The organism is Acidovorax facilis (genome assembly GCF_050626955.1).
In the GTDB taxonomy this organism is placed as follows: domain Bacteria; phylum Pseudomonadota; class Gammaproteobacteria; order Burkholderiales; family Burkholderiaceae_C; genus Acidovorax; species Acidovorax facilis.
Genome location: NZ_CP192460.1, coordinates 5,224,100 through 5,277,528, shown reverse-complemented (window position 1 = coordinate 5,277,528; position 53,429 = coordinate 5,224,100). Strand labels below are relative to the sequence as shown.

The following is a 53,429-nucleotide window of genomic DNA, read 5'->3' as shown; positions in this document are numbered from 1 at the left end:
AGCAACTCGGGGTAGAGCTGATTCTCGGGCTCCTCTACTGCCAGCAGTGGGTAGGGCTGCGGGTCATTGAGCAGCACCAAATAGGCAAACATCTTGATGGTGCCGTCGGACACATGGCGTGCCACAAAAGGGTCTTTGAAGCTGCCATCCTGAAACCGGAGCACCAGCCGCCCATCCTCCGTCTGGCGGGGCTCCACCAGGGATACGCCGGGCACACGGGCCTTCATGGCCTCCAGAATGCGCGCAAAAGCATCCGGGTGGTGCTCAAACAGAAAGTTCGCCACCAGCGGCAGGTTGTCACCCCGGGTGGAGAGGTGTTCGGCAAAGCCATCCTCCTGGCTGGGCCGCGCCTCTGACACATGAAAGTCCGAGATGTGCCAGTTCTCAATCATCAGCCGCAGCGCGCTGGCCGCCTTGAAGCGGTCAAACTGCCCCAGGCCCTTCACCGCCAAAATATCGGGCGCGTCCAGCGCCTGCACCTCGCGGGTCAGGTCTTCGTCTTTTTTGGAGAAGTCTTCCTCATTGGTAATGGCATAGCCCTGGCCCAGCGCAAAGTCCAAAAAGTGAAACGGCTTGCCGTGCGGCCCGCGCTTGTAGCGCAGCACCTCGCGCGCCACCACGGCGCGGCCCATCATGTCGGGCTCGACGCGCAACTGGTAGGTCACCAGCCGCTCCTTGCCCGTGATCTCCAGCCGAAACTGCAGCGTCAGCTCAATCGGCTCGTGGGCAAAGCCCCGGCTCGCCAACTCCTTGAAGCCGCCGCGCTTGCTCACCGCCTTGCCCACGTTCATGGCCAGTGCGTCCTTGAGGAACGAGAACACATCAAACAACGTGGACTTGCCCGTGCCATTGGCACCTACCAGCACACACAAGCGCGGAATGGTGCTGAGCTTGGCGTGGCGAAACAGCCGGTAGTTCTTGATTTCGATGGACTCAATTTGCATACGCAGGCTCCAGGGTCAGGGACGCCGCCGCACGCGTGCGGCGCTGGCTGCATTGTGGGCCAGCCCCCCAAGCGGCACCGGCAGGCCGTGCGCAGAGCTGCCCCCAGCGGGCCAGGCCGACAAGACACTTGAAGTAAAAAACGGCTCTAGCGCTTATGGAGCAAGCGCAAGCAGCTATCAAAAACAAAGCATTCATACTTACAGCGCACCGCCCAGGGCGGCCTCGGTGGCGGCCTGGGCTTCGGGCAGGCGCAGCTGGCCGGAGATCAGGCGGGGGAGCAGGGTGTCGCGGAGGGAGGAGAGGGTTTGGGCTTGGAACAGGTTTGCTCGGATTCGAGCCATCAGCGCATCCACGGCTGCATCAAACGCTTGGATTACTGGAGCTTGGGGACAAGCGACATACACGCCTGAAAAGGTCTCTTGTGTGATGGTGTCAAAGACGGAGCCGTGTGCTCGCTGCTGCAACTGCTGTACCAAACGCGTTGCGCTGAAGTAGGTGAAGTAGGTATCGCCCGCCTTGCCTCGTAACCCGTAGCAAGATTGATTCATTGCCATAGACCGTCCGGAAAGAGCCAGCTTTCCAACAGTTCCGCGAGCTGAAATGATGGTTGTGCCAGCGGGCAGCAGTTTGGTGGATGACCCATGCAATCCCGCTTCCGTGATGTGCTTTTCTGTGTCGATCACAAATACGTCAGATGGCCCGGGCGCATCAACCACGGAGAACCAAGGAATGTCACCACCCCAAAAATCCGGATTGGAGGTTTTTGGAGTGCCGCCACCGATGATTTGGATAGTGTCGCGGAATGTCTGCAACAGCCACCCCCTCGGCACCTCCCCCAACTCCGACGCTTCAAACCCATCGGGAAACAGCGCTGCGGTGGCCTCGTCCATGCCTTCGGGCGTGCGGCTTTCCATCTTGGCGCGCACGGGGTCGAAATCGACGAACCAGGACTTGAACAGGGCCTGGGCGATGGCTTCGAGGGTGGCGTTGGTTTCGCGCAGGAGGGTGATGCGGTCGTCGAGGGCCTTCAAAACGGATGCCGCTTCAAGCTGAGCTGGTATCGGCGGTACTTTGATTGGAACCTTCCGAAGTTCACTTTGCTTGATGCCAAGCACAGTTGTACCGGTCGCTCTGGACTTCAACTGGTCTTGCACATCCTCGGATTGGAGGAGATAAAGCAGATAGGTGCTGTCCAGAAATCCTGCTTTCCCTCTTAGCGTCACCACACGTTGAGCAAGCGCGACTTTCTCCGGTCCGAGCTGCGCCACCTCACCAAGTGGCGCCTCCACAGTGAGAACTACATCACCGGCTTTGGGCAGTCCGCGTCGCATCCAAGCGTCGTAGTTATCGACGGCGATGAACTCGGTGGGCGTTTCTATTCGCCCAGACTTGATGATCTTTGCCGTGATCAACGGCACTCCTGAATCCGTTTTCTCAGGTGTCTTGCCGCGATAGTCAATCAGCGCATCTAAGCAGTCTTCAAGCGGTAAAACAGGCCACTCAGAACTCATACCCCAGCCCCCCCAACTTCGCCCGAATCACCGCATCCAGCTCCGCGCCCTTGGCCATTTGCTCGCCCAGCTTCTCGGTGAGCTTTTGCATCTTGTCGGCAAAGGCTTCTTCGTCGTCTTCCACCTCTTCCGCACCCACATAGCGGCCGGGGGTGAGCACATGGCCGTGCTGGGCGATTTCGGCCAGCGGCACGCTGCGGCAAAAGCCTTTCACGTCTTCATAGGTGACTGCGTCCGGCTCGCCGCGCCACGCGGCCACCACGGCTTCGATGCGGGCAATGGTGTCGTCGGTCAGCTCGGCCTGCACGCGGCTGATCATGCGGCCTTGCTTACGGGCGTCGATGAACAGCACTTCGCCTTTGCGCGTTTTCTGCTTGGCCAAAAACCACAGGCAGGCGGGGATTTGCGTGTTGAAGAACAACTGGCCGGGCAGGGCCACCATGATTTCGACCACATCGGCATCGACCATGGCGGCACGGATCACGCCTTCGTTGTTTTGGCTGGAACTCATGCTGCCGTTGGCCAGCACAATGCCGGCGCGACCCGTGGGCTTCAAGTGGTGCAGCATGTGCTGCAACCAGGCGTAGTTGGCGTTGCCGTGGGGTGGGTCGCCATACTCCCAGCGCGGGTCGCCTTCCAGGCTGCCGTGCCACCAGTCGCTGATATTGAAAGGCGGGTTGGCCAGGATGTAGTCGGCCCGCAGGTCGGGGTGCTGGTTGCGGGTGAAGGTGTCGGCAGGCTCGCGGCCCAGGTTGTAGTCAATGCCGCGAATGGCCAGGTTCATGGCGGCGAGGCGCCAGGTGGTAGGGTTGGCCTCTTGGCCGTAGATGCTCACGTCGCCCAGCTTGCCGCCGTGGGCTTCGATGAACTTCTCAGACTGCACAAACATGCCGCCTGAGCCGCAGCAGGGGTCGTACACCTTGCCTTCGTGGGGGCTGAGGATGGCCACCAGGGTTTTGACGATGCTGGCCGGGGTGTAGAACTGCCCACCCCGCTTGCCTTCGGCGCTGGCGAACATGCCCAGAAAGTATTCGTACACCTGGCCCAGTACGTCGCGGGCAATGGCTGCGTCTTCGCCAAAGCCAATGGTGGATACCAAATCCACCAGCTCGCCCAGCTTGCCGTCGGGCAATTGAGCACGGGCGTAGCGTTTGTCGAGGATGCCTTTGAGCTTGGGGTTCTCGGCCTCGATCAGGGTGAGGGCGTCGTCAATACGCTTACCAATGTCGGGTTGCTTGGCGGCATTGCGCAGCGCCTCCCACCGCGCACCTTCGGGCACCCAGAAGACGTTGACCTCTTTGTAATAGTCGCGGTCTTCCAGCTCGGCTTCAATGTCGGCGGGGTCGGCATCGCCGTAGAAGTATTCGTCGTCGGGGTTGGTGAGGCGGGCCGTCAGCTCGGCACGGCGGGCGGCAAAGGTGTCAGAGATGTATTTGACGAAGATGAGGCCGAGCACCAGATGCTTGTATTCGGCGGCGTCCATATTGGCGCGCAGCTTGTCGGCGGTGGCCCAGAGGGTTTTTTTGATGTCGTCGAGCATGGAGGCTGAGAGAATTTGGCCGCACAACCCGGCTCAAAAGAGCGGGTTGGACGCATAGAAATCACTCGTCCCATCTTACCGTCACGATCACAGATGGATACAGGTCCCTGCGCTCGGTCAACTGTCTTGAGGGCGCAGTGCTTCAAATTGGATGAATCGCCCCGGATTCCCTAGACACTCGTGAGCCGTTGGGAATGGCGTCGTTCGAACTCTCTCAACTTTGCATCAAATGGCTCCAACGCATCCTTGGGCACCTCCGGCTGCGACAGTCCCAACCACTCCCGGATCTTCTGCGGCGCCAGTTGACCTTCGTTGATGAGCTCGTTGACCATCCGAAGATAGATAGCCCGGTTTTCAGCGAGCAGGGTCTGCGCACGTTCGTACTGGGTCTGCAGACCTGCTTCAATTTCTGAATTGGTACCGGCCACATCCGTGTTGATAGCCGTCCATCTGAACCTCGATCAGGCGGTCATAGAACCCGAGTTTTTTGGACAGGCTGCGAATGAGCTGGGTCTTGCCCGTGCCGGTGAGCCCCCACAGGTTCACGATGACCGGCCGGTTGATGATGTCGGGCAGGACGTACCACGCACGTATTGTGTCGATCACGCGATCGATGATGTCATCAATCCCAAAGAGTTCGGTCTTGAGTTCTGCGGCGATGTGTCGTAGCTGAGCGCTGCGTTCGCTGATGTGCGCGCGCAATTGAATGTTCGTTGTGTTCATGGTGATAGAAATTTCTGTTTGGGTTCTGCACCGGTCACATCTCGCGCGACCGCCATGGAATGGAGATCGCTATCAACGCCAGAAGCGAAGCAGTTTCAGGAAGGCGACCAGATCGGCTTTAGCCGTCTTGGCCACTTCGTGCAGGAGCGCGATGCGCTCCTCGGGCCTGACCTTCAAGAGCAGACGCAGGAGTAACGTGAGGAGTAGCGCCACCGCAGCACCCGCTACAAAGAGCCAGGCTCCCATGGGATCCCAATCCCTGCGGAAGATGAGATACGCGTTGATGGCGCTCAACGCCAGGAGCGTCAGGTGAATGATCCAGTGCATCGTTGACTCCTTTCGTGGCCATGCCAGTGAGTCAGTTCATCCATAGCGTCTCGCGATACACCGCCCGCTGCATATCGACCGCCCGCCGGACATCCAGCCCCTTGTAGGAACCAAACCCCAAGATCCAGGCGAGATAACGTCCGACCTGGGGGTCGGCTTCACACAGTGCCTGCAGGGGCTTGCTCAGCACATCTGCTCTGACATGGCTGATCCGCTGGTACATGTCAGGCGTCGATACGTAGTGACGTCCAAACATGAGTTCGCGCAAGCAGAGGTACACGACCGCGCCCCGCAGTCAAGATGGGATCGCCGCGCGATTACGGGCGTCCTACAACCCTTAACTTAAGTCGGCCTACAGGCGAACAGTTGCCCCTCGGTCCCATGCCCCACGGCTGCATGGAATCCAAGTTCCATACCTAGGCAATTTTCTGACTTACGCTATGCGCCAAACCCAGGAAGGTCGAGATCAGAGGAGCTTGATGCCGCTCCTTTCTACAGATGAAGTGCACCTGTGTCGCCATGCTGGTGTCTGAAATAGTTAACTTAACAAGGCGAGGATCTGGCCTGTAGGCTGTTTCCGCCACGACGCCTAGGCCCAGCCCCTCCGCCACCGCCTCTCGAACGGACTCGCGGCTGCCCATCTCCAGAGCCACCTGCACCTCGACGCCTCGCTCCTTTAGTTCTTGTTCAAACACGCGTCTGGTCGTCGATCCTTCCTCTCGGATGACGAACCTCTGACCCTGCAGATCACGCAGTTTGAGAGTGGCCCGTTGCGCGAGTGAGTGTTGGGTGTTGCCGAATATCACCAATCGCTGGGTACGGTAAGCCGCGCCAAATAGATCTGGGTGAGCGACGTGATTGAGCACCATGCCCACGTCTCCCTGGTAGTCAAGAATCTTTTCGGTGATGGTTCGCGAGTCGCCTACGCCAACAGCCACGTTGACCTGGGGGAACTGTTTCATGAACAGCTTCAACGCGGGCAGCACGTTGTGCGGCCCGATGGCATGGATGACCAGTCGCCCTACGTATTGATTTTTCGCAGCAGCGAGCAGTGCGTGCGCATCTTCCTCGCCACTGAAGGTACGCCGGGTGTAGTTCAACAGAGTGCGTCCAAAGGACGTGAGTTCAAGCCGCCGCCCGCGCCGATGAAAAAGCTCCACGCCGAAGTCGACCTCCAGGCGCTGTATGTGTGAAGAAACAGTCGGTTGTTGAATAGCGAGCACTCTCGCGGCAGCGGTCATGCTGCCGGCTCGGGCCGTTGCGTCAAAGGCCTTCAAGGCTGCGAGGAGGCTGAGTCCAGACATTGATGTGATCTATGGGTGCCCTCATTTTTAGGGATGAAAGTTTCATATTCATGACACCTTGGTCACCCAGACTTGAGCTGTGCTTCCACTGAAGCTGTTTCTTCCAGAACCTCCTCTTTCCCGAGAGATACCTCTGACCACTTGAGTCCTGGTGTGCGTCTAGCGCACCACAACAAATGAAACCGAGCTATGAAAACTGCAATTCGCGAGAGCCATCTGAGCTTGCGGGGTATCACGGTGACCTATGCCGATGGTCACACAGCGCTTGCGCCCACCTCGCTAGAGGTACAGCATGGCGGGTTCCTTGTGCTGCTGGGCGCGTCGGGCGCGGGAAAGTCAACGCTGCTGCGCAGCATCAATGGCTTGGTTAGCCCCACAGACGGAGAGGTGTCGGTGGCCGATCTGCCGGGCGGCACCGTCTCAAAACGCAACCTTCTTGAGCATCGGCGCCACTGCGGCATGGTGTTCCAGCAGCACCACCTGATCGGGCGGCAAAGCGTGCTGGCCAATGTGTTGATGGGCAAGCTCGCCACCCGCGGATCTCTGGCGTCGTTGTGGCCTTGGAGCAAGGCTGACAAGCTGGAGGCGCTGGCGGCCATTGACCGCGTAGGCCTGCTTGAGAAAGCCCTAGCACGGGCAGACACCTTGTCTGGTGGGCAACAACAACGCATTGGCATTGCGCGTGCCTTGGTGCAAAAGCCCCGCCTGCTGCTGGCCGATGAGCCGGTGGCCAGCCTCGACCCGGCGACCGCGCAGAGTGTGTTGACCCTGCTTCACGACATCTGCAAGAAAGACCGACTCACGGCCATCGTGAGTCTGCATCAAGTCAACCTCGCGCGCATGTTCGCCGACCGCATTGTGGGCCTTCGCCAGGGCCAGGTGGTGTTCGACGGGACAGCAGCGCAGTTGACGGAAGAAGCCCAGTCTGCCCTGTACGCGAAGTCGTCACCTGTCGAACCGTCCCGTTCTTCCTCACCTGCCAACATGGGCAGTCAATTTGATTCCCCCTCTCAATCCAAGGAGTTTTTACCGTGCTGAATCGTCGCCGTTTCCAATTTATCGCTGCCGTCACTTTGGCCGCCCTGTTGCCACTTGGCGCCCATGCCGAGGGCAAAAATCCTTCCAAGCTTCGCGTTGCACTGTTGCCGGACGAAAACGCCGCCACCATCATTCAGAACGCACAGCCTCTGAAGCGGTACCTGGAACAGACCCTGAAGAAGGAAATAGAGATTACGGTGACTACGGACTACTCGTCGATGATTGAAGCCATGCGCTTTGGCCGCATCGAGGTGGCCTACTTTGGACCGTTCTCTTACGTACTGGCCAAGTCCAAGGCGCCCAACATTGAGCCTTTTGCCGTTGGCGTGGAGCGCGGCTCTCCGACCTACCAGTCGGTTCTCATTGCCACGGCGGGCGGCCCGGTGAAGACGCTGGCTGACGTTCGAGGAAAGCCGTTTGGCTTTGGCGACCAGGCTTCAACGTCCAGCCACCTCGCACCGCGCGCGCACCTGCTCAAGAACTACAAGCTTGACGGTGAGACCGACTACCGCCCCGTTTACCTGGGCACGCATGACGCCGTGGCCCGAGCCGTTCAGGCAGGGCAAATTCCGGCTGGCGCGTTGTCAAAACCCATTCTGGACAACCTCATCGCCAAGGGCACGGTGGATGCCAACAAGATCGTGCAACTCGAACTGTCAGCTCCCATTCCAAACTACCCCATCGCGATGCAGGGCAACCTCACGCCCGAGTTGAAAGCAGCCATCCGTGCAGCCTTTCTTGAGATGAAGGACGCCGAGATTCTCAAGTCATTCCGTGTGCAGGCCTTTGCCGCGACCGATGACAAGGCCTACGACGTTCTGCGTGACACCGCACAAATTCTGAAGCTTGATCTGGGGCGCATGCAGTGACGTCTGTTGCTCTGGAATCCATAGTTGCCATCGACGGACAGCAGCGACTCAAACGGCTGGGCGCCGCCTGTGTCGTTCTGTTCGTCTGTGTGGTGGCTTTGTATGTCACCGGCTTCTTTGACGCGCAGCGTTTCATCGAAGGCGGCCCAGCGATTCAGCAGTTGGCCTCAGAGATGGTGCCGCCGAATTTCGAGCGCTGGGAGCACTGGGTCATTCCATTGCGTGACACCTTAGCCATGTCGATCGCAGGCACGGCGCTGACCGTTCTGGCGTCGTTGCCGCTGGCCCTGGTGGCGGCGCCCAACACCGCGCCGAATGCGGTGGTTGGGCGAATCGTCAGAACCATCTTGGCTGCATTTCGGTCTGTGCCTGAAATCATCCTGGGCATTCTGTTCGTCGCGGCCGTGGGCTTTGGGGCATTGCCTGGTGTGCTGGCGTTGGCCCTGCATTCCACGGGCATGGTGGCCAAGTTCTACGCCGAAGCCATAGAGCACGTGGACCCGAAACCTCTGGAGGCCGCTAAGGCCGCGGGCGCAAGCCGGTTTCAGGTCATCACCCATGCTGTGTTACCGCAGGTTTTGCCCCAGTTGGCGGACATCACCATCTACCGATGGGAATATCACTTTCGCGCATCGGCAGTGATGGGCATCGTGGGTGCGGGCGGCATTGGCTTCGAACTCATGGCAGCTCTGCGCCTGATCAAGTACGACGAGGTCTCCGCCATTTTGCTGTCCATCCTCATATGCGTGCTCGTGGTCGACGGCATTGGGTCGGCGCTTCGCAAACATCTGAAATAGAAAGAGAGAGGAAGGTAATGATGCCGAAAATTGTGGTGACGCAGCCCATCCATGAAGCAGTTCTGGCGCGTCTTCGATCCGCCGGTGATGTAGTGATGAATCAAGGGCCTGAGCCCTGGAGCGAGGAAGAGCTTTACCTCCACCTGAAGGACGCCGACGCCATGATGGCGTTCATGCCTGACCGGGTAAACAGGCGAACTTTGTTGAACGCTCCACGGCTCAAGACCATCGCTTGCGCATTGAAAGGGTATGACAATTTTGACCTGATGGCCTGTGCACAAGCGGGGGTCAGCGTGAGCTTTGTGCCAGACCTTCTGACAGAGCCCACGGCAGAGCTGGCCATCGGTCTGGCCATTGCCGCTGCGCGTCACGTGCTCGCTGGTGACACCCGTATTCGCAGGGGCTACGCCGGCTGGCGTCCTCAGCTGTATGGAATAGGTCTGCACGGCTCGGTCGTGTCGGTCGTTGGCCTGGGCGCCGTGGGACGGGCCATCGTTGACCGCCTCTGCGGATTTGGGTGCGCTCAACTGCTGGGCGTGGACCCGCATGGTGATGACGAACGCCTGACCATGGTGAGCCTGGGTGAGGCCCTGTCGCAATCCGACTATGTCATTCTGGCCGTTCCGCTGCTGGACGTAACGCGTCACCTCGTCAATGACACCATGCTTGAAGGTGTTCGGCGGGGGCAGATCCTGGTCAACATTGGGCGAGGCTCGGTTGTGGACGAGGCTGCCGTGGCACGGGCGCTCAAGGACGAGCGCCTGGGTGCCTACGCCGCCGATGTGTACGAGATGGAAGACTGGCTGCTGGCAGACCGTCCACGCCAGATTCATCCGGAACTCTTGCAACACCCCTCCACGGTTTTCACACCCCACATTGGTTCGGCGGTGAAGAAGGTTCGCCGAGCCATCGAGTTGCAGGCTGCTGAAAATTTGCTCGTTGCGTTAAATGGTAATGAGCCGCTTGCACACTACGAGGCATCGCACCGAGCGGCTCATGTGGCAGCTTCGCACTGCTCGGTGCAGCCATGAGGTCACCACACCAGAGAATGCTTTTGGACGTTCTATGGTTCTGGCCGATCTAATTCTTTGAGAAGACCTTGGCTACGTGTTTCGGACCCGCGGGCCAACTGCGGATGCTCTTCGCAATGGTTCCGATAAGCCGTGCCGCCAAGTATCCGGGGTGGGATTCCCCCGGTTTCTCGGACGGTTTTCTGGGATCGTTGCCTACATCAACACCGACCGCAGCGGGTCGGGAGAACCAATTCATCCTTGGTGTGATCAGTTGCTCCTGCTACCTTGCCCGGCTCGCATCAATAGAGTGACCGGTCTGAGCAACAAAGCGGTCGCTTGAGACCCTGCTCGGCCAATGACCAGTTGCGCAACACGCGAACTTTCAGGCGTTAGGTTCGAGTGTCGGAGATCAGCCTAGAGCAGCCCTCGAGCCTCCAATGTCGGCTTGGCAGCGGCTAGTCTGACTCCGGGTCTGTGACGCACTCAAGCCCCGCAACGGTAGGTTCCATAAATGACTGCAGTCCCCGCTGACCCGATGCCCATCGCCTTGAACTGATCGAGCATCAAAACGCGTGTTGACATGATTAGGTCATTCGTCCTACGATATTAGGACAAATGACCTAAACCTATGGAGACTTGCATGCATGAGCTTTTTGCCCCCTTCGTGCTGAGCGACATGTTGCTCGGCAACCGGATCGTCATGGCGCCGATGACGCGCAACCGCGCAGAACCTGAGGGCGTCCCTTCCTCTCTCATGGCGATCCACTACGGACAGCGCGGTGACGCTGGGCTTGTGATCTCCGAATCTGCACCTGTGTCGGCTCAAGGGGTTGGCTATCCTGGAACGCCCGGGATTTACACCGACGAGCAGGCGCAAGGATGGCGCCCAGTCACCGACGCGGTCCATGCCAAAGGCGGGCACATCTTTGCACAGCTACAGCACTGCGGTCGTATCTCACACCCCAGTCTTCAGGTGAACGAGGAACTGCCCGTCGCCCCTTCTGCGATCAAGCCCGAGGGCCTGGCAGTCACCTATGGTGGGATGCAGCCGTTCGTGACCCCAAGAGAGCTGACTACTGGGGAAGTCCCTCAAGTGGTGGACCAGTTCAAGCAGGCCGCCGCAATGGCGAAAGCTGCCGGCTTCGACGGTGTCGAGGTCCACGCAGCGAATGGATACCTGATTGATCAGTTTCTGCGAGACGGGAGCAATCACCGAAGCGACCGGTATGGAGGATCGCCCGCCCGTCGGTTGGCGTTTCTGCTGGAGATCGTGGCTGCCGTCAGCGAGATCTGGCCGAAGGGGCGTATCGGTGTGCGTCTCAGTCCAGAAAACCGTTTCAACGACATGCACGACAGCGACGCGGCAGCGCATTTTGGGTACTACGCCCAAGAGCTTTCCAAATTGCACTTGGCATACCTTCACTTGCTTGAGGGCGACATGTCGGCCGCTGTCCCTGCGGTGGACTATCAAGAGTTGCGGCGCCGCTTTGGCGGTACCTACATTGCCAACAATGGATACAACAGAGCCCGAGCCATGGCAGCTATCGAGCAAGGCTCTGCCGATTTGATCGCCTTCGGCAAGCCGTTCATTTCCAACCCGGACCTGGTCACGCGGCTTCGTCATGATCTGCCTCTCGCAGCCTCCGATTCGACGACTTTCTATGGCGGAGACGCGCGTGGATACACAGACTATCCATCGGCAACTGAGCAATCGCTTTCAACAATGGCGACAGCATGAAATCCGAAGCCTCCAAACCCAGCACACGGCAGGAGATCGTCGAGAAAGCGGATCTCCTGTTCTACCAGCGCGGCTTTGAGAACACCTCGTTTGCCGACATTTCCGATGCAGTGGGTATCTCACGCGGCAACTTCTACTACCACTTCAAAACCAAGGACGACATCCTGAACGAAGTTATCGCTCACAGAGCGACAAAGACGCAAGGGATGTTGGACACCTGGGCGCTCAAGGGTCGCACGCCTGCCGAGAGGCTGAAGTGCTTTGCGCAGATGCTGATCGACAACCGCAAGGACATTCAGCGTTTTGGCTGTCCGGTGGGAACACTGTGCGCCGAACTAGCAAAGCTCGAACACCCGGCACAAGGCGAAGCGGGAATGATCTTTGGGCAGTTCCGACGCTGGCTGAAGCAGCAGTTTGTAGAGCTGGGCCGGGTCAAGGATGCCGATGAATTGGCCATGCACCTGTTGGCGCGAAGCCAAGGCATTGCTTCACTGGCAAATGCCTTCCATGACGAGGCTTTCATTCGCCATGAGGTCAAGCAGATCGAGGCCTGGGTGCTGGATACCGCAGGTCTAGGCGCACCGCGAAAGTAGATTCAGATTCCAACTTTGAAATCGGTACCAGTAGGAGAGAGTTCTTATGCACATTGTCTTGCTCAAATTCGGACCCAATCGTTCGCAAGCCGCGCAGTGGATGTCCGGACACAAGGAGTGGATTGAGAAAGGAATCAGCGATGGAGTGTTCCTGCTTGCCGGGTCTCTGGAGAATGCGCAAGGCGGTGCGCTGCTGGCAGTCAAGCTCAGCAAGATCGAGGTGACAGCCTTGGTGGAAGAAGACCCGTTTGTGAAGCATCAAGTCGTGGAGCCGGAGATCATCAGCATTGCGCCGTCGCGCATTGCTGAGGATTTAGCTGCGTTGATTGGCTGAGTTGCGGCAACGACGTCGCCGGACAGCAAGAACTGGCTCGGCTGGAGCACTTCAAGGCATTGCTAGCCTCGTGGTCAGATTGCGCCGGTGTATTCACCGCGCCCCGGATAGTCGTTCTTGATGACGAAGTCCAGCGACTGGATCATTTGATCAAAGCGGGGGCGTACGAATGGCATCGACTGGACGGAAAGGAAGTAGACGGGGTTGTCCGGCCTGATCAGGAACACGCCAGGCTCAGAAAAAATGGCTGATTCCTCAATGCCTATGGACGTTTTTCCACGACCCACTGAAAGGTGTGAGGCGGGAAGGAGAGTAGAAGACCGGCGATGGTTAGGCGCCTTCCTCTCCCTCCTCTCAAAAAATCAGACGATTCCCCCGTTTGCAAAAATAGTCTGGCCATGTACCCAGACGCAGTCCCGACTGCACAACGCTGCGATGACATCGGCGATATCAGCAGGCTCGCCAATACGCTTGAAAGGCGTGCGTTGGGCAAAGCCTGCAATCAGCTGGGTTGACTTTCCATCGGTGAACAATGGTGTGTTGACCACCCCCGGGGCTATCGCGTTGACCGCAATGTTTCGCCCTTCCAGTTCTTTGGCAAGGCAACTGACATACATGTCCTGGGCCATTTTTGTTGCGGCGTAAGGACCGTAGGTACCCGTTCGCAACTGCGTGATGCTGGAGGACAACGCAAGAATGCGGCCTCCATCGCGGACACGGCGCGCGGCTTCGCGCAGCGTGTTGAAGCCACCTTTGGCATTGACCGCAAACATGCGATCGAAATCCTCATCACGCATGTCCTTCATCGGTGCCAAGCGCATGATTCCGGCATTGGCTACGACGACATCTACCCCGCCAAAGCTGCTTTCAGCTGCATCGAAGAGATGTATTACTGCCCGGGGGTCGCTGACATCAGCCTGTACCGCGATGGCGCGTCCACCAGTTGACTCGATGTCCCGTACGACTGCAGCGGCAAGGTCTCTGTTCTTTTCGTAGTTCACAACGACCGCATGCCCGTCACGTGCCAGTCGCAATGCGGTGGCAGCGCCAATGCCGCGCGACGATCCCGTCACGATAGCGACGCGCCCAGTTGCAGGAAGGCGTGCTGACGTGGCTTGACTCTGGGCATTGGCCGTCCCCATAACGCCAGCGCCAAACGCGACTGGGACGGCAGCAAGGGCCGCAAGCATGCTGCGACGGCCATCAACTTCTGTACCGCGCTTTGCTCCGGCGGTCTGGGGAGGTAGCTCATTGAGGCTCATGGGAGATCCTTGTAAATTTGGAGGAATTTCGTTGTCTGGGAAGAGGCTTCATATCAATCCGCCATTGGCGTAAATGACCTGGCCGTTGATCCACGCTGCATTGGGTTGGCACAGCAGTGAGATCACATCGGCCAGGTCGTCTGGCGTGCCCAGCCGCTTGTGAGGAGTGCGCGCTGCCCACTGCGCGATCAACTCTGAAGTCTTGCCCGCTGTGAACAACGGCGTGTCCGTTGTGCCAGGCGCTACAGCATTGACGGCTATGCCGCGCCCTTCCAGCTCTTTGGCGAGGGCACTGATGTACATCCCTTGGGCCGCTTTACTGGCGGCGTATGGCCCGTAGGCGGGAGGTCCCATCTGGGTCACGCTCGAAGCGAGGGCGACGATTCGCCCCTCGTCCCGCACCTGACGTGCAGCTTCACGCAACGTGTTGAACCCGCCTTTGACATTGACAGCCATGAGACGGTCAAAATCATCGTCCTTCATGTCCGTGAATCGGCCTAAGCGCTGTATACCGGCATTGGCTACCACGGCATCCACGCCGCCAAAGGCTTCAGCGCACGACGCGAATAGCTTGCGGACCGCTTTCGGGTCGCTGACGTCAGCTTGCACCCAGATGGCGCGGCCACCGGCAGCCTCAATATCATTCACTACGGCACCGGCCAAATCAGTGCGCACCACGCAGTTCACGGCAACTGCGTATCCATCGCGAGCAAGTCGGCGCGCTGTGGCAGCACCAATGCCGCGTGAGGACCCAGTGACGATGGCTGCTTTGACTGCGGGAAGTGGCTTTGCGGTCATGGAACACCAACCTCAGGCGTTCGTGCGAACCGAGTCGCTGCTCTGAGAGTCCGCAGAAACGCGTGCGGTCCGTGATTCTTCCGTGTGGCGTTCGCCAGGCGCAGCAAGTTCACCTTTGCGCCGGGCCTCCAGTACCTCGGCACGTACAGCCTCACGCAACCGATGGCTGGTAGGCGCAGCAGTCTCCAAAACAAAGCTGGCCTTGTTGGCGCCGATTCAAAATTGAGCCACCGTGCCGATTGAATTTTGAGCCAGGGCTAATGGCCAACCTGTGAAGGTCGGCTGTGGATAAGTGTAGTGCCTTGGGTCGGTTTTGGTCTCCTTGGTGATCGAGCTCGGTGGTCGTCCGTTGAGGGTAAGCCGCGCAGGGCGAAGCCCGTAGCGGCTTGCCCTTGAGCCGCTCAGAACGGCTCAGCCTTCTTGGCCTGTTCGCGTGCCTTGATGCGTTTCTTGGCCACGGCTGTGCTGTGCATGAACCTGTGGGACTCGTTGCCCGTCTCGACGATGTGGCAGTGGTGCGTGAGTCGATCCAGCAGTGCCGTGGTCATCTTGGCATCGCCGAACACGCTGGACCATTCCTTGAAGTCCAGGTTGGTGGTGATCATCACGCTGGTCTGCTCGTAGAGCTTGCTCAGCAGGTGGAACAGCAAGGCGCCGCCTGCCTGGCTGAAGGGCAGGTAGCCCAGCTCATCAAGGATGACCAGGTCCATGCGCTGCAAGCTCGCTGCGATGCGGCCTGCCTTGCCTTGGGCCTTCTCCTGCTCCAGTGCGTTGACCAGGTCCACCGTGGAGTAAAACCGCACGCGTGAGCCATGGCGCGTGATGCCCGCCACGCCGATGGCCGTGGCCAGATGCGTCTTGCCCGTGCCGGGGCCACCCACCAGCACCACGTTGTGCGCCTGCTCGGTGAACGCCATGCTGGCCAACTGCTCGATGAGCTTTTTGTCCACGGGCGAGCATTCGAAGTCGAAGCCCGCCAGGTCGCGGTGCACGGGGAACTTCGCCGTGTGCATCTGGTAGCTCACTGAGCGCATGGCTCTGTCCGTGACTTCCGCTTGCAGCAGGTGCTCCAGCAGCCAGCGCGAGCTCTCCAGCGTGGCGTGGCCGCCTTGCTTGACCAGGTCCTCCCAGGCCCCGGCCATGCCGTACAGGCGCAGCTCTTTGAACTCCTTGTCCAGCTCACGCATGATCGGCCTCCTGCATGTCGCTGCCAGCGCGCAGGCTGTCATAGCGCGCCGTGTCGGCCAGGGGTGTCTGGCTCACTTGCAGGTTGGTCGCAACCGTCTCGGGCAGGGGCTGCGCTTGCAGGCGGCCGAGCACGTTGATGACGTGCTCGGTGCTCACCCGCCCCGATGGCGGCGCACTCTCCAGGGCCAACTCCACCGCCACCAGCACGGCGTCCAGCCCTTGCTTGGGCACCTCGGCCAGTACCTGCGCCATCACCCTGTCGCCCCCCTCCTGGTGCAGCAAGCCTTTGCGCATGCGCTGCAATGGCTCGGGCAGGTCTGCAAAGGGCGCGCCGTTGCGCAGCGCGCCCGGCTTGCGCTCGATCAGCGGCACGTAATGCTGCCAGTCGTAGCGGGTCTGGTTGCGATCGCTCAGGCGCTCGTGCGTGGCCACCATAGCATCGCCGGCCACCACCACGATCTGCGCCGGGTACAGGTGTGTGCTGACCATTTGCCCCGCCCATTCGCAGGGCACCGAGTAGCGGTTGCGCGCCACCGTCACCAGGCAGGTGCTGCTCACCTTGGCCGGGTTCTCAACATAGCCATCAAAGGCCACCGGCATCGGCATCAGGTGGCTTTGCTCCAGCTCCAGCATCTCGGCGATGCTGAACGCTTTGTGCTGCGGGTGGCGCAGCTCTCGCCACAGAGCCCGGCAGCGCTCGCCCAGCCACGCATTGAGCTCGGTAAAGCTGCCAAAGCGCCGTTGCCCCGCCTCCACCCAGATGCGACGGCGGCTGTCTTGCACATCCTTCTCCACGCGCCCCTTCTCCCAGCCGCTGGCACGGTTGCAAAAATCAGGGTCGAACAGATAGTGCGCGCACATGGCTGCAAAGCGCGCATTGACCACGCGGCCTTTGCCCTTCTTGACTTTGTCGACCGCCGTCTTCATGTTGTCGTAGATGCCACGGCGTGCCACGCCACCCAGCGCTGCAAAGCTGCGGGTGTGCGCATCGAACAGCATCTCGTGGCCTTGGCTGGGGTAGGCCACCAGCCAGAAGGCCCCACTGGCACACAGCTTCATGTGCGAGACCTGCATGCGGTAGTACACCCCGCCCACCAGCAAGCCGTCTTCGCTCCAGTCGAACTGGAAGGCCTCGCCAAGCTCGAAAGTCAATGGCACGAAGGCCTTGCAGGCCGCCTGTTGGCCTTCACCTTGGCGCCACTTGCGGATGAAGTCCGTCACCCGCGTGTAGCCACCTTCGTAGCCCGCTGCCTTGATCTGCGTGAACAAGGCCTTGGCCGTGCGCCGCTCCTTCTTGGGCCGCTTGGCATCGGCCTTCAAGGCTTGCTTGAGCTCCGCCTCGTGCGCCGACAGCTTGGTCGCCTTCGCCGCCTCCCGGCGGTACTTGGGCTCGACCGGCTGCGCCTCGTCCAGCCACTTGGCCACCGTGTTGCGCGACAGGCCCGTGGCCCTCGATATCTCCCGCTTCGTCTTCTTGTCCCGGCGGTGCATCCGCCGTATCTTGCCAATCATGTCCATGGTGATCACCCTCTTCATTCCCTTGCTGCACAAAACAGCAGGGTAGGTAAAACACCTGGCTCAGTTTTAGGTCGGCATCACACCAAAAAGTGGCTCAGTTTTCGGTCGGCGTCAACACTGGCCTCGCCGCGGGAAACCTGTCCGGCGCGCAACGCCACGATTGTTTCAGCTCGCACATCCAAACGGGGAAGGTTGGACGGCAGTGACGTGGGTTCGGCAAGTGCGATGTGCTCTGCACTTTGTGCGAAGACGGGAGATGCGGCCCCCAGAATGGATGCGATTGCGATTGCGCGGCCAGACAGGGACAGTGAGAAAGAGATCTGCTTCATGGGAATGCTCCTAGCGTTGGTGAGGGACCTCGCGGTTTGGTCCAAAGCGGCTATTGCCACCGGTCCGCGTGAATCCAATGCTAGGTAGAAGCCGTTTGTCGGCGTTGCATGCCAAGACAAAAAACTTGCCTAATTCTGTCAAGTTGCCTAAGCTTCCTGGAAGCTCATTTACACATCGATGTCCGATCCACTGCTCACTGCCGTCACCCAATATGCGCGGCTGCATTCGAACGCTGATGGCTTAGCGACGCCGCCAATCCCTGGTTTGCGCATGATGTACGTGGATTCTCCACGCGGCCGACTTCACTCAACGTACAAGCCGCTTGTTTGCCTTGTTCTGCAGGGCAACAAGCAGTTGATAGTGGGAAAAAATGAGGCTGTTTGCAGCGCCGGTGAATCGATCATCGTGGCCGCAGATATGCCCGTCATCGGCCAAGTGACTGGAGCCAGCATGACTCACCCCTATGTGGCACTGGCAATGGAAATCGATATGGGACTGGTTGCCGAAATAAGCGCCGCTTTGCCCGGAACGGCAAGTGGGCGCACAAGCACCGGTGATACGCTGTTTGTGCAGCCCACCGAAGCGTCCGTGGCAGATTGCGGGTTGCGGCTGATGAGGTTGATTGACCGGCCTCAAGCCCAGCAGGCACTGTTGCCGGGGCTGCGGCGCGAACTTCACTACTGGCTGCTGGCAGGACCCCATGGGGCCCGGCTTAGCGACTTAGCGGCACCACAAGGGCATGCGGCGCGCCTGGGACGCGCTGTCGGCTTCCTCCGCACAAACTACTCCAGTCGCGTATCGATTGAAGAACTGGCTGCCCTAGCAGCGATGAGTCTGACAGCGTTTCACCGGCATTTCAAAACACTTACCAGCCTATCCCCCGGTCAGTATCAGAAGCGGCTTCGTCTTATTGAAGCTCGTCGCCAGATGCTGTACGAAGGTAGCAGTGCAAGCGATGCAGCGTTCAAGGTCGGATACGAAAGCGTGTCTCAATTCACTCGGGAATACGGACGCATGTTTGGTGCACCGCCGGGCCGCGACAAGCGCAGCGCGCATATGCAGGTGATTCAGAACAGACTCAATGGCATTGATAACGAGCGCAAGCGAGCCTAGGTTACTTGCTCACTCTCTGACATTAAGGGGTGCTATCGCATCGACCACGGCGTACGCGCACTCGGGGTGGTCTGGCGTAAGCACGCTAGTCGCTCAGTGATGCATGTTTGCACTCGTGGTCTGGGCTGCCCCGGGCATCTCCTCGAGTTGGCGCGAGATGCTGGGGGTGATGAAAACATACCTTCGTGATCCGAAGGCATCTGCCGCCGTTTAATCGCCCGTACGATGGGCTAGGGCCGATATGGCTATCAGCAATCACCTTAAACGGAGAAAAGGACCGGACGGCAGCTTTGCAGCGGTTGCAGTCATCCGCCTGTTGACTGTCGAACGCGTACTATCGGCCACAACCGGTGCTTCGGGAAGTGCCGGAGAATCCGCTCTCCGAAACAGGTAATTTAGGCTTTCACTCAAAGAGGCGCGCTCAATCTTCAGCGTGACTTAGGCACAAGCAGACGTTCGTGAAGGAACCCGAGATGAAGGAGCTCACCCTGAGGGTGGTCGAGGGGGTGGGCCGACAAGCGCGGCTCGACCGACCGACCTTTGATCCTGAACTGCGCGCAGGCTTGGCGATCGTGGGCGGAATGTTCCCGCCGACAGTGACCAGCGACCTGATCGACTTCATGCGGGTGTCCTACGCAGGGCCGCCTCTCGAAACCCTGATCGGCGGGCGAAACATCCGCTGCGAGGAACGCGTCTTCGAGGGTTACGAGGGTCACCCTCTCAAGGCGTCCGTCTTCCGTCACGAGCGTGCCTCCGGGCAGCGCCCAGGTGTGCTTTTCGTGCATTCCGGGGGTCTGATGTTCGGCGATCGGTTCAGTGGGTTGGACCGGATGATCGATTTCGTCGAACAGCTGGGCGTCGTGCTCGTGTCGATCGAATACCGCCTCGCGCCAGAGTATCGCGACCCTTATCCGCGGGAAGATGTGTACGCGGCGCTGGAATGGATGGCATTGCATGCGGAGTCGCTCGGCGTGCGCCTCGATCGCCTGCTGATTGCGGGCGCCAGCGCAGGGGGAGGTTTGGCGGCCGGTGCAGCCCTCGCGGCGCGCGATAGGGGCGGTCCCCGCCTGTGCGGGCAGCTGCTCGACTACCCCATGCTGGACGACCGCGGCATCACGAAGTCCACGCTTCAGTTCGATGGCATCGGCGTCTGGGATCGCGTGAGCAACGAGACCGGCTGGGGCGCGCTGCTTGGCGAAGCGCGCGGTGGTCCGGATGTGTCGCCGTATGCCGCGCCAGCTCGTGCAACTGAGCTTTGCGACCTGCCGCCCGCGTTTCTCGACGTCGGTAGCGCCGAGATATTTCGCGACGAAACCGTGGCCTATGCGGACGCCTTGTGGAATGCCGGCGGGCAGGCCGAGCTTCACGTGTGGCCGGGTGGGTTCCATGCGTTCGACATCTTCGCGCCGCATACCGCACTGTCACGTGGAATGATCGCCACGCGCAGTGCATGGATGTCGCGCGTGTTGGGCGATTGAGGACTGTATGCAGGAACTGCTGGCTCGACTGAAGGCCCTTGACCCCAACGCCAGCCTGGCGTTGAGGGTAATCGCGTGCTTCGACGAATTGGTTCGAGGTGGCGTCAACATCCAGGGGCTGCTCGGGGCAGCAGCCTCGCTCTCGGGCTGTGTAGCGGGGTTCGCCGGGCATCAATCAGAGCGCACGCTTCGCGTCGCGCCGGACGGGCAGACCCTGAAGGGCAGCGCCTCAGCGCCGCAAGAAGGCTCCCTGGCAGCAAACGGCATGACCGTGTGGCTGGAGCGGCAGGGGCCAGCCCATGTGAACGATGCGATGATCCTCGAGCGCCTCGCACTTGCGCTGGCCGTCCGCAGCGGGCACCAGGCGGACGATCCATTGCGTCGGCTCGGCGATCTGCTCGACGCCAACATTGACGTGGAGCATCGCCACGCGACGGCTGCCAAACTCGGATTGGCGCCGCACTTGAAGTACCGCGTTGCCACCTTGCCGCTCTTCGCGACATGGAAGCAACACCGCGACCTGCCGGAAGACGTAGTTCACACCCGCTACGGTCCGCTGCACGTGTGCGTACTGCGCGCCGAGGTGAAACACATCGACGCCAGCCCCTGCGGGATCGGGGTGGCGGCGGGGATCGACGACCTCCACCGATCGCTGGCGACAGCACTCGTGAGCTTGCGCCTGTGCGCTGTGCCCGATGTGCCAGTCGTCGTCGCAGACGACTATGGCGGTCTGATTGATTTGCTCGCCCAGTGCTCGGTCGATCGACCGTTGCTCGATGTCGAGGAACTCGAAGGCGTCATGCAGCATCCGTGGGCCGTGCGAACTCTGGATGCGCTGCTTCGCTCCGCGTCTATCCGTGACGCATCTCGCATTGCCGGTGTCCACCACAGCACGATGCAGGCGAGACTGGAGACCATTCGCGACGTGCTGTCGTTCGACCCACTCGACGGCATCGGCCGAACCCGTATCGGCCTCGCCTTCCTCGCCTGGCGCGTTCGGCATTCGTCGGCACTGGACCTGCCACCGCCCACCAGTCGCTAGTCTCAACCGCCAAATGGCGGAATTCGGTCCCTCCAGGCGCGCCGGTCGGCGGTTACTGGCCACCCGGTGTGTTGCTATCTTCCAGTTGCCACAGGTCGCCGCCGGAGACGCGTTGGGCGAGGTCATCGTTTCGACCCCACGCCGACGTTCCGCGCTCCGGCACTTGGCCTGCGGCTGTGGTTCAACAACACGGAGACAAACAATGACCGAACTCAAGAAGGCAATCGACGCCGTACTCGATGGCGTGACGACAGGCACACCCCGCGTGCCGGGGGTATCGGCGGCGGTGACCGACCGCCGCGGTACGATCTACGAAGGCGCGCGCGGTGTCCGCAACACCGGGACCGGCGAGCCGTTCGAGCCCGACACCGTGTGCGCAATCTTTTCGACCACTAAGGCCATCGCAGGAACGGCTTGCTTGCAACTGGTGGAAGAGGGGCTTCTCGACCTCGACGCGCCTGCGAAGGATTACGCGCCCCAACTTGCCGACATCATGGTCATCGAGGGCTTCGGCAAGGACGGGCAACCCAGGCTGCGCCCACCGAAGCGCGACATCACGACACGTCACCTGCTCACGCATACAGCCGGCTTCAGCTACGACTTCTTCAACGAGACGTACACCCGCCTCGCCAACGAGCAGGGCCAGCCTTGGGTGGTCGACGCGTCGTGGAAGTCGATCAAGACGCCACTTCTGTTTGATCCGGGCGAGCAGTGGTCATATGGGAGCAACATCGATTGGGCCGGCATGGTGCTGGAGGGAATACGGGCAAGCGGCTCGGCGAGGTCATGCAGTCGAGAGTTCTCGCTCCGCTCGGGATGGCCGACACCGCCTTCACGATGACCCCCTCCATGCAATCCCGGCAAGCAACGATTCACGCGCGCGAGGATCGCGATGGCTCGCTCGTTCCGCTCAACGGGGTGACCTTGCCGCAGGATCCGGAGGTCCACATGGGAGGGCACGGCCTCTACGGGACCGCGTCGGACTATGTGAAGTTCATCCGCATGTGGCTCAACGACGGACGCAGCGACGGCGGCGAGCAGATCCTTCGACCGGAGACCGTCGAAATGGCATCTCGCAATCATTTGCCCAAGGGCATGCAGGTGAAGATGCTGCCCGGCGTCGATGCGACCAAGACGGCGGCGTCCATCCTGCCCGTGTCGAGGCCACGACTGTCCAACGACGCCGAGTTCTTCCCCGGCATGCCCAAGACGTGGGCACTCACGTTCATGATCAACGAGGAAGAAGCACCCACGGGTCGGCCGGCCGGTGCGCTCGCATGGGCCGGCCTCGCCAACCTGTACTACTGGATCGATCGCGCGAACGGCATCGGCGGGTATTGGGCGACCCAGATTTTCCCATTCGTAGATCCAACATCGGTAGCAGGCTATCTCGCGATGGAAAGTGCAACCTATCAGCACGCAAAGCCTCGCGCTCGATGAGATGCAAAAGGCCGCTCCGCTCGAGCCAGCGGCCGTGATCATCGCGTTCTTTTGACTAATCGGCTCCGAAGCCGGGTCGTTTGACATCCGGCGCGCGGGTGAGCGTCGGCTTTTGTCCAAACGGTCCGTCCGGCGGGGTCGATTGCACGCGAGTTGATCGGAAGCTGTCCGCGCGTTGGATCCATCGCCCAGCGAGGGTCTTCTTCGGGTCGGTAGAAGCCTGCCCCTTGTCAAACGGCGAACGGCAGCAACCAGCCTGCAGCAGTCAGGTCCTCTCGGCCGTACCTCGCGGTCTCGACCGTCGATTTGCACAATATTTGTTTGCCTAGAGCTAGGTTCCATCTAGAGTTCGGCGTAGGAGGGGCCTATGTCCGCCGCATGTCCAGAGATCGCAATTCATCACCACAGGTCTTCGTCTTTAGTGCACTCCATTGCACGTTTGGTTGCGGTCGCCACAGGTGTTCTGACACTCTCCAACACCGCTATGGCTTTCCAGATCGCCCCCATGGGCTCAGCTTTTGAGTCCAAACTGACCAACGAAACAGAAAACTCTCTAGCGACGGTGGCTGGCAGACTGGGCGTTCTGATCAAAGGCCGCGTCCATGAAGAGATCACCCAGATTGGGATGGGCTGCCCGATAGAGTCCGGGACCCTTGCGCAAGACGTCAGCTGCAGCTCCCGGGATCTGCCCTTTGCCACGCCATATGTCATCTACGGTGTGCGTTGGAACGATCTACCCCCGTTCAAGCTTTCACCCGATGAGGGCAACTGCACCTACCTGGGCAAGTCCTGCAACGTTTCCCAGACCATACGGTTCTCCACGCAGCCGCTTTGTTGGTACTGCCTCTTCAAGGATGCTGAGAAGAAGGCACAGACCCAGCCGATCGTTGGGTGCAGCAAGACCAAGGGTAGTCTTCACGGCAATGTGATGACCCGCTCGCACTTCGGCGATTTGCAGTTCCTGCACGCCATGGCCAGTGAAGAAGGAGTACACCCCGGCGCAACCCGCGCCAAAGTGCTGGACTGGCTGGAGTTCGCCTGGAAGGTGTCATCGCGCGAAATCAAGCCCGACACCTTTCTTCGAGACATCGACAACGCCACCTTAAGAGAGCACTTTGGATGCACACAGTGGCGGGTCTCGGACCTCTACATCCTCGGGCGGCAAGACAAGCTGCTTCCTTACTTGCACCACGTGGCATTCGGCTCGGTGCTCCACACGGTCCAGGACTCGTTCGCCGGAGCCCATGCCTCGCGAGAGAACTCACAGCCAAGTGGCATGTGTCAGGGCACTGACCTTACGCAGCCCAGGCGGATCGTGGAATTCCACACCTATGGCGCTCAAGACGGAAGCCTGCATGACGAACAGGACAGCCGAGAAGCTATGACGCGCGTAAGCGCTGCGGACCGTTGGCCAGATGCGGTAGAGGCCTCGCGCAATCTATCGCGCTTCTATGAAGTCCGCGCCCAATGGAGCGAAGTCCAGCCCTACATGCAGTGTCTGTTCGAACTGGCGGACGAGCGCAATGACTCGTCACCAGGAGAGCAGTACCGACGCCGCTAAGTCCATGGTGGGGCAATCCGGCCCACCATTCATCGTCACTGCGGATGGAGCAATGCCAGCGCCTTGCGCTTGCCCAGTTTGAGCACTTCAGCAATGCGCTCCAACTGCGCGGCCCGGGGATGAACATGGCCCGTCTCCCACTTGTAGACGGATATCGAAGAAGCACCCAGCAACTGGGCCATCTGCTTCTGCGTGATGCCGAGCGCCGCGCGTTTCTCGATCAACACCTGAGCATCGAACGGGATCTGCTTTGACTTCTTGGGAGTGACGTCTTCTGCCACGGCCTTGGCTTTGGGCGCATCTGTTGTTTTGACCTGCCGTTGAGTGGCCTTGAGCTGGGAGGTCAGCGCCTTGACCTCACGCTTCAGTGCCGCGATCTCAGAGCGATGGCCGGTAATCGCTTTGCGCATGCCCTGAAGTTCAGGTTTGAGCTCCTTGCGCGCCATGCGAACAACTTCAGCGCGAAAGGCATTGGAAAACGTATTCATAGGTCCAATGGTAACTTTGACGCCTTATCGCGCGCTTAGGGGCTGGTGCAAAGCCGGTGCCGAGCTCCTTCTTCGTCCCCCCAAAAACAAAACCGCCAAAGGCCTGAGCCCATGGCGGTTTGTTTCGGCGGAGATCGAACGAGCGGTACTTACTTCCCAGCCTTGTCCGCCTTGCGCTTCGCGGCCTTGGGATCCACCACCGCCTTGAACTTCGCACCCGCCACAAACTTCGGCACCGTGCTTGCAGGGATCTTCAGTGCTTCACCGGTTGATGGGTTCTTGCCTGTGCGTGCTGCACGCTTGGCGGACTTGAAGGTCCCAAAACCCACCAGCTGCACGGCATCGCCCTTCTTGACGGCGGTCTGGATGGTGTCGATCAGCGTTTCCAGCACCGCATTGGCTGCGGCCTTGGACAGGTCATTCTTGGAAGCCAGGATTTCAACGAGTTCTGCGCGGTTCATGGATGCTCACGAGTAGAGGTTGGAAAGGCCCGATTTATAACGCCACCGCTGACACCACGCTTGCTACCACTCAATGCTGCAGTGCACTTCTTGGCAAAAACTCCACGCCCGTGCGTTTCACCAACTCCTGGTAGCTGATCGGCCGCCCCACCATCTCCCCCTCGCGGTTCTCTTGCCAATGCGCCCAAGCCCGTTGGGTCGTGGCGTCATAGACCAGCTTGTAGAGATATGACCTTGCCCCTGTATCGTGTAGCTCTTAACCCACGGTTCACGCGGCCTTTTTACGCTGTGCCTCGTACCAGCGCTGCTCGTACTGCATCGGGCTGAGGTAGCCCAGCGACGAATGCAGCCTTCGGTGATTGTAGAAGGCCATCCAGTCCATCACCGCCTGCCTGGCCTGCTCACGGGTAGCAAACTTGCACCCATGTACGCTGGCTGTTTTCAGCCGCCCCCAGAAGCTCTCGGTCGGTGCGTTGTCCCAGCAGTTGCCTTTCCGGCTCATCGATGAACGCATGCCCCAGTCCTTCAAGGCATCCTGGAACTCATGGCTGTAATACTGGCTGCCCCGGTCGCTGTGGAATATCACCCCAGGAGGCGGCCTGCGGCGCCACCACGCCATGGCCAGCGCGTCCTTGACCAGGCCGGCCTGCATGTGCGGCTGCAGGCTCCAACCCACCACCTGGCGGTTGAACAGGTCGATCACCGCAGCCAGGTACAGCCAGCCCTCGTCGGTTTGGATGTAGGTGATGTCGCCACTCCAGAGCTGGTTGGGCGCCTCGGGGTTGAAGCGCCGCTGTACCAAGTCGGGCGCCACCGGCATTGCCAAACCGCAGTAGAAACAACGGCATTGTTGGATGAGCGCGGACTGGATACGGAGTTTGGCTATCTTGTTCATCTGGCACCAGGGGTAGTGTTGAAGCTACTCCCGTTGCCGATAGCCGGACAGGTCGGGCGCCGGGGCATCGCACCACACGGCTGTGCGTCAGGGAACCTGGACGCGGCCGGGTTCGCGTTAGCCCGGACAGGAAATAATTTACACCGCCGAGTTCAGTCAGCACAAGCAGCGACTGTTGCATGCATGCCTCATGCGGCCCCCACAGGCAGCGCCACCTGCTGCGCCGGGTCCTTCGCCCGGTGCACAAACAGCTCCACCGGTGGCACCTTGATCAGCGACTCTGCCCGTTCGATGGTGCCGTGCAGCCAAGTGTCCCAGTCCCCCTTTTCCAGCGGAACCACCGTACGTTTGTCCTGCATGTCCGGCGCGCGCTTGGGGTCAGGCCTGTGCATCAGATTGAGAACAGGCACGTCGTCACAGTTCTGCGTGATCATGGTGTAGCTGAGCACCATCTCACCCGTGGCCGGGTCGGTCCATTCGCTCCACAAGCCAACCAAGCCCCAGGGCTCGCCATCCGCGCGCTCAAACTGCCAGGGGATGTGTTTGCCGGTGCCCCAGTAGGGCTCGACGTACAACTGCGCCGGGATGATGCAGCGCTGCCCCTTGCGCCACGGGCCGCCGTAGGTCCATGACTTGGCCATGCCCTCGCGCCGGGCGTTGACGGTGCTCAGGCGCTTGCCGTCTTTGCCGGAGGGAATGTGTGTCTTGGAGTGCGGCGGAATCATGCCCCATTGCCCGACCACCAATTCGCGGCCCGCTTCACCATTCGCGCGCAGGAACGGCCCGCGGTACAGCGGGCTCATCTTGTCGCGCCATTCCTCCTCGGGCACGTCACCGAAGTGCAGCACCAGCTGCTCACGGCCCGGGACCTCGTAGTAGGTACACATGGCAACATTCTGGCAGCAGGGAGCTATACTGTAAATATGTACAGTCTTTGGAACTCCCCGCTACCCGTGCCGTACGACACGGCGGCGCAGTCGCTGGCCTTGCCCTTGTGCGGGGTGAGCGTGCGCGCGGGGTTTCCATCGCCTGCCGATGACTTTGCGGTGGAGCAGCTGGACATCATGAAGCTGCTGGTGAAACACCCCCAGGCTACCTACTTCTGGCGTGTGCGAGGCGACTCGATGCGCGACGCGGGCATTGAGGACGGCAGCATCATCGCCGTGGACCGTGCGATCAAGCCCAAGCACAACAGCATCGTCGTGGCCATCGTGGACGGCGAATGCACGGTGAAGTTTTTGCACCAGCGTGCTGGCCGCATCAAGCTGCGTGCGGCCAACCCAACCTATCCCGACATCATTCCTCGCGACAGCCAGACCATTGAGGTGTGGGGCGTGGTGAGTGGGTGCGTGAAGCTGTTTCTCACCTGATCTGATGGACGGAGGCCAGCATGTATGCGCTGGTGGATGGCAACAATTTTTACGTGAGCTGCGAGCGGGTGTTCCGCCCCAGCCTGAACGGCCGCCCGGTGGTGGTGCTCAGCAACAATGACGGCTGCGCCATCGCCCGCAGCAATGAGGCCAAGGCCCTGGGCATCAAGATGGGGGCGCCGTGGTTCCAGATTCGGCACATGGAAGAGACCCACGGGCTGGTGGCCTTGAGTGCCAACTTCACCCTGTACGGCGACATGAGCAACCGGATGATGAGCCTGGCGGCGGGCCTGGGACCCTCTCAGGAGATCTACAGCATCGATGAGTCGTTCGTCGGCCTGCAGGGCATGCCGGGCGACCTGATCACACGCAGCCACGCCATCCGCGCCCGCATCCACCAGTGGGTGGGCATCCCCTGCGGCATTGGCATCGGTCACACCAAGACGCTGGCGAAGCTGGCCAACCACATTGCCAAGACGGCCGAGCGCAAACCAGGAAGCTATCCGGCCGAGTTGGCCCAGGTGTGCAACCTGACCGTCCTTCCCGCTCAGGACTTGGACGAAGTTCTAGCCGCCACGCTGGTGGAAGAAGTCTGGGGCGTGGGCCGCAAGATCGGTGCGCAGCTGCATCAGTGTGGGGTGCATACAGTCCTGGACCTGGCCCGGCTGGACCCGGCCATGGTGCGCAGGCGCTGGAGCGTGGTGCTGGAGCGCACGGTGCGCGAGCTGCAGGGCATGCAGTGCATCGAGCTCGATGACGCGCCCGAGCCCAAGAGAGAGATTGCCTGCACCCGGTCATTCGGCCAGGCGGTGACCGAGCTGCCACCGCTGTTGGAGGCAGTGAGCGAGTTCGCCAGCCGTGCGGCCGAGAAGCTGCGCAAGCAAGGCAGCTTGGCCAGCCAGCTGCTGGTGTTCTGCCACACCTCGCCGTTCCGGCCCGGCCCGCGCTTCAACAAGTCAGTGGTGGTACCCCTGCGTCGACCTACGGCCGACACCGGCAAGCTGGTGTGGGCGGCGGCAGCCGGTATGCGCCGCATGTACGAGCCTGGGTACAAGATGGCCAAGGCCGGGGTGATGCTGCTGGACCTGGTGCCGGGCAATGTGCTGCAGGGCGAGCTGGATCTGGAGGACGAAGACCACCGGGACCGCACCCAGCTGATGGTGGCACTGGATGCGCTCAACCAGCGCTATGGCAAGGGCACCGTGCATTCAGGTGCCACAGGGGGCACCAACAGGGGCAAGGACTGGGGGATGAAGCAGGAGAGGCGCACGCCGCAGTACACAACACGGTGGGAGGATGTTCCGGTGGCAAGGGCCTAAGCGTGAGGGTAAGCGTGCGGTCATCCCACCCTTGAAGGGAACGGTCTAAGCGGCAACGATGGTGTCCACCAAACAAGTTAGGTGGACACCATGAATGAAGCCAAGAAGAAGACCCGCCGGCGATACGACGCCGAGCTCAAGCAGCAGATCCTCATTCAGTGCGACGAGCCGGGTGCATCGGTGGCCAGCATTGCCTTGTCCCACGGCATCAACGCCAATGTCGTGCACAAGTGGCGTCGAGAGGGATGTAGGGCGCTGCCTGCCCTGCAGGCTCCCGCATTTGTTCCAGTGCCGCTGCCACCAGCGGCGTGTGCATCTGCACCGGACATCCGCATCGAGTTGCGCCGTGGTGCCACCAGCGTGTCAGTGACCTGGCCCCTGGCGGCGGCCGATCAGTGCGCAGTATGGATGCGAGAGCTGCTCAAGTGATCCGGTTGGATGCCCTGTGGCTGGCCACCGAGCCGCTGGACATGCGAGCGGGCACCCAGACGGCGCTGGCCCGTGTGGTGTCGGTCTTTGGCGCTGCACGCCCGCACCACGCCTATCTGTTCGCCAACAGAAGAGCCAACCGCATGAAAGTGCTGGTGCACGACGGCATCGGGGTGTGGCTGGCAGCGCGGCGCCTGAACAGCGGCAAGTTCGTCTGGCCGCGTGATGCGGCAAGCACCGCCGCGCTCACCCGCGCACAGTTCGATGCGCTGGTGCTGGGCCTGCCCTGGCAGCGCCTTGGCGACGGTGGTGTAATCACCGTGGTCTGACTCTGGAGCGCAGACTGCGTATTTCGGTCGCTGCTGGACACTCATTTCGGTTTCTCTTGGACAGCGGGAACGGCGGGAGATGGGACCCAGTTCGGCACTCATGGACACGCACAATGTGCTGCCAGTAGGCGTCGACGCTGCGGCGCCCAGTCGCCATGTTGGTTAGGCGGGCAGGTGCGCGGCCGGCTAGACTTCACCAATCGCCACGAGCAGTCGTTCGCCCCGAGCTGTCCACTGAACGGTCAAGACTGGGCAGAGTCGTCCTCTCTCTATGCGTAACCGGCAGCTCCCGACCCGTTGCCGACCGTCGAGACTGCAGGGAAGCGGACCTAGACCGCGAAGGCGGGCCCCATTCGCTTGACACCTGTTGATTCCGGGCAGACGCAGGGCTCGACCAACGCCATCTTCAATCCTGGCGGGGTGTGACCCCGTGGTTGCCAGGACGGGTAGGCCCTCGACGGCGGCAACCGCTGAAGATGCCCTGCGATTCGGTGTCGATCAGTTTCTTGCGGCCCGCGCGGGTGAGCGTTCATCGGTGCGGGCTAACCCGCAGATTCCACCCGCACAGAGTCTCACTTGGCACCCCCGCTGGCCTTGGACACATACAGCGCCAGCGCCGCGATCTCTGCATCGGTGAGCTTTTCCTTGTACGAAGGCATCTGGCCCAGCCCGTTGCGCAGCGCCTTCGCCACGCGCGCAGCGTCGGGCTTCAACTCGTCCAGCACCGGGCCGACGGCGCCCTCGGCGCCCGCGGCCTGCAAGGTGTGGCAAACCGCGCACGAAGGCACGACGCCTTCCAGGAACAGCTTCTTCCCCAGGGCGAACTGCGCGCTGTCGTCGGCCGCCAGCGCGGGCAGAACGGGCAGCGCCAGGCAGGCACCAAGCATCGACGCAACTCTCAAGGCATGCAACACAGGGTGCTGCTGAATGGTGCTGCGCATGATCAGGCCACCGTCACTTTCACGGCGTGGTCGGACCAGCTCGTGTTGTTGTAGCCGCCGGCGTTTTCCTGCCGCTGCTCGGGTTGCACGTTGCCTGCGGAGTCGGTGGCGCGGCTGGCCAGCGTGTGGCTGCCGGCGGGCAGCCTGGCAGCCAGCACGAACTGGCGCCAGGCATAGCGACCGAGGTCGGGGCCGACGAAGCGCGCGTCGCTCCAGGTCTTGCCGCCGTCCAGCGACACCTCGACGCGCTTGACACCGTTCAGCCCTCCAAAGGCAACGCCCTGCACCTGCACCAGACCGGCTTTCACGCCGGCTGCGTCGGGCCCAGGCGAGTTGATCCACGACTTGACCGTCATCTCCTGCACCGAAGGTTGGCTGGGGTCGCCCTTGCCGCCCGGCGGCGAGATGCGGTAGCCGTGCGACATGATCTTCGCGTCCGTCTCCTTGGCCGTGAAGGCCAAGCGCTTGATGTACTTGATGTTGTTCACGCCGGTGTAGCCGGGCACGATCAGGCGCAGCGGGCCGCCGTGGGCCAGCGAGATAGGCACACCGTTCATTTCCCACGCCAGCAGCGCATCGGCCATCGCCGCGGCCGGTACCGAGCGCTCAACGATGATGCTCAGCGGGTCCAGCCCTTCGGGCAGCTTCTCGCCGCCGGTGCCGGTCATGAAGCCTGCGCCCGGCACCATGCCGCCCAGCGCCTCGGCCACTACCCGCACCGGCACGCCACTCCAGATCACGCAGCCGGCTGCCCCCACTTGCCACGGCGTGCCGCTGGGCTTGCTGGGGAAGTAGCCACGGCCATTGCCAGAGCATTGCAGCACCATGGCGGTGGTCTCCACGCCCAGGGTCTTGAGTTCGCGCAGCGTCAGTGTGCGCGGGGCCTTCACGCCTTCGATGGCCACTTCCCAGGCGTCGCGGTCGGCAATGATGGATGCGTCTGGCGCAGGCAGATTGTTGCGGATGTAGAGCTGCTCGGCCGGCGTGATGACACCGCTGCCGAAGGCCGTGCGCTTGGTCTCGATGGTGGTGCTGCTGTGCACGATGACGCTGGCCGGGTCTTTCCAGTTCACGTAGGCGGGCAGCGGCTTCAGCGTGGCGCTGGCCACAGGAGTTTCGCCAGCAGCGGCGGCGCCGCGCGCAAAAGTCGCTAGTCCGGCAGCGGCCACGGCGCTGGCGCTGCCGGCGAGCAACTGGCGCCGCTGCAGGAAGTTCAGGGTCTGTTTCATCGTGTCTCCTTGGGGGTGGTGGTGGGTGTGGATGTGGGTGTAGGTGTTTCACTGGTCTTGCCGAACTGGTTCTGCGCCACGGCCAGTGCTTGTTTCTTTTGCGCAACCAGCACCAGCGGCTTGCCGTCGCGCGAGGTGATGACTTTCCAGTAGACATTGCCCCACCAGCCGCCGCCTTCCTTCAGCGCCACGGCCTTGTCGAAAGCAAACACGGTGACCATGCCGCCCTTCTCGAAGAACGTGGTGAGGTGATAGGCAAGGTGGCCGTCGATGTCGCAAGGCCGCATCAACTGCGGGAAGCCAGGGACCACTTGTTTGCCGCCAAGCCCCAGGTGCTGCAACAGCGGTGCAGGTTCCATGAAGGTGCCGCGCAGCGTGCGCTCAAAATATTCATGCTCGATGGCACCCCGCACCAGCTCGGGTGGGCGCATCGCCAAGACGGTGCCGGTCCCGCTGCCGACCAGCAGCAGGGCCAGCACAGACCGCTGGAAGCCGCGTCGCGACAGCATCGGCTGCGCCTTGCGGTACAGGTGAGGCGGTGGGTCGGTGGCTTCGAAGGCCAGCGCCAGCTCGGCGCGGGCGCGCAGGTCGAATGCACTGTCCTCGGGTTCGGTGGTGATTCGGAGCTTCATGTTGAGGTTTTTCTCAGCGGCGTCACGCGCGCGCCTGAGGGTGCTTGCACGGGCACGCCCATCACGCGCTTGAGCGCGTCGCGCGCGCGCGCCAGGCGCGACAGCACGGTGCCCGGCGCGATCTCCAGCGCCTCGGCCATCTGGGCGGTGGGCATATCGTCAAAATAAAACAGCACCAGCACCTCGCGGTGCATCGGCGCCAGACGCGCCAGGGCCTTGACGACGTCGAGCTTGTCGTCCAGCCCGCTGTCGGGCGCGGCCTGCTCGGGACGCTCTTCATCGTCCAGCGACTGCATGCCCGGCGTAGCCTGGCGGAAGGCCGCGCGACGCATGATCTGGAACAGCCAGGCCCGAGCCAGCGTTGCATCGCGCAACTGCTCGCGATGTTTCCAGGCGTTGGCAAAGCAGTCCTGCACCACGTCTTCAGCCGTCGCACGCGAGCCGGTCAACGCCCACGCGCTGCGCAGCAGGAAACGGTAGTGCTCACGCACCCATTGGTTGTAGCGGGATTCGGCCGACTGGAAGAGCATGTTGATCAAGAGCGCTGGGTGCGCCCGCTCATTCCATACCGATCATTGGTAGTTACCCTCAGGGCTGACCCTTAGGGGCCGCGCGTGCCGCCCAGCGACGGGAACTCGGCCGCCGCATCGCCGCTGCGCCCTTGCCGCAAAGCCGCCAGCCGCCGCGTCATGCTTTCAATCTCGATGGTCTGCCCGGCAATGATTTCCTCCGCCAGTTGCCGCGTGGCCGGGTCGCGGCCATGCTGCAACACCAGCCGCGCCATCTCGACGGCGCCGGCGTGGTGCGGAATCATCATCGCCAGGAAGTCGATGTCGGCATGGCCCACGTGGCCTGTGCCGTGCATGTCTTGCATCATCCGCGTCATCGATTCGTCCATCTCGCGCTGGAAGGCGCTGGCTCCCCCGCCGTTCATGCGGTCTGCCCCTTCGCACCCACGCGCACGTAAACCAGGTTGATGCTCTTCTTGTTGCGCAACGCGCCTGAAGGCAGGGCCAGGTTGCCCAGAGGGATCTGCGCGATGAAGGCAGGCCGCAGCGGGTCGCTGACGTCGAAGGCGCTGCACACCGTCTGGCCGGCGTTGGGCGTGCCAGGCAGCTCGTCCTGCTCGTGCGCCACGTACAGCAGTGTGTTTTCGGGGTTGGTCCACAGCCCATGCGACTCGCGCCCGTGGCTGAAGAAGGTACCCACCACCTTGCGCTGGCCGCCGGGGGCGCTGCGGTCGATGATGGCGATGGGGCTGGACGCCACGCCGCCGGGCCCGCCGTCGTCGATGCGCGCCAGGCTGGCATAGACCACGCTGCCGCGCGCATTGCTGACGAACTCGACGTGGTTGGGCCGCGCGCCCATGCCCAGCGGCACGCTGTCGATCAGGTCGAAGCCGCCCTGCGTCGAGCGGCACGACAGCGCATCGGCCAGCTTGTGCGAGAACCACACCTCGGCGCCGTCAGGCGTGGTCTTCATGAAGGGCGTGAAGCCGGGCTTGTCCTGTGCGCTGATGTCCAGGGTTGTCACGCGCTGCGGCCGGCTGTGGCCGTCGGCGCCCGGGTTGACGCGGAACACGTCGATCTGCGACACCTTCTGGCTGGCCACGAAGGCGAGTGTTCCCTCGCGGTTGAACCACACTTGCGCCGGGCCGTTGATCGTCGGCAGGAACTGGCGGATGGCGGTTGAACCCGGGCTGTCGGCGCCTTTCAACTGACGCACCGCCTGGTCAACGCCGAGGATGGCGATACGGTCTTCGCCGCGCAGCGTGACCCACAGTTCACGGCCATTGCGCGTGAAGGTGGGCTCGTGCGGTTCGCGGCCCAGCAGCAGGCCGCTGCTCAACCGTTCGGGGTTGGTGCTGGGGCCGGCGGCCGGGTTCGGCGTGTTGCCGATGACGCGGCGCTGTTCGGTATCGATGAGATAGATGTTGCTCGAGCCACGCCCACTGGTGGCCAGCAGCCGGCCGTCGGGCGACGGCACCGCGCCGTGGGCGTCGATGCAGCCGTGGTACAGCGGCTTGTGGATCATCGCCGCGTGCGTGGGCGCCACGCCGGCGGTGACGTAGCGGAACGGCGGCCGCGGGTCTTCGTCGAAGCTGGTCAGGTTGATCGTGCTCTCGACGGTGTTGGTCTTGGGATCGATGACGACGAGCGTGTTGGAGTCTTCGTTGGTGATGAAGACGCGGTCGCGCGGGTCGATGCCGGGGCCAGGCGCGGTCGTGCTGGTGCTTGTGCTGGCGGCCGGTGCCTGGGCTTGTGCTGCGGGCAGCGCGCTGGCTGCCGCGGCGGCCAGTGAGAATTTGAGGATGTCGCGGCGTTGGGTGGTCATGGGTGCTTTCGTAGTCGGGATGGGGTGATCGGTGGTGTCGCGGGCTAGGCTGTCGGCATCGACCGAAGATGTCTGTGCGCTGGGCAGTCGTACGAACAGTCGGGCACGGCAGCCCAGCGCTTGGTTCACATCAAGAGCGCGGCGCGGGCCGTTTCATTCCCTGGCGCCTGCCGACAGCGCGTCGCGCTGACGCCGCCCTGCCTTCAGCGCGGGGCGCCCAGTTGCCGATAGACCTCGGCCGACACCTGCGCCAGCACGCTGCGGTCGGCGTCTGATGAGAGCGCGTAGCCGAAAGGCCCGTCGACCCAGTAGAAGACATTGACCGTGCCTTCCCGCGCGAAGCGGAAGGCGGTGTCGGTGTTCTTCGCCCCTGGCTTGGTGGCTGCGCCCGGGCCTGCTGCGCTGCCCACGTCGGCGACATCGTTGGATACGTAGAGCGTCAGCTTGCTGCCGAGCTCGTTGCGGTACATGAACTGCGCAACCGGCCCCTGGCCACCCGGCAACAGGCGCCCGCCTTCCAGCGTGTAACCCTGGGCCTGCAGGTGCGGCGGCTTCATCGGCGCGCCCATGCGCTTGGACAGCCATGCCACGAGCTGGTCTTCGTGCGCCGCGTCCACCTCGACCGGGCGGCGCGTGTCGGGGCTGTACACCGCGTGGGCCACCGCCGCGCGCTGCGCGAAGCCGCCCGCTGATACCAGCGTCAGGCCGCGCTCGGCCGGTGCCGCGGCGGCCATGCGGCCGGCATCGTCGCCCCCCGCGGGCAGGCCGCCCCGCAAGCCCCAGCCAGTCGCGCCGCTGATGACGGCGATGGCGATCCCAGCGGCCAGACGCTGGAGGTACCAAGGCGTCTGCGGCACGGCGCGCGGGCGCGCCGATTTCAGCAGGCGCTGCGGCGGCTGTTCATCCAGCACGGGATCGAACAAGGCGTGCAGTTCGCGCTTCTGCGCCCGGTAGGCCTCCAGGCGCTGCGCGTCTTCAGGGCGTGCGGCCAGATAAGCGGCGATCTCGACCTGGCGCTCAGCGGGCAGGCGGCCATCGACGAAGGCATGCAGGTCGGCCTCGGTGACCGGGGGAATGGACGGTGGCGGACGGTCGGTATTCATGGGGTGCTTTCCAATGCATTCATTTGACGACCTTCAGCCGCGCCGGTTCGGCGCGGCCTTCCCTGCCTTCCATCAGGCTGCGCAGGCGCTCACGGCCACGCGACAGGCGCGACATCACGGTGCCGATGGGGATGCCCAGGGCCTGCGCCACATCGGCATAGGCCATGTCTTCCAGCGCCACCAGCAGGAGCACTTGCTTCTGCTCGGCGGGCATCAGGTCCAGCGCGGCCTGCAGATCCATCACCGCCAGGCGGTCACCTTGCGTCGGCGCCACCGGCACTTCAGGCGTGTCGTCGTCCATGGTCACGGTATGAAGCCTGGGCCGGCGCACGCCATCGACGTGCAGGTTGTGCATGATGCTGAAGAGCCAAGCGCGCATGTCAGCCACCTCGCCCCACAGGCTCGACTTGGCCCAGGCCCGCTCCAGCGTGTCCTGCACCAGGTCGTCGGCGTCGTCACGGTTGTTCACCAGCGCGCGCGAATAGCGGCGCAGGCGCGGTACCCAGCTCAGCAGGCTTGCGTCGTCTTGCATCGGTGGGTCGTGGCCTGTGGGACTGGGTGTGGGTCGCCAATGGATGTCATTCCTCGATGATGTGCCAGACGTCCTTGAAGTTGTCACCGCCACGGTCGCCGGGCTTCTGGTCGGCCTGGTAGGTGTAGACCGGCTTGCCCTTGTAGGCCCACTGACGCGCGCCGTCGTCGCGCGTGACGATGGTGTGCGCACCAGCGGGCTGGTCGGTTGCGCCGGCCATGGCTGGCGGCCACAGCGCGGCGCAGCCGCCGTTGCAGGTGCTCTTGCCGCTGCCGGCCACGTCCTTGTCGAAGGTGTAGAGCGTCATGCCCTTGGCGTCGACCAGCGCGCCGTTGACGAGCTTGGCCGGGGCGTCTGCGGCCATGGCGCTGGAGAGCGGCGCGGCGAAGGAAGCCGCGGCGATCGACAGCGCGGCCAGGTTGAGAAGGTGCTTCATGGTGATGACCGGTGAGTTGAGGGTCGTGGGGCCGCGCTGCGTGCCGATCAGTAGGCCGCAGCCACCGCCAGCTTGGGGTCGATCTGCCAGGTTTCGCTGACGATCTTGCCTTCACGGAAGGTCAGCACGTAGCGCACCTTGATGGGCATCTTGCCTTCGAAGACGACGTTGGCCGAGACGGTGGCGCCCTTGGGGTTGGCCGACTCTTCGATCGAGCCGATGTTCAGTTTCAGCGGGCCGACGGCCTTGCCGAACTTCTCCCAGGTGCCGCGGATGGCATCCGTGGTGGCGTAGGTGCCGTCGAGCGGGCCACCGACCCAGTTCAGCTGCGCCTGATCGGCATAGGCACGCATCACGATCTGGGTGTCGCCCGAGGCGATGGCCTGGAAGTGCGTGCGGGCGTCGTCGCTGGGGGCGGCGAAGACGCTTCCGGCGGCGAGCGTCAGGGCGGTGGCGGCGAAAGCGAAAGTCTTGAACATGGTGGGCTCCGATGCAGGTTGGGTGAGTGCTGGATGAAGGGTCCGAGAGGTCCCGACACTAGGGCAGACGGCGCCGGCACGTGGTTTATTCCAGAGCACGCAAAGAGTTTTTCTGTCACGCCATCGACAAGGCACCGACTGCTGCGTGCCGGAATGTTGGGCGGACGGGGGAATACGGCGCGGTGCGCACGCGTTTCACCCCTGGGCAAGCATTGGCGGCCTAAGCCTTGACCGGCTTGCGCTAACCCCGGGACGCCCGCGGGTACTGTCAACAGGCCCCACAGGTCGCAACAGCTGGAAGCTGCTGGTCGCAAGGGTGAAATCCGTCTGCTGCCTGCTTTGCTACGGGTTCTGTATGGGGACAAAGGGGTAGATGTGGCGCAGGCCATTGGAGGATCAGTGCACCTGCTCACTCCTACCACTGCCAGAGCAGAGGCCTGGCTTTGCGCTTGGAAGGGCAGAGAGGGTTGGGGCGGCCAGCGACGGGGTGCAGGCAAGCCTGCGGCGCCTGGCAGGATCAAGGACACCACTCAGTCCAATCAGTGAGTTGTCAACAATGCATGGCCCCCTGGGAGTTCTCGAGGGAGCTCAAAGAAGCTCGCTGACTGCGGTGCCGAACACGGTGTCAACGATGTCGAACTTGATGTCCAAGAAGCCCGAAATACGCACAGACCGGTGTTTGCCAATTGGGGCATGCTCCAATGGTGCGCGTGCGCCAGTGCTGGCACAGTGAATGCCCATGGTGGTCGAGCCTCAATCCCTGCAAAGCCTGAGCGCAGAAGAGCTGCGTGAGCTGACCACGCGCCTCATGACGCAACTGCGCCACCAGAGCGCACTGCTGGACAAACTCACCCACGAGAACGCGCTCTTGAAGCGCATGAAGTTCGCGGCTCAATCCGAACGCTTCAATCCCGAGCAGAAGAGCCTGCTCGAAGACGAGATCGAGGCCGACCTGGCGGCAGTGGCCACCGAGATCGATGCGCTACAAGAAGCGCAGGCGCCCGCCAAGGTTGAAGAGAAGAAGGTTCCCAAGCGTGCGCCGCTGCCAGCCAACCTCCCGCGGCGCGAGATCCGCCATGAGCCCGAATCCACCATGTGCCAGTGCGGCTGCCAGATGAAGCGCGTCGGCGAGGACGTGGCCGAGAAGTTGGACTACGTGCCCGGTGTGTTCACGGTGGATCGCCACATCCGGGGCAAGTGGGCCTGCGCGAAGTGCGAGATCATTCACCAGGTACCCGTCGATCCGCACATCATCGACAAAGGCATCCCCACCACCGGGCTGCTGGCGCAGGTGCTGGTGGCCAAGTACGCCGACCACCTGCCGCTATACCGCCAGGAAGCGATCTTTGGTCGCGCTGGTCTCGCCATCCCGCGCTCCACACTCGCTCAATGGGTGGGCTCGTGTGGCGTGCAATTGCAGCCGCTGGTGGATGCCATGAGAAATGAACTGCTGCAGCACCGCGTGCTGCATGCCGACGAGACGCCGGTGTCTATGCTCAAACCGGGCAATGGCAAGACGCACCGCGCCTATCTCTGGGCCTACGCCACAGGCGCCTTCGAGAACACCAAGGTGGTCGTCTACGACTTCTGTGAATCACGCTCGGGCGAACATGCCCGGCGCTTCCTGGGCGACTGGAGAGGCAGCCTCACCTGTGACGACTTCAGCGGCTACAAGGCCTTGATCGCCAGTGGCGTGACCGAGGTAGGTTGCCTGGCGCACGCGCGGCGCAAGTTCTTCGACTTGCACGCGGCGAACCAGAGCCAGATCGCCGAGTTCGCGCTGCAGCAGTTCGCGCGGGTCTACGAGATTGAGCGCGAGGTCAAGGAGCTCAGCGCAGATCAGCGCCGGGCCATCCGGCAACAACAAACGAAGCCGCTGCTCGATGCCTTGAACCAGTGGATGGTGCTGCAACGCCAGAAGGTGCCCGAGGGTTCGGCAAGCGCCAAGGCGCTGGACTACAGCCTGCGGCGCTGGGAGGCCTTGACCCGGTTCGCGGGCGACGGGCAACTGCCCTTGGACAACAACTGGATCGAGAACCAGATCCGGCCGATTGCCATTGGCCGCAACAACTGGCTCTTCGCGGGCAGCCTGCGCGCGGGCCAGCGGGCAGCAGCGGTCATGAGCCTGATTCAGTCCGCGCGCATGAACGGGCATGACCCTTACGCGTACCTGCGCGATGTGATGGCACGCCTGCCCATGCAGCGCGCCAGTCAGATCGGCGAGCTGCTGCCGAACAATTGGCAGCGCAATTTGGTGGCAATTTAGGCCTCCAAACGAACGTGCATCTCGTCCGATGCTCACTCTATCCGAGCCATGCCGACGCTTCACTGCTTTGCTTCAAATGCCAGGTGATACGTGACCTCGCCTTGCGGGGTATCAGAGTTCAACAACACGGCTTGGAAGTACTCGGCAGGAACGCCGGGGAGCACCAGGCCTGCAACGGGCACAAAACCAAATCGGCCGTAGTAGTTGGGGTCTCCCAGCACAACGCATCCCTTCGCCGATCTCGCATGGAGCTTCTGCATTGCCGCCTCCATGAGTTGTGTGCCAATCCCTTGGCCCTGATGCGCGGGGAGCACAGAGATGGGTCCTAGCCCAAACCATGAGTCAGCTCCGTTGCTGATCTGAACGGGTGAAATTGCCACGTGCCCGATGATCTGCTCGTTGGCTTCGGCCACGAGCGATACCGTGAGTGCGTTGGCCAACCTCAATTCACGGACGATGAACTGTTCAGTGTGGTCCGTGTGGGGTGCAAGCTTGAATGCTTCGATGGTGACAAGCTCGATTGCGGGTTCATCGCGTGGTTCTTCAGAACGAATGATTGTGAGCATGGCGATGGATGATGTGGTTGTCATTGCTTGTGGTCGAGTCCTAAAGTCTAGACTCCGCGACCGCAAGCAGCCCCACGTCAAGATGGGATGACCAGCCCCTTACGCGTGAGGGAGCTCCCACGCTCGAGGTCGGCTCTGCAGCGCTTCCGATCAGTGGCCGGACACGGGTGAGTTCACACTGACAACCACGAAGAGGTCATTGGGCGACAACTACCAGACCACGCCGAGCGCACTTGCCACGGACCACGTCTATGGGCCAAGCCTTTCTAACTCTTTCCTCGAGCTCCCGAAGAAGGAATCAAAGAAGTAGTTTCCCGGACAACCAGAAAAAGGAACTCAAAACGGCACACCGGCAGCAAATTTTGAGCGCTGGGTCTGAAACACGGTGTACACATCCCGAGGCGGAAGAGCTCTCGTGGAACTAACGGTATCAGCAAACAGCGCGTAGTACGGCATGAACTTAGCCTTGTCGCTGCCCCACTTGTTGGCCCAGGTTGCAGCTGGCAAGCGAGAGAGGACCTCGTTGAACAAGAAGTTGTTCGTGGTCTTTACGGCTCCGGTCGCGATCGCTATAGCGCTTTGCAACGCTGGGTAGGTCAGGAGAAGTGGTTTCTCCAGACTGGGCTTGTGCTGCTGCAGACCCAGATAGATCGCGTTCTTGACACCTAGCTTTCCGAAGCGATGAACCGCGCAATGCCGAAGCTGGCAAACAGCAGCATAGTCTTTGAAGGTAGTCAGCAAATCCGGAGGCAAGGTTCCCTTCACTCCAACAAAATCTCGAATCGCATCTGTGAGGCTCTTCTCGCTGACGAAGGTGACCCGTTCGAGCAAAGCCTCGGGCATCATCGCCTTGTCCAAGTGCATTGCAGCTCCAAATGCGACAGCCTGATCCTCGGTGCAGAATTGGCATTCGGCATCCAGCGTTATCAAGCGTCGAAGTACGGTCCGGAAGTAGCTCTCCACAGCCGCGACGACGCCAAGCAGAATCAGCTGAGCTTGCAGTGGGTCGAAGGCTGTAGGCGGCGGCGTCAGCCTGTTGATGGACGCCAACCTCGTCAAGTACTGATCAATTGCGGACTGATTCGGTTCAACGTGTGCCACGTCAAACAAGGACGCAGTCACCAGTGTGGGATTGACCGGCGACCTGCACACAGACAATTTCGATCGAAACGTTGCCATGATCAGGACAAGAATTCTTCGATTACACGCTCGACCTTCCGGATGATTTCGCCAGCACGCACCGGCCCAACGTAGCTGGCTCGCTGTAAATCACCCGAGGCGTTCTGTGACGCATAAACATCCCCGACGGTACGCAGCTGAGTGTCCTCCCGCAAGCGCCTTACCATTGCCTGACTTATCTCGGGAATCTTTTCGAGAGGCAGCTTCATGCATTCTTCAAACATCGACGCTGCCACCAATTCCTCGCCGCACTGATGACAGTACTTCTGCGACTCGTTGATACGCTCGGTGCCGCAGTTCTGACAAGGTGGCAAATCAAGCTTCATTCGTGTTAGCCCATCTTGGGGCAGCAACGTAGACAGCTCGCGACGTACAGGGTGTTTGCTGGAAGGCGACTGCATACAGGCGGTTAGACCCGTCGACCAAGCTGAGCGGCCGAACGCCCCCCTTCTCCAAAGAAAGGCTAAGTGTGGGATATACCGGTCGTACTTCCTGTCAGGACCGTGAGAAACCGGCTGCAGTGGATAGAGCAGACCAACCTCCACCAAAAAGCGCAGCATCCGTTCTGCCAAGGGCGAGCGATTCTTCTCCTGCTGAAGTCCAAGGACGATGTTCCGCACACGAGTATCGGTTGCTTGCGCTGCAGCGACGTCCTGTACAGCCTTATCGAACAGCTCACCACCCGCCTGCACGATCGAAGTAAACTGCTTGAGTTTGATGCGCATTGAGTCAAACTCAGCGCGCATCAACTCCGTTTGGGCTTCGACGATACCGTTGACTTGCTGTTGCGCAGAACGGGGCTTGGAAGTCAGCAACTCTCGCAACAAGCGTAGGTACGTTCTTGGCACGCCAAAGGACAGGTACTTCAGCAACTCAAGGATGTCGGGATTTATCCCGGCAACCTGCGCTGTCAGCAGTCGTCGGGCAGCAATGTCGCCCATAATCTGCGAATACTCTGCGTCCTCAACTGAGAGCCAGAGGTGAACCTCTTCAGCCTCATGGGACGCGTGGAACGTAGGTCCGTACTGTGTTGAGCCCGGATAGACGGATGCCTTGGGCGCAATGAGCTCGGTCTTCAGCTGTCGAAAGATTTCGAAGAACGCAACGAGGTACTCATCTGCCAAGCTGAGCGCTGCATCGTCCAGCAGTAGAACAGCACGCGTTCGTCCAGAGACTTCAAGCAACTTCCCTACAGCCTTGAGCACATGATCAACCGTCAGCCGTTGGCCTAGAGACTCATAGAGCTCTTCGCCTGTTCCTCGTTCTAGGCGAGCAACTAATTGAGAGAGGTCTTCGTGCTTGAACAGCGGATCAGCCGCCAGTAGCTTTGCTTCGTCTTCCCCTGCATCCCTGAGCCAGTCGAACGCACTAACTAGTAGTTTCGCAAGAACCCATGAGTGAAATCGCTGCCTGGCGTCAGGAGACTTCTTGAGCAAGGGCTCGAGATTTAGGTAGCGATTGAACGTGGCGTAGAGGGCAAGCGGCTTATCCACTTGGTTCATTGCCTGGGCGTACGCATAGCGCATGATGTGCGTCTTGCCAGTACCGCGCGGTCCGACCAAAAGCTTTGCGCCTCGTCCAAGCAACTTCGCGCGCGCTCGTCGAAACACCTCACCGTCGGCCAGAGACGCGTCGATTAGGGCAAGGCTTAGTTGATCTGCCCGCTCTTCAAACTCGGGCACCTGTGTCGATGAAATCATGGCGCCGGTCATTTACATTCCTCCAGGGATACTGGAAAGGTTAGGAGGTCAGCCATACTGAGGTGCTTGGCACCAACACCGGAACTTCTTGAAGCAAGCCATGCACGTCCGGACTCGCTAGACAGCTGCGCCAGGGTTTGCCTCGCGAGGTTGCGCGGCATTCTGATCCTATAGATGCAGTCGGTTAGCAATGCACCTCCACTGCGGACACCAAGGACCTTGGTTTCTAGATTTCGCCCAACTCTGGCGACAAGCAAGTCACCCGGACTGGCCCACGCTCGTCGCTCACCGTCATTTGGCTCGTTCTGCGGCAGTGCAATCCATCGCCCTGTCATAGATGGCAGCATGTCGGTCGTGTGGAAAACTTCGATGCCTGCCTTACGAGAAGCCGACGCTTCCATGGAGCCTCGCTGAATGCTCTGCACGAGGTCGCCAAGAGGGCGTACGCTGTTCTGGTCTACGGACCAAGTCACGACCGCAGCGGTCGCGTGAAAGTCGTAGTCCATGCGATAGGTTGCGCGCTCGACATCCACCAATGCAATCCGGGGCAGTAGCCGCCCATTCACAAGCTTTCGTAATGGCACCTGATCCGAACCACCATAGCCCTTGCGTATGACGACGATATGCGCAAGGGCATCCGTGTGCATGAATGAGTTCGTGGGTAGTCGTACAACCACGTCAACTCGATACCTTCGAAGGAGCTCACGCCGGAATATTCGGTACTTCGCACCAGAGATTAGACTGTCCGGCAGGATGATCCCAAGTGTTGAGCCCTGCCCAAGCAGCCTTAGTGCTTGAGAAAGAAAGAGTAACGCCGAGTCTGCGTCAGCGAGGACCGGCATACACCCGCTGAAGCCAGACTCTTCAAGAATTTCGTCAAAGCCGGATTTCCATATGGGCGTCGTGAAGGGAGGGTTGCAGACAACTGCATCTGCCTTGCCAAACTCTTCGCGCACCATACCTGCCAGGCTCGGCTCAAGTGCGTCAGCACGCAGGTGCAGGTGAGACCCGATTTCCTCGCGGGCTAGCAGTTTGCTGAGGTGTCGATCGGAAGCCGGATCAACGTCAATGGTGAGCAGATGGAGATTCGACCAGCGCCGCGCCGCAGCAACAGTCAGCGAACCGCCGCCGACACCCAAGTCGATTAGCCCCGCGGGTTGTCGCAAGTTCATCAGGTCCACCAGCGTTTGACCGATCACCGGCTTGGTGTAGTAACGTCCAAACTTGGACCTTGAGCACTCCGTCATCCGTTTAGCTTAGCTGAAAATCCGGCGACATTCGCAGAAGCTATTCCGTGTGCACATACTGGAGCGAATCCTTCCTTCACGATCACTCCGACTGTCGGCCTCCGGCCCCTTTCCCATTGTTAAGGAAGCCCCTCCCTCCTTCGGCCGACTCAATTTTGCGCAGCCGGTGGCAGACGCCCCACTCGCTCGGATGGCGAATGACAGGTTCTGGCATCAGCTGCCGTTCAATTTCCAAATCTGATCGTCATCAACCAGCCTAAACCTGCCCAATGGTCGCATGGAACCAATCGATCAAACTGATAGGCTACGAATGGCTACAGCAAGGCTATGGTTGGGCTACAAACAAAAACGCCCACTAAGAAGTGGGCGTTTACTGTTAGCGAGAACCGCTATTTAATTGGTTGCGCGAGAAGGATTTGAACCTCCGACCTTTGGGTTATGAGCCCAACGAGCTACCAGACTGCTCCATCGCGCGGTAAGAAATAAATTATACCCTATTATTCAGCTGCTGCCGAATTATTTTCGGGTTCAGCAGCACGGTCGACCAATTCGACCAGCGCCATGGGAGCGTTATCGCCCACACGGAAGCCCATCTTCAGAATACGGGTGTAGCCACCGGGACGCACCTTGAAACGAGGGCCCAGGTCATTGAAGAGCTTGGTCACGCTATCACGGTCGCGCAAGCGGTTGAATGCCAGACGGCGGTTTGCTACGGAGTCTTCCTTGGCCAGTGTGATCATGGGCTCGATCACGCGGCGCAGTTCCTTGGCCTTGGGAACGGTGGTCTTGATGACTTCGTGCTCGATGAGCGAATTCATCATGTTCTGCAGCATCGCGAGGCGGTGCGAGCTGGTACGGTTGAGTTTGCGGAGGCCGTGTCCGTGGCGCATGGTGCTTTCCTTTGAGTAATTAAATCAGGCAGCCGTATCAGGTACTGCCCGAGGCACTGTTCCCGGCGGGGAACCAAAAATTATAACTTAACGCTTGTCCAAGCCAGCTGGTGGCCAGTTTTCCAGTTTCATGCCCAGCGTGAGACCACGCGATGCGAGCACTTCCTTGATCTCGTTGAGCGACTTGCGGCCCAGGTTAGGCGTCTTGAGCAGCTCGTTCTCGGTGCGCTGGATCAGGTCACCGATGTAGTAGATGTTCTCGGCCTTCAGGCAGTTGGCGGAACGCACGGTCAGTTCCAGTTCGTCCACAGGGCGCAGCAGGATTGGATCGAACGTGGCATTGCCGCGCGGGCCTGCCGGTGCGTCGAACGCAGCCAGTTCGCCACCTTCGAGCTGTGCGAACACCGCCAGCTGTTCCACCAGGATCTTGGCCGAGGCGCGCACAGCGTCTTCAGCGGTGATGGCACCGTTGGTTTCGATCTCGACCACCAGCTTGTCCAGGTCGGTACGCTGCTCCACGCGGGCGCTTTCCACGGTGTAGCTCACGCGCTTGACGGGCGAGAACGAAGCATCCAGCACGATGCGGCCGATCGACTTGGTCGATTCGTCGGCATAACGGCGCAGGCTGCCAGGCACGTAACCACGGCCCTTTTCCACCTTGATCTGCATGTCCAGCTTGCCGCCTGCCGACAGGTTCGCAATCACGTGATCGGGGTTGACGATCTCGACGTCATGGGGCGTCTGGATGTCGCGCGCGGTGACCACGCCTTCGCCATCCTTGCGCAGGCTCAGCGTGACTTCGTCGCGATTGTGCAGCTTGAACACCACGCCCTTGAGGTTCAAGAGGATGTTGACCACATCTTCCTGAACGCCATCGATGGACGAGTACTCGTGCAGAACGCCTGCAATGGTGACTTCCGTCGCTGCGTAACCCACCATGGACGAGAGCAGGACGCGCCGGATGGCGTTGCCCAGCGTGTGGCCGTACCCACGCTCGAACGGCTCCAGTGCGACCTTGGCACGATTGTGGCCAAGCTGCTCGACATTGATCGCCTTGGGTTTCAGCAAATTGGTTTGCATTCAGACTTCCTCTCAATACCCCCAGCTCGTTACACCGGTAAGGCTGGTGAAGCGCCTAAACCGCGATGCCTCGCGGTTCAGGGACGGTTTTCTCGAAATATGTACCGAGCGATTAGCGCGAATACAACTCAACGATCAGGGATTCGTTGATGTCGGCGCCAAACTCATCACGGTCAGGCACCTTCTTGAAGATGCCTTCAGCCTTGTCGGCATTCACTTCCACCCAGGCAGGCATACCCACTTGTGCGGCCAGTTGCAGGGCTTCCACAACGCGGTTTTGCTTCTTCGACTTTTCGCGCACAGCCACAACGTCACCCGTCTTCACGAGGTAGGAAGCAATGTTCACGGACTTGCCGTTCACGGTAATCGCCTTGTGCGACACCAGCTGACGGGCTTCAGCGCGGGTCGAACCGAAACCCATGCGGTACACGACGTTGTCGAGGCGGGATTCCAGCAGGAACAGCAGGTTGGCGCCGGTATTGCCCTTCTTGCCTTCAGCGGCTTCGAAGTAACGGCGGAATTGCTTTTCCAGCACGCCGTACATGCGCTTGACCTTCTGCTTTTCGCGCAGTTGCAGACCGTAGTCAGAGGTACGGGCACCCGAGGTGCGGCCGTGTTGACCAGGCTTGGAGTCGAACTTGGACTTGTCGGCGATCGAGCGACGGGCGCTCTTCAGGAACAGGTCCGTGCCTTCACGGCGGGAGAGTTTGGCCTTGGGGCCGAGGTAACGTGCCACTTGAGCTTCCTTTGTGTCATCTGCCGCAAACCATTGCGGGAGCCGCCTGAGGCGCTTGCGCGTTCACAGGCGGCGGTGGGCTTAGAGAGATTAGATACGACGACGCTTCTGAGGGCGGCAGCCGTTGTGCGGCACTGGCGTCACGTCAGAAATCGACGTGATGCGGATGCCCAGGGCACCCAGTGCGCGGACCGAAGATTCACGGCCAGGACCGGGACCCTTGATTTCAACGTCAAGGTTCTTGATACCTTGATCGATGGCAGCGCGGCCGGCCACTTCCGAAGCCACTTGGGCTGCGAATGGGGTGGACTTGCGCGAACCCTTGAAACCTTGTCCACCGGACGATGCCCACGACAAGGCATTGCCTTGGCGATCGGTGATCGTGATGATGGTGTTGTTGAACGAGGCGTGCACGTGTGCAATACCGTCCGAAACGTTCTTCCGGACCTTCTTGCGAACGCGCTGAGCTGCGTTATTGGCAGGAGACTTAGCCATGATGATCTTTCAATCTTTATTTCTTCAGTGCAGCTGCACCCTTGCGCGGACCCTTGCGAGTGCGAGCATTGGTACGGGTGCGCTGACCACGCATTGGCAGACCGCGGCGATGGCGGAAGCCACGATAGCAGCCGATGTCCATCAAACGCTTGATGTTCATCGTGGTTTCGCGGCGCAGGTCACCCTCAATGGTGAACTGCTCGATTTGCTCGCGAATTTTTTCCAGATCGCCGTCCGTCAGATCTTTGATCTTCTTGGAGTAAGCGATACCAGTTGCTTCGCAAATCTTGCGAGCGCGGGTGCGACCAATGCCAAAAATGGCGGTCAAACCGATTTCCGCGTGCTTGTGCGGCGGAATGTTAATGCCAGCGATACGTGCCATATGCGTCCTCTAATACTTTCCAATCAACCTTGGCGCTGCTTGTGACGCAGATCCGTGCAGATCACGCGCACCACACCCTTGCGGCGGATGATCTTGCAGTTGCGGCAGATTTTTTTGACCGAAGCCGAAACTCTCATTGCATTCTCCTAAAACTTTTCCATCCGTCCCGGCTGCTTCGCACGGAACACAATTTGTGCCCGCGAAAAATCGTGGGGCGCCAACTCAACCGATATTCAGTTCCTTGCAGGCAGTGTCGCAAGTGCAGCACTGCCTTCCTCATCATCAACCGCCTGCGTTGCCCTTGAAATTGGCTTTCTTGAGCAGCGACTCATACTGTTGCGACATCATGTAGTTCTGAACCTGGGCCATGAAGTCCATGGTCACCACCACAATGATCAACAGCGAGGTTCCACCAAAATAGAACGGAACGTTGTACTTCAAGATCAGGAACTCTGGCAGCAAGCACACGAAGGTGATGTACACAGCGCCTGCCAATGTCAGGCGCACCAGAATCTTGTCGATATAACGGGCCGTCTGTTCACCTGGGCGAATGCCTGGAATGAACGCACCGCTCTTCTTCAGGTTGTCTGCAGTTTCACGGCTGTTGAATACCAGAGCCGTGTAGAAAAAGCAGAAGAAGATGATGGCTGCAGCATAGAACATCACGTAGATAGGCTGACCAGGAGTCAACGCACCCGAGATATCCTTCAACCAGCGCATCGATTCACCTGCACTGAACCAGTTCACCACCGTTGCCGGCAGCAGAATGATCGACGAGGCAAAGATCGGAGGAATCACGCCTGCCATGTTCAGCTTCAGGGGCAGGTGAGACGATTGACCACCATAAACCTTGTTGCCTACTTGCCGACGAGCGTAATTCACCAGTATCTTGCGCTGACCCCGCTCGACAAACACCACGAAGTAAGTCACCAGACCAACGACGAGGACGATGAAGATAGCGGCCAGAATGCTCATGGCACCCGTACGAACCAACTCCAGAAGGCCACCGATCGAACTAGGCAAACCAGCGGCAATGCCCGCAAAGATCAGGATCGAGATCCCGTTCCCCAAGCCACGCTCTGTGATCTGCTCACCCAGCCACATCAGGAACATCGTGCCAGCCGTCAAGCTGACCACAGCGGTCATGCGGAACCCGAAACCGGGGCTCAGGACCAAACCAGCAGAGCTTTCCAGCGCTACGGCAATTCCCAGCGACTGGAACAGGGCCAAGCCCAACGTGCCATAGCGGGTGTACTGAGTGATCTTCCTGCGACCGGCTTCGCCTTCCTTTTTCAACTGCTCGAACGTGGGAACCACATAGGTCATCAGCTGCATGATGATCGACGCCGAAATGTACGGCATGATCCCCAGAGCGAAAACCGTGAAGCGCGACAGCGCACCACCGGAGAACATGTTGAACAGATTCAGGATGCCGCCTTGCTGGCCACTGAAGAGCTGCTGGAGTTGGGCTGGATCGATGCCTGGCACAGGGATATGAGCCCCAATGCGGTACACGACCAGCGCAAGCAACAGAAAAACCAGACGACGACGGAGGTCGCCGAATTTCCCGGTCTTTGCAATTTGAGCCGCGCTAGTAGCCACAGATGCCTTCCTTCAGAGCCACACTCAGGCGACGCTGCCGCCAGCAGCTTCAATCGCTGCTTTGGCACCAGCCGTAGCACCCACGCCATTGAGCTTGACAGCCTTGGTCAGGGAACCGCTCTTGATGACCTTCACCACCTTGGCCAATTCGCCAACCAAGCCTGCTTGCTTCAGAGCGAGGACATCCACTTCGGCCAGGCCGAGTTGATCCAATGCCGTCAGCGTCACTTCTGCGTTGAACTTGAGCAAGTGCGACTTGAAACCACGCTTGGGCAAGCGGCGTTGCAAAGGCATTTGACCGCCTTCAAAACCAACCTTGTGGTAGCCACCGGCACGAGACTTCTGACCCTTGTGACCACGGCCAGCGGTCTTGCCCAGGCCGGAGCCGATACCACGGCCTACGCGGCGCTTGGCATGCTTGGCGCCGTCTGCGGGCTTGATGCTATTGAGTTCCATGATCTATCTCTCAGAGGACTTTGACCAGATAGCTGATCTTGTTAATCATGCCGCGCACTTCGGGCGAATCCTGCAGTTCGCTCACGCTGTTGAGCTTGCGCAGACCCAGGCCACGAACGGTGGCGCGGTGCGATTCCTTGGTGCCAATCGGGCTGCGCACCAGTTGAATCTTGACGGTTTGTTGCGTTGTCATTTTCAAGCTCCGGTTCAGGCGAAGATGTCTTCGACTGTCTTGCCGCGCTTGGCCGCCACATTCGACGGGGTGGTCGAATTGACGAGCGCGTCAAACGTTGCACGGACCATGTTGTAGGGATTGGACGAACCATGGCTCTTGGCCACGATGTCAGTCACACCCAACACTTCAAAAACTGCACGCATAGGGCCGCCAGCGATGATGCCGGTACCCTTTGGAGCAGGTGCCATCATCACAACAGCAGCGCCATGGTGGCCGGTCACATTGTGGTGGATGGTGCCGTTCTTCAACGAGACCTTGACCATGTTGCGACGAGCTTCTTCCATAGCCTTTTGCACGGCAGCTGGCACTTCTTTTGACTTGCCCTTGCCCATGCCCACGCGGCCATCACCGTCGCCAACCACCGTCAGTGCGGCGAAACCGAGAATACGGCCACCCTTCACGACTTTGGTCACGCGGTTGACCGCGATCATTTTTTCGCGCAGACCGTCGTCTTGACCTTCGTTCTGCACTTTGGGTTGAAATTTAGCCATTTTGTATTCCGCTCCGCTTAGAACTGCAGGCCAGCTTCACGGGCTGCGTCGGCCAAAGCCTTGACGCGACCGTGGTAGGCAAAGCCTGCGCGATCAAATGCAACCTTCTCGACACCTGCAGCCTTCGCTTTTTCAGCGATACGCTTGCCGATGATCTGGGCTGCTGCGGCATTGCCACCCTTGCCCGAACCGCCGAGCGACTTGCGCACGTCGGCTTCCGCCGTGGATGCACTTGCCAGCACCTTGCTGCCGTCGCCGGAGATCACACTGGCGTAGATATGGAGGTTCGTACGGTTCACCGTGAGACGTGCCACGCCTTGCTGTGCAATGCGGATGCGGGTCTGGCGCGAACGACGAAGACGCTGCTCTTTCTTGGTCAACATGTTGCAGCTCCTTATTTCTTCTTGGTCTCTTTGATCGTGATCTTTTCGTCCGCGTAGCGGATACCCTTGCCCTTGTAGGGCTCAGGTGGACGAACAGCACGAATCTCAGCAGCGATCTGACCGACACGCTGACGATCAGCACCCTTGATCACCACTTCCGTGGGCGTCGGGGTGGCAACCGTGATGCCTGCGGGCATTTCGATATTGACCGGATGCGAATAGCCAACAGCCAGATTCAGCTTAGAGCCTGAGGCAGCGGCTTTGTAGCCCACGCCTACCAGGCTCAGCTTCTTTTCAAAGCCTTTGCTGACACCGACCACCATGTTGTTGACCAACTGGCGAATCGTGCCGCTCATGGCATTGGCTTCGCGGGATTCGTTAGCAGGCTCAAAGCTGAGCTTGCCGTCATTGCTGGACACTTTCACCAGCGCGTTTTGCGCCAGCGACAGAGCGCCACCAGTACCCTTGACAGAGATCTGGTCATCTTTCACGGACACATCCACGCCTGCGGGGATGGTCACGGGCATTTTTCCTACTCGGGACATTTCAGTTTCTCCTCAATGCCGCGGGTTAGGCCACGTAGCAGAGCACTTCGCCACCGACACCGGTAGCACGCGCCTTGCGATCAGTCATCACGCCCTTGGGCGTCGTGACAATTGCCACACCCAGACCGTTCATGACTTGTGGAATGGAATCACGGCCTTTGTAGACACGCAGGCCAGGGCGACTGACACGCTCAATGCGCTCAATCACGGGGCGACCTGCGTAGTACTTCAGGGCAATTTCGAGTTCCGACTTGCCGGCTTCGGTTTTCACCTGGAAGCCGTCGATATAACCTTCGTCCTTCAGCACCTGGGCGATGGCAATCTTCACTTTGGAAGAAGGCACCAGAACCGTGGCCTTGGCGACCATCTGTGCATTACGGATGCGGGTCAGCAAGTCAGCGATGGGATCACTCATGCTCATGTTTAATCTCTCCTGCCTGCTTACCAGCTGGCTTTGGTGACACCGGGGATGTCGCCTGCAAAAGCCAGTTCGCGGATCTTGGCGCGAGCCAGACCGAATTGACGGAAGGTGCCACGTGGACGACCGGTGATTTCGCAACGGTTGCGCTGACGCGTCGGGTTGGCGTTGCGAGGGAGCTTTTGCAGGCCCAGGCGGGCTGCATCGCGCTCTTCATCGCTGCGCTTGGCATCGCCAGCGATTGCCTTCAGTTCCGCATACTTGGTTGCGTACTTGGCTGCCAGTTTTTCGCGCTTCAGTTCGCGCTGGATCAAAGCTACTTTAGCCATGCTTCGCCTCAGTTCTTGAACGGGAAACGGAAACCAGCGAGAAGCGCCTTGGCTTCTTCGTCGGACTTGGCCGTCGTGGTGATGCTGATATTGAGGCCGCGCAAGGCATCGACCTTGTCGTACTCAATCTCAGGGAAGATGATCTGTTCTTTGACGCCGATGTTGTAGTTGCCACGACCGTCGAACGCGCGACCAGAGATACCACGGAAGTCACGAACGCGAGGCAGAGCCACGGTCACGAAACGGTCCAGGAACTCATACATCTGCACGCCACGCAGCGTGACCATGCAACCAATGGCTTGGCCTTCGCGGATCTTGAAACCAGCGATAGCTTTCTTGGCCTTGGTCACCACAGGCTTTTGACCAGCAATCTTGGTCAGGTCAGCCACAGCGTTGTCCATCACCTTCTTGTCCGAGACTGCCTCGCTCACGCCCATGTTCAGCGTGATCTTGGTCAGACGGGGGACCTGCATCGGCGAGGTGTAGCCGAACTGTTTGGCCAGTTCGGGAGCGATCTTGTCGCGGTAAATTTCTTGGAGTCGTGCCATGTTTACCCCTTAGGCCGCCTTGATTTCAGCACCGCTGGACTTGAACACGCGAATGCGCGAACCGTCAGCCTGCACCTTGATGCCCACGCGATCAGCCTTGCCCGTAGCGGCATTGAAGATGGCCACGTTGGACTGATGAATTGGCATGGACTTTTCAACGATGCCGCCCGTCGTACCCTTCATGGGGTTTGGCTTGGCGTGCTTCTTGACCAGGTTGATGCCATCGATGACCACGTAGGAGTCATCCTTGCGCAGCGACACCGTGCCGCGCTTGCCCTTGTCACGGCCGGTCAGCACGATGACTTCGTCGCCCTTGCGAATCTTGTTCATGGCGCGTCCTTAGAGAACTTCAGGAGCCAGAGACACGATCTTCATGAACTTCTCGGTACGCAGTTCACGCGTCACGGGTCCAAAGATACGGGTGCCGATAGGCTCCAACTTT

The 53,429-nt window shown here is 60.7% G+C and carries 62 protein-coding genes, 1 tRNA gene and 4 pseudogenes (2 of these 67 running past the window's edge); 17 read left to right on the top strand and 50 right to left on the bottom strand.

All coding sequences use genetic code 11. The features are described 5' to 3' along the window. The 8 genes and pseudogenes from ACQ4MJ_RS24295 to ACQ4MJ_RS24260 all read right to left on the bottom strand — a co-directional run. Positions 1 to 944, bottom strand: the 5' portion of a protein-coding gene (locus ACQ4MJ_RS24295; RefSeq protein WP_348707521.1) for an AAA family ATPase. It extends 241 nt beyond the left edge of the window; 944 of the gene's 1,185 nt are visible here — the first part of the coding sequence; it begins with the start codon at positions 942 to 944; its stop codon lies off the left edge, out of view. A gap of 198 nt (positions 945 to 1,142) precedes the next feature. Beyond that, positions 1,143 to 2,456, bottom strand: coding sequence for a restriction endonuclease subunit S (locus tag ACQ4MJ_RS24290; RefSeq protein WP_348707523.1), 1,314 nt, complete (start codon positions 2,454 to 2,456; stop codon positions 1,143 to 1,145). Beyond that, complete coding sequence (locus ACQ4MJ_RS24285) at positions 2,446 to 3,996, bottom strand: type I restriction-modification system subunit M (protein ID WP_431150975.1); 1,551 nt, start codon at positions 3,994 to 3,996, stop codon at positions 2,446 to 2,448. Before ACQ4MJ_RS24285 ends, ACQ4MJ_RS24290 begins: the two co-directional genes overlap by 11 nt. Before the next feature lie 170 nt (positions 3,997 to 4,166). Continuing rightward, the gene (locus ACQ4MJ_RS24280; RefSeq protein WP_431150976.1) at positions 4,167 to 4,424 is read right to left on the bottom strand and encodes a hypothetical protein; all 258 of its coding nucleotides are present in this window, start codon (positions 4,422 to 4,424) and stop codon (positions 4,167 to 4,169) included. Further along, positions 4,420 to 4,719 (bottom strand): annotated as a pseudogene (locus ACQ4MJ_RS24275) (peptidase M41); the annotation flags it as partial. The gene ACQ4MJ_RS24280 and the pseudogene ACQ4MJ_RS24275, both read right to left, overlap by 5 nt. A 72-nt stretch (positions 4,720 to 4,791) precedes the next feature. Then, entirely contained in the window at positions 4,792 to 5,046 is a 255-nt protein-coding gene (locus ACQ4MJ_RS24270; RefSeq protein WP_431150978.1) for a hypothetical protein, read from the bottom strand. A gap of 31 nt (positions 5,047 to 5,077) precedes the next feature. Next, entirely contained in the window at positions 5,078 to 5,269 is a 192-nt protein-coding gene (locus tag ACQ4MJ_RS24265; RefSeq protein ID WP_431150979.1) for a hypothetical protein, read from the bottom strand. 193 nt (positions 5,270 to 5,462) lie between these two features. After that, complete coding sequence (locus tag ACQ4MJ_RS24260; RefSeq protein WP_008903162.1) at positions 5,463 to 6,350, bottom strand: LysR substrate-binding domain-containing protein; 888 nt, start codon at positions 6,348 to 6,350, stop codon at positions 5,463 to 5,465. Positions 6,351 to 6,539: 189 nt separating this feature from the next. Here ACQ4MJ_RS24260 and phnC point away from each other — a divergent pair, with 189 nt between their 5' ends. The 7 genes from phnC to ACQ4MJ_RS24225 all read left to right on the top strand — a co-directional run bounded on the left by phnC (position 6,540) and on the right by ACQ4MJ_RS24225 (position 12,732). Continuing rightward, the gene (phnC, locus tag ACQ4MJ_RS24255) at positions 6,540 to 7,388 is read left to right on the top strand and encodes a phosphonate ABC transporter ATP-binding protein (protein WP_008903163.1); all 849 of its coding nucleotides are present in this window, start codon (positions 6,540 to 6,542) and stop codon (positions 7,386 to 7,388) included. Beyond that, positions 7,382 to 8,257 carry a phosphate/phosphite/phosphonate ABC transporter substrate-binding protein gene (gene phnD / locus ACQ4MJ_RS24250; protein ID WP_008903164.1) on the top strand — a complete coding sequence of 292 codons (876 nt, stop codon included), beginning with the start codon at positions 7,382 to 7,384 and terminating at the stop codon, positions 8,255 to 8,257. The genes phnC and phnD overlap by 7 nt, the downstream gene beginning before the upstream one ends. Next, positions 8,254 to 9,054, top strand: a complete 801-nt coding sequence (phnE, locus tag ACQ4MJ_RS24245; protein WP_008903165.1) for a phosphonate ABC transporter, permease protein PhnE — start codon at positions 8,254 to 8,256, stop codon at positions 9,052 to 9,054. The genes phnD and phnE overlap by 4 nt, the downstream gene beginning before the upstream one ends. Before the next feature lie 20 nt (positions 9,055 to 9,074). Beyond that, positions 9,075 to 10,085, top strand: a complete 1,011-nt coding sequence (locus ACQ4MJ_RS24240; protein WP_237707184.1) for a phosphonate dehydrogenase — start codon at positions 9,075 to 9,077, stop codon at positions 10,083 to 10,085. 622 nt (positions 10,086 to 10,707) lie between these two features. After that, positions 10,708 to 11,805: an alkene reductase gene (locus ACQ4MJ_RS24235; RefSeq protein ID WP_431150982.1), complete on the top strand. Its 1,098-nt coding sequence runs from the start codon at positions 10,708 to 10,710 to the stop codon at positions 11,803 to 11,805. Continuing rightward, entirely contained in the window at positions 11,802 to 12,398 is a 597-nt protein-coding gene (locus tag ACQ4MJ_RS24230; protein ID WP_431150983.1) for a TetR/AcrR family transcriptional regulator, read from the top strand. The genes ACQ4MJ_RS24235 and ACQ4MJ_RS24230 overlap by 4 nt, the downstream gene beginning before the upstream one ends. 46 nt (positions 12,399 to 12,444) lie before the next feature. Beyond that, entirely contained in the window at positions 12,445 to 12,732 is a 288-nt protein-coding gene (locus ACQ4MJ_RS24225; protein ID WP_431150985.1) for a YciI family protein, read from the top strand. Between the two features lie 362 nt (positions 12,733 to 13,094). Here the strand turns inward: ACQ4MJ_RS24225 and ACQ4MJ_RS24220 are convergent, their stop codons facing one another. The 5 genes from ACQ4MJ_RS24220 to ACQ4MJ_RS24200 form a co-directional block, all read right to left on the bottom strand. Beyond that, positions 13,095 to 13,874 carry an SDR family oxidoreductase gene (locus tag ACQ4MJ_RS24220; protein WP_409832991.1) on the bottom strand — a complete coding sequence of 260 codons (780 nt, stop codon included), beginning with the start codon at positions 13,872 to 13,874 and terminating at the stop codon, positions 13,095 to 13,097. A gap of 168 nt (positions 13,875 to 14,042) precedes the next feature. Beyond that, positions 14,043 to 14,792 carry an SDR family oxidoreductase gene (locus ACQ4MJ_RS24215; RefSeq protein ID WP_409832778.1) on the bottom strand — a complete coding sequence of 250 codons (750 nt, stop codon included), beginning with the start codon at positions 14,790 to 14,792 and terminating at the stop codon, positions 14,043 to 14,045. A 401-nt stretch (positions 14,793 to 15,193) separates the two neighbouring features. Further along, positions 15,194 to 15,979 (bottom strand): IS21-like element helper ATPase IstB, encoded by a 786-nt coding sequence (gene istB / locus ACQ4MJ_RS24210; RefSeq protein ID WP_024815605.1) that lies wholly within the window; start codon positions 15,977 to 15,979, stop codon positions 15,194 to 15,196. Further along, the gene (gene istA, locus ACQ4MJ_RS24205) at positions 15,972 to 17,498 is read right to left on the bottom strand and encodes an IS21 family transposase (RefSeq protein WP_056637686.1); all 1,527 of its coding nucleotides are present in this window, start codon (positions 17,496 to 17,498) and stop codon (positions 15,972 to 15,974) included. The genes istB and istA overlap by 8 nt, the downstream gene beginning before the upstream one ends. 77 nt (positions 17,499 to 17,575) lie before the next feature. Beyond that, positions 17,576 to 17,827, bottom strand: a complete 252-nt coding sequence (locus ACQ4MJ_RS24200; RefSeq protein ID WP_431150988.1) for a hypothetical protein — start codon at positions 17,825 to 17,827, stop codon at positions 17,576 to 17,578. 178 nt (positions 17,828 to 18,005) lie between these two features. Here ACQ4MJ_RS24200 and ACQ4MJ_RS24195 point away from each other — a divergent pair, with 178 nt between their 5' ends. The 5 genes and pseudogenes from ACQ4MJ_RS24195 to ACQ4MJ_RS24175 all read left to right on the top strand — a co-directional run bounded on the left by ACQ4MJ_RS24195 (position 18,006) and on the right by ACQ4MJ_RS24175 (position 24,462). Further along, positions 18,006 to 18,941, top strand: coding sequence for an AraC family transcriptional regulator N-terminal domain-containing protein (locus tag ACQ4MJ_RS24195; RefSeq protein ID WP_431150990.1), 936 nt, complete (start codon positions 18,006 to 18,008; stop codon positions 18,939 to 18,941). 473 nt (positions 18,942 to 19,414) lie between these two features. Continuing rightward, positions 19,415 to 20,419 (top strand): alpha/beta hydrolase, encoded by a 1,005-nt coding sequence (locus ACQ4MJ_RS24190; protein WP_431150991.1) that lies wholly within the window; start codon positions 19,415 to 19,417, stop codon positions 20,417 to 20,419. Positions 20,420 to 20,426: 7 nt separating this feature from the next. After that, a complete protein-coding gene (locus tag ACQ4MJ_RS24185; protein WP_431150992.1) occupies positions 20,427 to 21,461 on the top strand; it encodes a helix-turn-helix domain-containing protein in 1,035 nt (344 codons plus the stop codon). Between the two features lie 13 nt (positions 21,462 to 21,474). Beyond that, a pseudogene (locus tag ACQ4MJ_RS24180) lies at positions 21,475 to 22,901 on the top strand (serine hydrolase domain-containing protein). A gap of 484 nt (positions 22,902 to 23,385) precedes the next feature. Next, positions 23,386 to 24,462 (top strand): hypothetical protein, encoded by a 1,077-nt coding sequence (locus ACQ4MJ_RS24175; protein ID WP_409830545.1) that lies wholly within the window; start codon positions 23,386 to 23,388, stop codon positions 24,460 to 24,462. A gap of 35 nt (positions 24,463 to 24,497) precedes the next feature. On the opposite strand, the gene ACQ4MJ_RS24170 is transcribed toward ACQ4MJ_RS24175, so the two are convergent. The 5 genes and pseudogenes from ACQ4MJ_RS24170 to ACQ4MJ_RS24150 all read right to left on the bottom strand — a co-directional run bounded on the left by ACQ4MJ_RS24170 (position 24,498) and on the right by ACQ4MJ_RS24150 (position 27,193). Then, positions 24,498 to 24,950, bottom strand: coding sequence for a helix-turn-helix domain-containing protein (locus ACQ4MJ_RS24170; protein ID WP_409830547.1), 453 nt, complete (start codon positions 24,948 to 24,950; stop codon positions 24,498 to 24,500). Between the two features lie 149 nt (positions 24,951 to 25,099). Next, a complete protein-coding gene (locus ACQ4MJ_RS24165) occupies positions 25,100 to 25,411 on the bottom strand; it encodes an HU family DNA-binding protein (RefSeq protein ID WP_409830549.1) in 312 nt (103 codons plus the stop codon). Between the two features lie 70 nt (positions 25,412 to 25,481). After that, a pseudogene (locus ACQ4MJ_RS24160) lies at positions 25,482 to 25,643 on the bottom strand (DNA/RNA non-specific endonuclease); the annotation flags it as partial. A 36-nt stretch (positions 25,644 to 25,679) separates the two neighbouring features. Beyond that, a pseudogene (locus ACQ4MJ_RS24155) lies at positions 25,680 to 26,231 on the bottom strand (IS3 family transposase); the annotation flags it as partial. Between the two features lie 263 nt (positions 26,232 to 26,494). Then, entirely contained in the window at positions 26,495 to 27,193 is a 699-nt protein-coding gene (locus ACQ4MJ_RS24150) for an SOS response-associated peptidase (RefSeq protein ID WP_431150993.1), read from the bottom strand. Positions 27,194 to 27,229: 36 nt separating this feature from the next. Here ACQ4MJ_RS24150 and ACQ4MJ_RS24145 point away from each other — a divergent pair, with 36 nt between their 5' ends. The 4 genes from ACQ4MJ_RS24145 to tnpB all read left to right on the top strand — a co-directional run bounded on the left by ACQ4MJ_RS24145 (position 27,230) and on the right by tnpB (position 29,753). Continuing rightward, on the top strand, positions 27,230 to 27,676 hold the full coding sequence (locus tag ACQ4MJ_RS24145; RefSeq protein ID WP_060987624.1) for a LexA family protein: 447 nt from the start codon (positions 27,230 to 27,232) through the stop codon (positions 27,674 to 27,676). A 20-nt stretch (positions 27,677 to 27,696) separates the two neighbouring features. Next, on the top strand, positions 27,697 to 28,995 hold the full coding sequence (locus ACQ4MJ_RS24140) for a Y-family DNA polymerase (RefSeq protein WP_431150994.1): 1,299 nt from the start codon (positions 27,697 to 27,699) through the stop codon (positions 28,993 to 28,995). 90 nt (positions 28,996 to 29,085) lie between these two features. Continuing rightward, on the top strand, positions 29,086 to 29,424 hold the full coding sequence (tnpA, locus tag ACQ4MJ_RS24135; protein WP_056058970.1) for an IS66-like element accessory protein TnpA: 339 nt from the start codon (positions 29,086 to 29,088) through the stop codon (positions 29,422 to 29,424). Further along, positions 29,400 to 29,753: an IS66 family insertion sequence element accessory protein TnpB gene (gene tnpB, locus ACQ4MJ_RS24130; RefSeq protein WP_431150995.1), complete on the top strand. Its 354-nt coding sequence runs from the start codon at positions 29,400 to 29,402 to the stop codon at positions 29,751 to 29,753. The genes tnpA and tnpB overlap by 25 nt, the downstream gene beginning before the upstream one ends. 572 nt (positions 29,754 to 30,325) lie before the next feature. Here tnpB and ACQ4MJ_RS24125 read toward each other — a convergent pair. The 10 genes from ACQ4MJ_RS24125 to ACQ4MJ_RS24080 form a co-directional block, all read right to left on the bottom strand. After that, on the bottom strand, positions 30,326 to 30,694 hold the full coding sequence (locus tag ACQ4MJ_RS24125) for a c-type cytochrome (protein WP_056058977.1): 369 nt from the start codon (positions 30,692 to 30,694) through the stop codon (positions 30,326 to 30,328). A gap of 2 nt (positions 30,695 to 30,696) precedes the next feature. Beyond that, positions 30,697 to 31,923 carry a sulfite oxidase gene (locus ACQ4MJ_RS24120; protein ID WP_056058980.1) on the bottom strand — a complete coding sequence of 409 codons (1,227 nt, stop codon included), beginning with the start codon at positions 31,921 to 31,923 and terminating at the stop codon, positions 30,697 to 30,699. Then, complete coding sequence (locus ACQ4MJ_RS24115; protein ID WP_056058982.1) at positions 31,920 to 32,555, bottom strand: hypothetical protein; 636 nt, start codon at positions 32,553 to 32,555, stop codon at positions 31,920 to 31,922. Before ACQ4MJ_RS24115 ends, ACQ4MJ_RS24120 begins: the two co-directional genes overlap by 4 nt. Next, positions 32,552 to 33,085, bottom strand: a complete 534-nt coding sequence (locus ACQ4MJ_RS24110; protein WP_056059012.1) for an RNA polymerase sigma factor — start codon at positions 33,083 to 33,085, stop codon at positions 32,552 to 32,554. Before ACQ4MJ_RS24110 ends, ACQ4MJ_RS24115 begins: the two co-directional genes overlap by 4 nt. Positions 33,086 to 33,156: 71 nt before the next feature. Beyond that, complete coding sequence (locus ACQ4MJ_RS24105) at positions 33,157 to 33,489, bottom strand: DUF305 domain-containing protein (RefSeq protein WP_056058985.1); 333 nt, start codon at positions 33,487 to 33,489, stop codon at positions 33,157 to 33,159. Further along, positions 33,486 to 34,889, bottom strand: a complete 1,404-nt coding sequence (locus ACQ4MJ_RS24100; protein WP_056059015.1) for a YncE family protein — start codon at positions 34,887 to 34,889, stop codon at positions 33,486 to 33,488. Before ACQ4MJ_RS24100 ends, ACQ4MJ_RS24105 begins: the two co-directional genes overlap by 4 nt. Positions 34,890 to 35,092: 203 nt before the next feature. Beyond that, positions 35,093 to 35,992, bottom strand: a complete 900-nt coding sequence (locus tag ACQ4MJ_RS24095; protein WP_056058988.1) for an anti-sigma factor family protein — start codon at positions 35,990 to 35,992, stop codon at positions 35,093 to 35,095. A 19-nt stretch (positions 35,993 to 36,011) separates the two neighbouring features. Next, on the bottom strand, positions 36,012 to 36,524 hold the full coding sequence (locus ACQ4MJ_RS24090; protein WP_056058991.1) for an RNA polymerase sigma factor: 513 nt from the start codon (positions 36,522 to 36,524) through the stop codon (positions 36,012 to 36,014). Positions 36,525 to 36,570: 46 nt separating this feature from the next. After that, complete coding sequence (locus ACQ4MJ_RS24085; RefSeq protein ID WP_056058993.1) at positions 36,571 to 36,960, bottom strand: COG4315 family predicted lipoprotein; 390 nt, start codon at positions 36,958 to 36,960, stop codon at positions 36,571 to 36,573. Between the two features lie 47 nt (positions 36,961 to 37,007). Further along, complete coding sequence (locus ACQ4MJ_RS24080) at positions 37,008 to 37,439, bottom strand: nuclear transport factor 2 family protein (protein ID WP_056058996.1); 432 nt, start codon at positions 37,437 to 37,439, stop codon at positions 37,008 to 37,010. Between the two features lie 742 nt (positions 37,440 to 38,181). Here ACQ4MJ_RS24080 and tnpC point away from each other — a divergent pair. Continuing rightward, positions 38,182 to 39,705: an IS66 family transposase gene (gene tnpC / locus ACQ4MJ_RS24075; RefSeq protein WP_369816944.1), complete on the top strand. Its 1,524-nt coding sequence runs from the start codon at positions 38,182 to 38,184 to the stop codon at positions 39,703 to 39,705. A 59-nt stretch (positions 39,706 to 39,764) separates the two neighbouring features. Here the strand turns inward: tnpC and ACQ4MJ_RS24070 are convergent, their stop codons facing one another. The 22 genes from ACQ4MJ_RS24070 to rplN form a co-directional block, all read right to left on the bottom strand. Beyond that, a complete protein-coding gene (locus ACQ4MJ_RS24070) occupies positions 39,765 to 40,271 on the bottom strand; it encodes a GNAT family N-acetyltransferase (protein ID WP_056059000.1) in 507 nt (168 codons plus the stop codon). 336 nt (positions 40,272 to 40,607) lie between these two features. Further along, a complete protein-coding gene (locus tag ACQ4MJ_RS24065) occupies positions 40,608 to 41,321 on the bottom strand; it encodes a hypothetical protein (RefSeq protein WP_431173684.1) in 714 nt (237 codons plus the stop codon). Between the two features lie 131 nt (positions 41,322 to 41,452). Continuing rightward, on the bottom strand, positions 41,453 to 43,162 hold the full coding sequence (locus ACQ4MJ_RS24060) for a zinc ribbon domain-containing protein (RefSeq protein WP_431150997.1): 1,710 nt from the start codon (positions 43,160 to 43,162) through the stop codon (positions 41,453 to 41,455). Beyond that, positions 43,159 to 44,397, bottom strand: coding sequence for an N-6 DNA methylase (locus ACQ4MJ_RS24055; RefSeq protein WP_431173683.1), 1,239 nt, complete (start codon positions 44,395 to 44,397; stop codon positions 43,159 to 43,161). Before ACQ4MJ_RS24055 ends, ACQ4MJ_RS24060 begins: the two co-directional genes overlap by 4 nt. A gap of 398 nt (positions 44,398 to 44,795) precedes the next feature. Further along, positions 44,796 to 44,872, bottom strand: a tRNA-Met gene (locus ACQ4MJ_RS24050). A gap of 22 nt (positions 44,873 to 44,894) precedes the next feature. After that, complete coding sequence (gene rplQ, locus ACQ4MJ_RS24045; protein WP_431150999.1) at positions 44,895 to 45,287, bottom strand: 50S ribosomal protein L17; 393 nt, start codon at positions 45,285 to 45,287, stop codon at positions 44,895 to 44,897. Between the two features lie 87 nt (positions 45,288 to 45,374). Beyond that, positions 45,375 to 46,367 carry a DNA-directed RNA polymerase subunit alpha gene (locus ACQ4MJ_RS24040; RefSeq protein WP_008906514.1) on the bottom strand — a complete coding sequence of 331 codons (993 nt, stop codon included), beginning with the start codon at positions 46,365 to 46,367 and terminating at the stop codon, positions 45,375 to 45,377. 112 nt (positions 46,368 to 46,479) lie between these two features. Continuing rightward, entirely contained in the window at positions 46,480 to 47,103 is a 624-nt protein-coding gene (rpsD, locus tag ACQ4MJ_RS24035; RefSeq protein WP_055395681.1) for a 30S ribosomal protein S4, read from the bottom strand. A gap of 90 nt (positions 47,104 to 47,193) precedes the next feature. Continuing rightward, a complete protein-coding gene (rpsK, locus tag ACQ4MJ_RS24030; protein WP_005793662.1) occupies positions 47,194 to 47,598 on the bottom strand; it encodes a 30S ribosomal protein S11 in 405 nt (134 codons plus the stop codon). Positions 47,599 to 47,614: 16 nt separating this feature from the next. After that, positions 47,615 to 47,980 carry a 30S ribosomal protein S13 gene (rpsM, locus tag ACQ4MJ_RS24025; RefSeq protein ID WP_008906516.1) on the bottom strand — a complete coding sequence of 122 codons (366 nt, stop codon included), beginning with the start codon at positions 47,978 to 47,980 and terminating at the stop codon, positions 47,615 to 47,617. Positions 47,981 to 48,003: 23 nt separating this feature from the next. After that, on the bottom strand, positions 48,004 to 48,117 hold the full coding sequence (gene rpmJ / locus ACQ4MJ_RS24020; protein WP_005793651.1) for a 50S ribosomal protein L36: 114 nt from the start codon (positions 48,115 to 48,117) through the stop codon (positions 48,004 to 48,006). A 145-nt stretch (positions 48,118 to 48,262) separates the two neighbouring features. Beyond that, entirely contained in the window at positions 48,263 to 49,582 is a 1,320-nt protein-coding gene (secY, locus tag ACQ4MJ_RS24015) for a preprotein translocase subunit SecY (protein ID WP_055395679.1), read from the bottom strand. Between the two features lie 24 nt (positions 49,583 to 49,606). Continuing rightward, a complete protein-coding gene (gene rplO / locus ACQ4MJ_RS24010) occupies positions 49,607 to 50,038 on the bottom strand; it encodes a 50S ribosomal protein L15 (RefSeq protein ID WP_055395677.1) in 432 nt (143 codons plus the stop codon). A 10-nt stretch (positions 50,039 to 50,048) separates the two neighbouring features. Continuing rightward, positions 50,049 to 50,231 (bottom strand): 50S ribosomal protein L30, encoded by a 183-nt coding sequence (rpmD, locus tag ACQ4MJ_RS24005; protein ID WP_007861725.1) that lies wholly within the window; start codon positions 50,229 to 50,231, stop codon positions 50,049 to 50,051. A 14-nt stretch (positions 50,232 to 50,245) separates the two neighbouring features. Beyond that, positions 50,246 to 50,764, bottom strand: a complete 519-nt coding sequence (gene rpsE, locus ACQ4MJ_RS24000; protein ID WP_008906520.1) for a 30S ribosomal protein S5 — start codon at positions 50,762 to 50,764, stop codon at positions 50,246 to 50,248. Between the two features lie 17 nt (positions 50,765 to 50,781). Next, positions 50,782 to 51,147, bottom strand: a complete 366-nt coding sequence (rplR, locus tag ACQ4MJ_RS23995; protein ID WP_005793639.1) for a 50S ribosomal protein L18 — start codon at positions 51,145 to 51,147, stop codon at positions 50,782 to 50,784. Between the two features lie 11 nt (positions 51,148 to 51,158). Continuing rightward, on the bottom strand, positions 51,159 to 51,692 hold the full coding sequence (rplF, locus tag ACQ4MJ_RS23990; RefSeq protein ID WP_055395675.1) for a 50S ribosomal protein L6: 534 nt from the start codon (positions 51,690 to 51,692) through the stop codon (positions 51,159 to 51,161). A 25-nt stretch (positions 51,693 to 51,717) separates the two neighbouring features. Next, on the bottom strand, positions 51,718 to 52,113 hold the full coding sequence (rpsH, locus tag ACQ4MJ_RS23985) for a 30S ribosomal protein S8 (RefSeq protein ID WP_008906523.1): 396 nt from the start codon (positions 52,111 to 52,113) through the stop codon (positions 51,718 to 51,720). Between the two features lie 20 nt (positions 52,114 to 52,133). After that, positions 52,134 to 52,439: a 30S ribosomal protein S14 gene (gene rpsN / locus ACQ4MJ_RS23980; protein WP_007861712.1), complete on the bottom strand. Its 306-nt coding sequence runs from the start codon at positions 52,437 to 52,439 to the stop codon at positions 52,134 to 52,136. 8 nt (positions 52,440 to 52,447) lie between these two features. After that, entirely contained in the window at positions 52,448 to 52,987 is a 540-nt protein-coding gene (gene rplE, locus ACQ4MJ_RS23975; RefSeq protein WP_055395671.1) for a 50S ribosomal protein L5, read from the bottom strand. 9 nt (positions 52,988 to 52,996) lie between these two features. Further along, positions 52,997 to 53,317 (bottom strand): 50S ribosomal protein L24, encoded by a 321-nt coding sequence (gene rplX / locus ACQ4MJ_RS23970; RefSeq protein WP_055395669.1) that lies wholly within the window; start codon positions 53,315 to 53,317, stop codon positions 52,997 to 52,999. 9 nt (positions 53,318 to 53,326) lie between these two features. Then, positions 53,327 to 53,429 carry the end of a 50S ribosomal protein L14 gene (gene rplN, locus ACQ4MJ_RS23965; protein ID WP_007861702.1) on the bottom strand. It continues 266 nt past the right edge of the window, so only the last 103 of its 369 coding nucleotides appear in the window; its start codon lies beyond the right edge, outside the window; the stop codon is at positions 53,327 to 53,329.

Bases quoted from the DNA above. Each gene is read 5' to 3' on its own strand.
- rpmD (WP_007861725.1), bottom strand. From the start codon at position 50,231: ATGACAACGCAACAAACCGTCAAGATTCAACTGGTGCGCAGCCCGATT.
- rpmJ (WP_005793651.1), bottom strand. From the start codon at position 48,117: ATGAGAGTTTCGGCTTCGGTCAAAAAAATCTGCCGCAACTGCAAGATC.
- rpsM (WP_008906516.1), bottom strand. From the start codon at position 47,980: ATGGCACGTATCGCTGGCATTAACATTCCGCCGCACAAGCACGCGGAA.
- ACQ4MJ_RS24190 (WP_431150991.1), top strand. From the start codon at position 19,415: ATGAAGGAGCTCACCCTGAGGGTGGTCGAGGGGGTGGGCCGACAAGCG.
- phnC (WP_008903163.1), top strand. From the start codon at position 6,540: ATGAAAACTGCAATTCGCGAGAGCCATCTGAGCTTGCGGGGTATCACG.
- ACQ4MJ_RS24230 (WP_431150983.1), top strand. From the start codon at position 11,802: ATGAAATCCGAAGCCTCCAAACCCAGCACACGGCAGGAGATCGTCGAG.
- rpsE (WP_008906520.1), bottom strand. From the start codon at position 50,764: ATGGCTAAATTTCAACCCAAAGTGCAGAACGAAGGTCAAGACGACGGT.
- ACQ4MJ_RS24215 (WP_409832778.1), bottom strand. From the start codon at position 14,792: ATGACCGCAAAGCCACTTCCCGCAGTCAAAGCAGCCATCGTCACTGGG.
- ACQ4MJ_RS24070 (WP_056059000.1), bottom strand. From the start codon at position 40,271: ATGCTCACAATCATTCGTTCTGAAGAACCACGCGATGAACCCGCAATC.
- ACQ4MJ_RS24165 (WP_409830549.1), bottom strand. From the start codon at position 25,411: ATGAACCGCGCAGAACTCGTTGAAATCCTGGCTTCCAAGAATGACCTG.
- rplF (WP_055395675.1), bottom strand. From the start codon at position 51,692: ATGTCCCGAGTAGGAAAAATGCCCGTGACCATCCCCGCAGGCGTGGAT.
- rplQ (WP_431150999.1), bottom strand. From the start codon at position 45,287: ATGCGCCACGGACACGGCCTCCGCAAACTCAACCGTACCAGCTCGCAC.
- rpsN (WP_007861712.1), bottom strand. From the start codon at position 52,439: ATGGCTAAAGTAGCTTTGATCCAGCGCGAACTGAAGCGCGAAAAACTG.
- ACQ4MJ_RS24040 (WP_008906514.1), bottom strand. From the start codon at position 46,367: ATGCAAACCAATTTGCTGAAACCCAAGGCGATCAATGTCGAGCAGCTT.
- ACQ4MJ_RS24060 (WP_431150997.1), bottom strand. From the start codon at position 43,162: ATGACCGGCGCCATGATTTCATCGACACAGGTGCCCGAGTTTGAAGAG.
- ACQ4MJ_RS24175 (WP_409830545.1), top strand. From the start codon at position 23,386: ATGGCTTTCCAGATCGCCCCCATGGGCTCAGCTTTTGAGTCCAAACTG.
- ACQ4MJ_RS24150 (WP_431150993.1), bottom strand. From the start codon at position 27,193: ATGTGTACCTACTACGAGGTCCCGGGCCGTGAGCAGCTGGTGCTGCAC.
- rplR (WP_005793639.1), bottom strand. From the start codon at position 51,147: ATGTTGACCAAGAAAGAGCAGCGTCTTCGTCGTTCGCGCCAGACCCGC.
- ACQ4MJ_RS24145 (WP_060987624.1), top strand. From the start codon at position 27,230: ATGTACAGTCTTTGGAACTCCCCGCTACCCGTGCCGTACGACACGGCG.
- ACQ4MJ_RS24240 (WP_237707184.1), top strand. From the start codon at position 9,075: ATGCCGAAAATTGTGGTGACGCAGCCCATCCATGAAGCAGTTCTGGCG.
- tnpB (WP_431150995.1), top strand. From the start codon at position 29,400: ATGGATGCGAGAGCTGCTCAAGTGATCCGGTTGGATGCCCTGTGGCTG.
- ACQ4MJ_RS24125 (WP_056058977.1), bottom strand. From the start codon at position 30,694: ATGCGCAGCACCATTCAGCAGCACCCTGTGTTGCATGCCTTGAGAGTT.
- ACQ4MJ_RS24085 (WP_056058993.1), bottom strand. From the start codon at position 36,960: ATGAAGCACCTTCTCAACCTGGCCGCGCTGTCGATCGCCGCGGCTTCC.
- ACQ4MJ_RS24195 (WP_431150990.1), top strand. From the start codon at position 18,006: ATGTCCGATCCACTGCTCACTGCCGTCACCCAATATGCGCGGCTGCAT.
- ACQ4MJ_RS24290 (WP_348707523.1), bottom strand. From the start codon at position 2,456: ATGAGTTCTGAGTGGCCTGTTTTACCGCTTGAAGACTGCTTAGATGCG.
- ACQ4MJ_RS24140 (WP_431150994.1), top strand. From the start codon at position 27,697: ATGTATGCGCTGGTGGATGGCAACAATTTTTACGTGAGCTGCGAGCGG.
- ACQ4MJ_RS24120 (WP_056058980.1), bottom strand. From the start codon at position 31,923: ATGAAACAGACCCTGAACTTCCTGCAGCGGCGCCAGTTGCTCGCCGGC.
- ACQ4MJ_RS24090 (WP_056058991.1), bottom strand. From the start codon at position 36,524: ATGCAAGACGACGCAAGCCTGCTGAGCTGGGTACCGCGCCTGCGCCGC.
- ACQ4MJ_RS24235 (WP_431150982.1), top strand. From the start codon at position 10,708: ATGCATGAGCTTTTTGCCCCCTTCGTGCTGAGCGACATGTTGCTCGGC.
- rplE (WP_055395671.1), bottom strand. From the start codon at position 52,987: ATGGCACGACTCCAAGAAATTTACCGCGACAAGATCGCTCCCGAACTG.
- ACQ4MJ_RS24170 (WP_409830547.1), bottom strand. From the start codon at position 24,950: ATGAATACGTTTTCCAATGCCTTTCGCGCTGAAGTTGTTCGCATGGCG.
- ACQ4MJ_RS24220 (WP_409832991.1), bottom strand. From the start codon at position 13,874: ATGGGGACGGCCAATGCCCAGAGTCAAGCCACGTCAGCACGCCTTCCT.
- rplO (WP_055395677.1), bottom strand. From the start codon at position 50,038: ATGGAACTCAATAGCATCAAGCCCGCAGACGGCGCCAAGCATGCCAAG.
- istA (WP_056637686.1), bottom strand. From the start codon at position 17,498: ATGGACATGATTGGCAAGATACGGCGGATGCACCGCCGGGACAAGAAG.
- rpsK (WP_005793662.1), bottom strand. From the start codon at position 47,598: ATGGCTAAGTCTCCTGCCAATAACGCAGCTCAGCGCGTTCGCAAGAAG.
- ACQ4MJ_RS24200 (WP_431150988.1), bottom strand. From the start codon at position 17,827: ATGAAGCAGATCTCTTTCTCACTGTCCCTGTCTGGCCGCGCAATCGCA.
- ACQ4MJ_RS24115 (WP_056058982.1), bottom strand. From the start codon at position 32,555: ATGAAGCTCCGAATCACCACCGAACCCGAGGACAGTGCATTCGACCTG.
- ACQ4MJ_RS24095 (WP_056058988.1), bottom strand. From the start codon at position 35,992: ATGAATACCGACCGTCCGCCACCGTCCATTCCCCCGGTCACCGAGGCC.
- ACQ4MJ_RS24055 (WP_431173683.1), bottom strand. From the start codon at position 44,397: ATGACGGAGTGCTCAAGGTCCAAGTTTGGACGTTACTACACCAAGCCG.
- rplX (WP_055395669.1), bottom strand. From the start codon at position 53,317: ATGAACAAGATTCGCAAGGGCGACGAAGTCATCGTGCTGACCGGCCGT.
- istB (WP_024815605.1), bottom strand. From the start codon at position 15,979: ATGCGTGAGCTGGACAAGGAGTTCAAAGAGCTGCGCCTGTACGGCATG.
- ACQ4MJ_RS24285 (WP_431150975.1), bottom strand. From the start codon at position 3,996: ATGCTCGACGACATCAAAAAAACCCTCTGGGCCACCGCCGACAAGCTG.
- ACQ4MJ_RS24265 (WP_431150979.1), bottom strand. From the start codon at position 5,269: ATGTACCAGCGGATCAGCCATGTCAGAGCAGATGTGCTGAGCAAGCCC.
- ACQ4MJ_RS24225 (WP_431150985.1), top strand. From the start codon at position 12,445: ATGCACATTGTCTTGCTCAAATTCGGACCCAATCGTTCGCAAGCCGCG.
- ACQ4MJ_RS24080 (WP_056058996.1), bottom strand. From the start codon at position 37,439: ATGTTCAAGACTTTCGCTTTCGCCGCCACCGCCCTGACGCTCGCCGCC.
- tnpA (WP_056058970.1), top strand. From the start codon at position 29,086: ATGAATGAAGCCAAGAAGAAGACCCGCCGGCGATACGACGCCGAGCTC.
- ACQ4MJ_RS24270 (WP_431150978.1), bottom strand. From the start codon at position 5,046: ATGCACTGGATCATTCACCTGACGCTCCTGGCGTTGAGCGCCATCAAC.
- ACQ4MJ_RS24260 (WP_008903162.1), bottom strand. From the start codon at position 6,350: ATGTCTGGACTCAGCCTCCTCGCAGCCTTGAAGGCCTTTGACGCAACG.
- ACQ4MJ_RS24105 (WP_056058985.1), bottom strand. From the start codon at position 33,489: ATGAACGGCGGGGGAGCCAGCGCCTTCCAGCGCGAGATGGACGAATCG.
- rpsH (WP_008906523.1), bottom strand. From the start codon at position 52,113: ATGAGCATGAGTGATCCCATCGCTGACTTGCTGACCCGCATCCGTAAT.
- ACQ4MJ_RS24110 (WP_056059012.1), bottom strand. From the start codon at position 33,085: ATGCTCTTCCAGTCGGCCGAATCCCGCTACAACCAATGGGTGCGTGAG.
- ACQ4MJ_RS24185 (WP_431150992.1), top strand. From the start codon at position 20,427: ATGCAGGAACTGCTGGCTCGACTGAAGGCCCTTGACCCCAACGCCAGC.
- ACQ4MJ_RS24100 (WP_056059015.1), bottom strand. From the start codon at position 34,889: ATGACCACCCAACGCCGCGACATCCTCAAATTCTCACTGGCCGCCGCG.